The organism is Sphingopyxis sp. UBA6723 (assembly GCF_002454115.1).
Classification (GTDB): Bacteria; Pseudomonadota; Alphaproteobacteria; order Sphingomonadales; family Sphingomonadaceae; genus Sphingopyxis.
The window spans coordinates 1-57,176 of record NZ_DKIH01000010.1; the positions used below are offsets into that span (position 1 = coordinate 1).

Below are 57,176 nucleotides of genomic sequence, written 5' to 3' on the forward strand. Positions count from 1 at the left end.
TGGAGGCGGCCGCCTATCGGCCGGCGCCGGTAGACGCGCGGCCTGCCGTTCGCTTGACGGGCCGAATCGTCGGTCCCGAGCCCGAACCGCCTCTATTCCGCGGCTGAAACGCGCGATGCGCGCCGGTCTCCCCGGCGCGTGTCTCCCAGCTTTTCAACCGAGGAATTTCACCATGAAGACGATTTTTGTCGTTGCCGCGCTCGCGGCCGCAACCCTTGCCGCTCCCGTGTCCGCGCAGGACGCGAGCGGCGGTCATTATGAATGGCAGACCCGCCAGGTGCCGGGACCGAACAAGTCCAATATCAACCCGCGCGTTCGCGTGTGGGTCAAAGACGCATCAATGAATATGGCGGCCTGCGACTGCACCATGATGAAGACCGACGCAGCGGGCTGCATGCACGACATGCCCGGACATCGCATGTCGCCCTCCAAGGGCTGACGGCTTCCGTCCCCCGGCCGACGTGCCGGGGGACATTTCCGCCTGACTCGAAAGAGGGGGACATATGCGCATATATCTTGCGGCAGTTTTGCTTATCCCGACGCCCGCGGCGCTACATGCCGAGCCGATGACGCTCGATACGGCGCTCGACCGCGCGGCATCAGAGGCGCCCGAATTGCAGGGTCGCGAAGCCGGCATCGATGCTGCCCAATCGGCGGCGATCGCCGCCGACCGGCTGCCCGACCCGAAACTCAATATCGTCCTGCAGGATTTCCCGGTGACCGGGCCCGACGCGGGCCGGTTCAATCGCGACGACTTCACGATGCAGGTCGTCGGCGTCAGCCAGGAGTTCCCGAACCCCGCCAAGCGCCGCGCGCGCGCAACGCGTGCGCAGGCCGACATCGGAATCGCCCGCGCCGACGAGGCGGTCACCGCGCAGGATATCAGGCTCGCGACCGCGCTTGCCTGGGTCGACCTTTACTACGCCAAGAAGCGTCTCAAGGAACTCGACCTGCTCGATTCTGGTCTTGAAGACCTTCAAGCGACGGTGACCGCGCGGCTGGCCAGCGGCGCTGCGCGCCCGGCACAGGCGCTTGAACCCGATCAGCTTCGCGCCGCGATCAATGATCGCCGCAGCGCACTCGCCGCCGAGATTGCCCGCGCCCGCGCGCAGCTCGCGCGCTTTACCGGCGACGCAGCCGCCGACACGCTGGGAGACTTGCCGCCGCAAATGATCGACGAGCAAGGATTGCGCTCCGGAATCGACGCCCTGCCAAGGCTGCGCGCGCTCGATGCCCGCGCCCTCGCCGCCGATGCCGAGACCGGTCTCGCCCGCGCAGACAAGCGCCCCGACTGGAGCGTCAACGCGGCCTATGGGCGGCGCGAGCCCAATTTTGGCGACCTCGTCACGGTTGGCGTCACCGTAGATCTGCCCTTCTTCTCGAAAAGGCGGCAGGATCCCAAGATCGCCGCGCGCGCCAGCGAGGCGACGCGCGCCCGGCTCGACCGTGAGGCCGCCAAGCGCGACATCGCGGCGGGGCTCGACGCCGATCTCGCCGATCACCGCATGCATCATGAACAACTCGCCAATGCGCGCACGCGGCTCGTGCCGCTCGCGAAGAAGCGCGCCGAGCTCGATCTCGCCAGCTACGCCGCCGGAAAGCTCGATCTCGGGACCGCACTCCTGTCGACACTCGCGCTCGCCGAGGCCGAAGTCGATGCGCTCGCTCGCGAAGCCGAGGTCGCGCGCGACGCGATCCGGATCAACACTATTTATGGGGAGGCAGGTCGATGACCGATGCAACATCAGCGGCGCGTTGGCGCGCCGGAATATTGGCCGCGGTGCTGATCGCGGGCGGCAGCGGTTACTGGCTGGGACAGAGCGGTCAGAGCGATGCGCCAAGCGAAGCGGCAGGCAGCGGCGGGCGCAAGATCCTCTATTATTATGATCCGATGTTCCCGAACCAGAAATTCGACAAGCCCGGCAAGTCGCCCTTCATGGACATGCAGCTCGAGCCCAAATATGCCGACGAGGGCAGCGGCGCGGCACCGGGCGTGTCGGTCGATCCTGCCGCGCGGCAGAGCCTCGGCATAAGGGTGGTCGTGGCCGAAATGGGCAGCCTCGCGGCGACCTTCGACGTCAACGGCAGCATCGATTTCAACCAGCGCGACGTCACGATCGTCCAGGCGCGCTCGGGCGGATTCGTCGAGCGCGTCTATCGCCTCGCGCCCGGCGACGTCATCGGCGCCGGCACGCCGATCGCCGACCTGCAATTGCCCGAATGGGGCGGCGCGCAGACCGAATATCTGAGCGTCAAGAAACTCGGACGTCCCGACCTCACTGCGGCGGCGCGGCAGCGGCTGCGGTTGATGGGCATGCCCGAAGGCGTGATTGTCGAAGTCGACCGGACCGGACGCACCGGCGGCCGGATGACCGTCCGCGCGCCGATCGGCGGCGTAGTCCAGACGCTGGGCGCGCGTGCGGGCGTGACGCTTGCCGCGGGGCAGACGCTCGCCGAAATCTCGGGGCTCGGCACGGTGTGGCTCAACGCCGCGCTCCCCGAAGCGCAGGCGGGACTCGTACAGGTCGGCCAGCGCGCGACCGCGACGCTCACCGCCTTTCCCGGCGAAGCATTCACCGGCAGGATCATTGCGATCCTGCCCACTGCATCGGCCGACAGCCGGACGCTGACGGTGCGCGTCGAACTCGCCAATCGCGGCGGGCGTCTCCGCCCCGGCATGTTCGCGGTGGTGGCGCTCGGGGGCGATGCCAAACCGGCGCTGCTGGTGCCGAGCGAAGCGGTGATCCGCACCGGCACGCGCAGCATCGTGATGCTCGAGAAGGGCGACGGGCGCTACCATCCCGCCGAAGTGATCACTGGACGCGAAGGTGGTGGCAAGACCGAGATATTGCAGGGGCTCGCTCCCGGCGAAAAGGTCGTCGCGTCGGGCCAGTTCCTGCTCGATTCCGAGGCGAGCCTGACCGGCCTCACCGTCCGTCCGCTGGAGCCCGCGCAATGATCGCGAAGATCATTCGCGCTTCGGTCGCGGCGCGCGGGCTCGTCGTCGCGGCGGCGCTGATCCTGACCCTGCTCGGGATCGCCGCGGTGCGCACGACGCCGGTCGATGCCCTGCCCGATCTCTCCGACGTCCAGGTCATCATCCGCACCACCTATGCGGGTCAGGCGCCGCGGATCGTCGAGGATCAGGTCACCTATCCGATCACGACGACAATGCTCTCGGTGCCCGGCGCGCGCGTCGTGCGCGGCTACAGCTTCGTCGGCGACAGCTTCGTCTATGTGCTCTTCGACGACGGCACCGATCCCTATTGGGCGCGCAGCCGCGTGCTCGAATATCTGAGCCAGGTGCAGAGCCGGCTCCCCGACGGCGCGCGGGCGAGCCTCGGCCCCGACGCGACCGGGGTCGGGTGGATCTATGAATATGCGCTCGTCGACAAGAGCGGCCGCCACGATCTTGCCGAGCTCCGCAGCCTCCAGGACTGGTTCCTGCGCTTCGAACTGAAGTCAGTGCCGGGCGTCGCCGAGGTCGCGAGCATCGGCGGCATGGTGCGCCAATATCAGATCATCGTCGATCCGCAGAAGCTTGCCGCCTTCGGCGTGACCGCAACCGACGTGGCAGACGCCCTCAAGCGCGCAAACCAGGAAAGCGGCGGCGGCAGCCTCGAACTCGCCGAGGCCGAATATATCGTGCGCGCGGGCGGCTATCTGAAATCGCTCGACGATTTCCGCAGCGTCCCGATCCGCACCGCCGGCGGCGGCATCCCGGTGACGGTCGGCGATGTTGCGACGGTCCAGATCGGCCCCGACACGCGGCGCGGCATCGCCGAACTCAATGGCGAGGGCGAGGTCGCGGGCGGCGTGATCGTCATGCGCGAGGGCAAGAATGCCCGCGAGGTCATCGACGGCGTGCGCGCCAAGCTCGCCGAGCTCAAGCGCAGCCTGCCGCCGGGGGTCGAGATCGTCACCACCTACGACCGTTCGGGGCTGATCGATCGTGCGGTCGACAATCTCACCTCGAAGCTCGTCGAAGAATTCATCATCGTCGGGCTCGTCTGCGCGCTGTTCCTGTGGCACGCCCGGTCGGCGCTGGTCGCCATCCTGACCCTGCCGCTCGGCATCCTCATCGCCTTCATCGTCATGCGGCTGCAGGGGCTCAACGCCAATATCCTGTCGCTCGGCGGCATCGCGATCGCGGTCGGCGCGATGGTCGATGCGGCGGTGGTGATGATCGAAAATGCCCACAAGCATCTCGAACATTGGGAGCGCGATCATCCGGGCGAGGAATTGAAGGGCGCCGAGCGCTGGCGCGTCATCACCGATGCCGCCGCCGAGGTCGGCCCGGCGCTGTTCCTCAGCCTTCTCATTATCACCTTCTCCTTCTTGCCGATCTTCACGCTCGAAGGCCAGGAAGGGCGGCTCTTCGCGCCGCTCGCCTTCACCAAGACCTATGCGATGGCGGCCGCTGCGATCCTCTCGATCACGCTCATCCCGGTGCTGATGGGCTGGCTGATCCGCGGAAAGATCCCGGCCGAACAGGCCAATCCGGTCAACCGCTGGCTGACCCGCGCCTATCGCCCGGCACTCGACTGGGTGCTCGAACGGCCGAAAAAGGCGCTCCTCATCGCCGGCCTCGTCTTCGCCACCAGCCTCTGGCCGATGACCCAGATCGGCGGCGAGTTCATGCCGCAGATGCATGAGGGCGATCTCCTCTACATGCCCTCAGCGCTTCCCGGCATCTCAGCAGCGCGGGCGTCGAGCCTGCTCCAGCAGACCGATCGGCTGATCAAGACGGTGCCAGAGGTCGAAAGCGTGTTCGGCAAGGCGGGCCGCGCCGACAGCGCCACCGACCCCGCGCCGCTCGAGATGTTCGAGACGACGATCCGCTTCAAGCCGAAGGACCAGTGGCGCCCCGGCATGACCGAGGAGAAATTGATCGAGGAGCTCGACGCGCGGGTCCGGGTCCCTGGGCTCGCCAATTTCTGGATCCCGCCGATCCGCAACCGCATCGACATGCTCGCGACCGGGATCAAAAGCCCGGTCGGCATCAAGGTCGCGGGCTCGGATCTTGCCGAGATCGACCGCACCGCGAAGCGCATCGAGGGCGTAGTCAGGACCGTCCCCGGCGTCGCCTCGGCGCTGGCCGAGCGCCTGACTGGCGGCCGTTATATCGACGTCGACATCGATCGCGCCGCCGCGGGGCGCTATGGTCTCAACGTCGCCGACGTGCAGGCGATCGTCGCGGGCGCGATCGGCGGCGAGACGATCGGCCAGACGGTCGAGGGGCTCGCGCGCTATCCGATCAGCGTCCGCTATCCACGCGAGATGCGCGACAGCATCGGCGAGCTCGCGGCCCTTCCGATCCTGACGCCGTCGCGCCAGCAGATCACGCTCGGGACGGTGGCGAGCGTCAAGGTCAGCGACGGGCCGCCGATGCTGCGCAGCGAGAATGGCCGCCCGGTGACCTGGATCTATGTCGACAGCCGCGGCCGCGATTTGCAGGGTCTGGTGCACGACATCCAGCGGGCGATCGCGCGCGATGTCGAGCTGCCCCCCGGCGTCAGCATCTCCTACACCGGGCAGTTCGAGTTCCTCGTTCGTGCGACCGAGCGGATGAAGGTGGTCGTGCCGGTCACGCTCGCGATCATCTTCATCCTGCTCTACCTCACCTTCCGCCGCTGGGACGAGGCGCTGCTCATCATGGCGACCTTGCCCTTTGCACTCACCGGCGGGCTCTGGCTGCTCTATCTGCTCGGTTACAACCAGTCGGTCGCGAGCGCGGTCGGGTTCATCGCGCTCGCCGGCGTCGCCGCCGAGTTCGGGGTCGTCATGCTCATCTACCTCAAGCATGCGCTCGCCGATCGCGGCGATGGCGACATATTGGCCGCGATTCGCGAGGGCGCGCTGCTTCGCGTCCGGCCGAAGGCGATGACCGTCGCGGTGATCCTCGCGGGCCTGTTCCCGATCCTCGTCGGGACCGGCACCGGCTCCGAAGTGATGAGCCGCATCGCCGCGCCGATGATCGGCGGCATGCTGACCGCGCCGCTGCTCTCGATGCTCATCATTCCCGCCGCCTATCTGCTGATGCGCAGGCGCGCGGCCCATCCCGTTCAACCCGAAGGAGAAATGACATGAAGAATTTGACCGCCATCGCACTGGGCATCGCGCTCAGCGCAGGACTTGCCGGCTGCGGCAAGCAGGGCGAAGCGCCGAAGACCGAAGAAAAGGCCGCGATGGCCGATGACGCCGGAACCATGGCGATGCCCGCCGAAACCAAACATGGCAAGGGCACGGCGACCGTGACCGCAATCGATAGCGCGAAGGGACAGGTCACGCTCGATCATGGCGCGATCGCCGAACTCGAATGGCCGCCGATGACGATGGGCTTCGCCGCAAAGCCCGAGCTGCTGAAGGACATCAAGGTCGGCGACAAGGTCGCGTTCGAGCTCGACTGGAACGGTAAGGCCGGGACGATCACCAAGCTCGACAAGGCGCCATAATATCCGCCGGCGCGCGCGGCGAAGCCAGTCGTCGCGCGCGCCAGCCCCTTCCTTCCCCGAACCCGGATGCGTCCGGTCGGATCGATCAATCGGTCTGGAGCGCGAGTTCGGTGCCCGCGATCGCCTCGATCACCCGGCATTCGGCGGCCCGGCCGCCCTCGCAGGAGGTCGCGACCTCGGTCAGCGCCGAGCGCAAGGTTTCGAGCCGCGCGATGCGGATGCCGATATCGGCAAGATGCGCGCGCGCGATCGCCGCAGCCTCGCCGCAATCGCGGTCGGGCTGATCCGAAAGCGCCAGCAGCGAGCGGATTTCGGGGATCGAAAAACCGAGCTGCCGGCCGTGGCGGACGAAGGCGAGCCGCCGAAGGTCGGCCGCATCATAGCTTCGCCGTCCCGAAGCGGTGCGCAGGGCTTCGGGCAGCAGCCCGATCTCTTCATAGAAGCGGATGGTGTTGACCTTGGTCCCGGTCTCCCGGGCAAGGTCGCCGATCGCGAGCCGCTTGGTCATATTATGCTTGATCCTCCAGTGACTGGAGGATGTATAGGCGGTCCTCGTCCGAAGTTGAAGGCGGCAAAGCGAAGAGCGCGCCACCACCATGGAGTGAAGACGCGATGGCGGAGGGATCCGAGAACGGCGACGGCTGCGGCTGCACGGGAGACCCGGTGCGCGCGGAAAAGGACCCGGCCTATCGCCGTGCTCTTTGGATCGTGGTTATCCTAAATCTCGGCTTCGGCGCTATCGAGATCGTCGGCGGATTCATCGCCAACAGCCAGGCGCTGAAGGCCGACTCGCTCGACTTCATCGGCGACGGCACCATCACGCTGGCCGGCCTCGTCGCGATCGGCTGGACGGCGCTCGCCCGCACCCGCATCGCTCTTGCCCAAGGCCTGTTCCTGCTGACGCTCGGGCTCGGCGTCATCGGCGTCGCGCTGTGGCGCGCCCTGACAGCGGTTCCGCCCGAAGCCGAGCTCATGGGCGGCATCGGCTTCGTTGCACTGCTCGTCAATCTCACCTCGGCGGCGGTCCTCTCGCGGTTTCGCGAAGGCGACGCCAATGTCCGCGCTGTTTGGCTGTTCAGCCGCAATGACGCGGTCGCCAATGTCGCGGTAATCATCGCTGCGGGTCTCGTCGCATGGACCGGCCAGGCCTGGCCCGACCTTGCAGTGGCCGCCATCATTGCAGCGCTCTTCCTGCATTCGGCCTATGAAATTCTTCGCAGCGCGCGGACCGAGCTGCGCCAACTGTCGGAACAAGGGATTCGTGGTCAGGCTTGACCCTGTAGTTGCTACAGGGTGCATAAGGCCGGCGAATCGACGCAAAGGGAAATGTCGCGAGCATGCTGGATCGACGTCAAGCTGCCGGCCTGATCGCCGCCGAGATGACGCATTACCGGGCCGCGCGGCGGGCCGGCGATTATCCCGCGGCCTGGCGCGCGCTCGAGCGCGCGCACATCGTTGCGCAGCCCTTCTTCGGCATTCACCTGTCGTCGCATGGCCACATGCTCGGTTTCGCGATGGCGCTCGGCGACTGGCGCGAAGCGGCGGGGCAGATTTTCCGGCTGGCCCTCGTCCCTCTGGGATCGCTGACGGGCCGGATCCCGGCAGGCAATAGTGGGCGGGCGCGGGTCAGCGCGTTCCAACCCATGGCGATTCCATCCGATCTGGCCGCCGCGATGTCACGCCGCGACAAACAGATGACGGGTCGATAGGGGGCTTTATGGCTGGTGCGATGATGCGACTGCTGGTGATTGTGGGCGTGCTGCTTTGCACCCTGCAATTCTGTGAGCCCGCGTCCGCGCATATTGCCGATCAAGGCACCGCCTATTCGCTGGACAGGGACGGCGGCAAGCAAGTGCCGGGCGAACCGGCAAAGAAATTCGCCCATAGCGGCCATCATCATTGCCCCATGGCGCCGGACCAGCATCAGACGGTCAGCGAAGCCCCGCTGGCCCCGGCGCGTGGGCCACTATTTGCCGCGCCGGTCGTGCAGCGACCATCGCGCGTCCTGCCGCCCCTTCTCGACCCGCCCCTCGCCTGACGTCTTGACGCGCTCGCGCATTCGCGCGGCGATCTATCGGCTCAATCGAGGATGGAATTATGTACAGGATCGTTGTTGCCCTCGTGGCAGCCACATCGTGCGTTGCGATAGCGCAGGCACAGGAGGTCGGCACCGAAAGCCGGCAGATATCAGGACCGCTCCTGACGCTCGACGAGGCGGTTGCGCTCGCGGGCGGCAGCGCGCCCGCGGCGGAAGCCGCAGCGGCGGACGTTGATGCCGCAAGCGCAGCCCGCCGAGTCGCGGGGCTGCGCCCCAACCCAGCGCTTTCGGTCGAAGTCGAGAATTTCGTCGGCACCGGGCCCTATAATGGCGTCAATGGCGCCGATATCACGGCAAGCGTCGCGATCCCGCTCGAACTCGGCGGCAAGCGGCAGGCCCGGATCGCGGTTGCCGATGCGGCGGCGCACCGCGCGCAAATCGCGCAGGCGATTGCGCAGGCCGATATCCGGTTCCAGGTCACCGAACTCTATATCCAGGCCTCGGCCGCCGAAGTGCGTGTCGCGATTGCCGAGGACCAATATCGTATCGCCGGCGACACGGCGCGCGCCGCGACCATAAGAGTGCAAGCGGGGCGCGCCTCGCCGCTCGAACAAGAACGCGCCGAAGTCGCGCGCCTGACCGCCGAAACCGAGGCCGAGAAAGCGCGCCGCCTCGCCGATGCCGCGCGCGCCAGTCTCGCGCGCCGCATTGGCCGCCCGGTCACCGGCCCGCTCGATGTCGCGGTACTCGGCGGCCCCGGAAGCGGCACCATGGGTCCGCCCCGCCCTGTATCGGCGGCTGGCACGCTCGCGCTGGCGGCGGCCGATGCCGACCTCGCCACCGCGGATGCCGGCGTCGAACTGGCGCGTTCGCAGCGCGTGCCCGATCTTACCGTCGGGCCGGGCGTTCGCCGGCTCGAAGCCACCAACGATGTCGCTGCGGTGTTCAGCGTCTCGGTGCCGCTGCCGCTGTTCAACAACGGACGCGCCGCGGTCGACCAGGCGAATGCCGAACGGCGGCGTGCCGACGCGCAGCGCCGCGTCACCGCGCTCGATATCGAGCAGAAGATCAGCGACGCCGAAGTCGAGGCTGCCAATGCGGCCGCGGCGGCGCGCGTCGCGAGCGGCCCCGCTCTGTCCTCGGCCATGGAAGCCGCGCGCATTGCGCGCATCGGCTACCGCGAGGGCAAGTTCGGACAGCTCGAACTGCTCGATGCCGAACGGACGCTGACCGAGATGCGCTCCGCGTCGATCGAAGCCCTCGCCTCCTATCAACTCGCCAAGGCCCGGTTGGAACGCCTGACGGCTCCCGCGCCGCTCGAAGGAAATTGACCCGATGACTATCACTATCAACCGAAAGCTGCTGCTCGCCGCGACGCTGCCGCTGTTCCTCGCCGCCTGCGGTGGCGGCGAGACCGCCAAACCCGCCGACGAGCATGGCGAGGAAGAGGCCGGCCATGCCGACGAGGGCAAGATCACCCTCACCAACGAGCAGATCAAGATCGCGGGGATCGCGCTCGGCAGCCCGACCATCGGCAGCGCCGGCGCGCTGCAATTGCCCGCAACGATCGAAGGCGATCCGCAAGGAACGCAGGCCGTGTCGGCCGCGATCGGCGGGCGGATCGTCGCGCTCAACCGCAATCTCGGACAGAGCGTCGGCCGTGGGCAGACGCTTGCGATTGTCGAGAGCCGCGAGGCCGCGCAGCTCCAGGGCGAGGTGCAGGCCACGCGTGCCCGATTAGCGCTTGCCAACTCCAATCTCGCACGCGAGGAGCGGCTGTTCGCACAGCGCGTGTCGCCCGAGCAGGATGTGATTGCGGCACGCACGGCCGCGACCGAAGCCAGGATCGCCTATCAACTCGCGCAGCAGCAGGTATCCGCCGCAGGGGGCGGCGGCGGCCAGCTCAACCGGATTGCCATTACCGCGCCGATTTCGGGCCAGGTAATCGCGCGCAGCGTGGTGCTCGGTCAGACGGTTCCCGCCGATGCAGAACTCTATCGCATCGCCAACCTCTCGAGCGTTTCGCTCTCGCTGAACCTCCAGCCCGCCGACGCCGGTCGTATCCGGCCCGGCGCCGTCGTCTCGGTGAGCGCGCCTGGACGCCAGGCGACCGGCAAGATCAGCTTCGTCTCGCCCGCGCTCGATCCGGCCACGAAGCTCGTGCCCGCAATCGCGATCCTCGACAATCGCGCCGGCCAATGGCGCGTCGGCGAAGCCGTGACCGCCTCGGTCGCGCTGGCTGCGAGCGGCGGCGTCGGCTCGATCAGCGTTCCCGCGACCGCGATCCAGACCGTCGAGGGCAAGAGCGTCGTGTTCGTGCGTACCAAGGACGGGTTCGAGGCTGTCCCCGTGGTGCTCGGCGACCGCGCGGGAGCCAATGTCATCGTCCGCTCCGGGCTCAAGGGCACCGAGCAGATCGCCATCACCAACAGCTTTTCGCTCAAGGCCGAGATCGGCAAGGGCGAAGCAGGCGATGAGGACTAAGCCATGATCGCTCGTATCGTTACCTGGGCGGTCGAAAAGCGCTGGCTTGTCGTCCTGCTCACCGCCATCGCCGCCATAATCGGGGCGACAGCATTGTCGCGCCTGCCGATCGACGCGGTTCCCGACATCACCAACAACCAGATCCAGATCAACGTCCGCGCCCCCGCGCTCTCGCCCGAACTCGTCGAGAAGCAGGTCGCCTTCCCGATCGAGACCGCGCTCGCGGGGATCCCCGGCCTCGATCACACAAGGTCGCTGAGCCGCAACGGCTTCGCGCAGGTCACCGCGGTCTTCGACGATTCGACCGACATTTATTTCGCGCGCCAGCAGGTCGGCGAACGCCTCAACGAGGCAACCGAGAATATACCCGACGGGGTTCGCCCGGAGATGGGGCCGATCGCGACGGGTCTCGGCGACGTCTATATGTGGACGGTCCGCCTCGCGCACCGCAAAGACGATGCGCACAAGGCCGGCGAGCCCGGCCTCCAGCCTGACGGCAGCTATGTGACCCCCGAAGGCGAACGGCTCGTCACCGAGGCCGACAAGTCGACCTATCTTCGCACGACGCAGGACTGGATCGTCACGCCGCTCGTCCGGACGGTTCCCGGCGTCGCGGGCGTCGATGCGATCGGCGGCTATTCGAAGCAGTATCTGGTCGTTCCCGACGTGCAGCGCCTCGCCGCGCTCGACCTCAGCCTCACCGAGCTCGCCGAAGCCCTCGAACGCAACAATAGTGCGGTCGGCGGCGGCGTCGTCGAGCGCAATGGCGAAGGGCTCGCCGTTCGTTCGGACGCGTTGGTCCGCGACACCGCCGAGCTGGCACGCACCGTCGTCGCAACGCGCGCGGGCGTTCCGATCACGCTCGACCAGGTGGCGACGGTCCGCACCGGACAGGCGGTTCGCATGGGTTCAGCCTCTGAAAATGGCACCGAAGTCGTCGTCGGCACCGCGGTCATGCGCATCGGCGAGAACAGCCGGACGGTCGCGACCGCGGTCGCAGACCGGCTGAAGGAGGTAAACGCCTCGCTGCCGCCCGATGTCGTTATCGAGCCGGCGCTCGATCGTACCAAGCTCGTCAATTCGACGATCTGGACGGTCGGCAAGAACCTGACCGAGGGTGCGCTGCTCGTCATTGTCGTGCTTTTCCTGCTGCTCGGCAATTTCCGCGCAGCGCTGATCGCGGCGCTCGTCATCCCGATCACGATGCTGCTCACCAGCTTCGGCATGCTGCGCGCCGGCGTCTCGGCGAACCTGATGAGCCTCGGCGCACTCGACTTCGGCCTCATCGTCGATGGCGCCGTCATCATCGTCGAGAATGCGCTGCGGCGCATGGCCGACCTCCAGCATCGCCACGGCCGCATCCTGACCGTCCAGGAACGTCTCGCGACCGTTGCATCGGCCGCGCGCGAGATGGTGCGACCGTCTGTCTACGGGCAGGCGATCATCATCCTCGTCTATGTGCCCTTGCTCACCTTGAGCGGGGTCGAGGGCAAGACCTTCATCCCGATGGCGCTGACCGTGATCATCGCGCTCGCTTTCGCCTTCATCCTCTCGCTCACATTCGTCCCCGCCGCGATCGCGATCTGGCTTTCGAAGCGGGTCGAAGAAAAAGAGGGCCGCATCATGGCGTGGCTGAAGCAACGCTACGAGCCGGGTCTCGACCGCGCGATTAGCAAGCCCAAGATCACCCTCGGCGCGGGCATCGGGGGGTTCGTCATCGCGATCCTCGCCTTCTTCTCACTCGGCCAGGTCTTCCTGCCGCAGCTCGACGAGGGAGATCTCCTGATCCAGGCGTTTCGCGTGCCCTCGACGTCCGTCGAACAGAGCCAGGCCATGCAAGTGCCGATCGAGCGGATGCTCGCAAGGCAGCCCGAGGTCGCGATCGTCTTCTCGAAGACCGGCACGGCGGACCTCGCGTCCGATCCGATGCCGCCCAACGCGACCGACAATTTCGTGATCCTCAAGCCTCGCAAAGAATGGCCCGACCCAAGCCTCCCCAAGGCCGAACTCGTCGAGCGGCTGGAGAAGGAACTGAACAAGATCCCGGGCAATGCCTATGAGATCACTCAGCCGATCCAGATGCGCTTCAACGAGCTGATTGCGGGCGTGCGCGGTGACATTGCGATCAAGGTCTATGGCGACGACTTCGACGCGATGAACGCGACCGCGCAGCAAGTCGCCGCAATCTTGCGGAAGACCGAAGGCGCGAGCGACGTGCGCGTCGAAGAAACCGAAGGTCTCTCGATGCTCGACATTCGGGCGAACCGCGACGCGATGGCGCGGCTCGGCGTCAGCGCGCGTGACGTGCAGGATGTCGTCACCGCAACGATCGGCGGCCGCGAGGCCGGCACGATCTTCGAAGGCGACCGGCGCTTCCCGATCGTCATCCGGCTGTCCGACGCGCAGCGCGCTGACCTGTCGGTGCTCGAACAGGTACAGGTCCCGGTGGCGGGCGGCGCCTTCGTGCCGCTTGCGAGCGTCGCCGATATCCGTATCGTCGAGGGACCGAACCAGATCAGCCGCGAAAACGGGAAGAGGCGCGTCGTCGTCCAGGCCAACGTCCGCGGCCGCGCGATCTCCGACGTCGTGGCCGACGCCAAGGCCGGCATCGCTAAGGATGTTCGCCTCCCCGCCGGCAGCTACCTTGAATGGGGCGGCCAGTTCGAGAATCTCGCCTCCGCACGCGACCGGCTTCAGCTCGTCGTCCCGGCCTGCTTCATCCTGATCCTGCTGCTGCTCTATGGCGCGCTTCGATCGTCGCGCGATGCGGCGATCGTGTTCACCGGGGTTCCGCTGGCACTGATCGGCGGCGTGCTAGCACTGTTCCTGCGCGGGATGGACTTCTCCATCTCGGCAGCAGTCGGGTTCATCGCGCTCTCGGGTATCGCGGTGCTCAACGGCCTCGTGATGGTGTCGTCGATCCAGGAACTGATGCGCTCGGGCATGGCGCGGGCCGAAGCCGCAAGGCAAGGCGCGCTCATGCGCCTTCGCCCCGTCGTGATGACCGCGCTCGTCGCCAGCCTCGGGTTCGTGCCGATGGCGCTCGCGACCGGCGCGGGCGCCGAAGTGCAGAAGCCGCTCGCGACGGTGGTGATTGGGGGACTGATCTCGGCGACCCTGCTCACGCTCTTCGTACTTCCGACCCTCTATGCCCGCTATGGCAGCCGGGAAGCCGACCTGCGGGAAGATCATTTGCAGTACGACGACAGCCTATCTGCGAGCACCCCCTAATGATCAGCACGACAAGACGCGCGGCACGCAAGGCTGCGGTTCTGTTGAACCGGCGGGCGACCATGCTGCTCGCTGGCGCCCGGGCGCCGATTCTCGACGACTTCGTGAACAGGTTGCCACATTGCCCGGCGATTCACATCGTAAGGGATCAGAATTCTAAAAATCTGGATCCAGGTCCAGCCCGGAACGGATGAGGTGCTCGTCACCGGAAGCGCCCAACGAGCCGGGACGAGCAGAGTCGTAAACCGCGGGCATCTTCACGCTTCCGCCGACATCGTCGGTGGAAGCGAGTCGATCATCGCAGACGCGCGCTAGACCTGTCCGATTTCCCCGTGCGTTAGATATTCCGCCCGGTTCGGCGTATCTATACCGATTTGAACATCTATCTGCTCCGCAACCGCTTGGCTGGAGTGGGTGGAAATCGCTGCCGGAGAACATGACAACGTCCTCTTCCGCCTCGGCCGGGCAGCCGTTTCCGAAGGGGTCACGCCGTTGGCGTTCCACTCCAGCAATTTTGACGCAACCCAGCCGATCGGAGGGACCGACTCATTCTACTGCGCGCTTGGGCCCCGATCCGGTAGTTGCAGCACGCTAAGCGCCAATCCTTTCCTAGACACACCCGTCGGCTCGCCGTCATCATATTACGTCCTTATTACGCGAGACGAAATGCGGCTCGACGTAACGCGGCATATTACGCCGCCTTTTGGCGTAAGTGACTGGAATTACTAGGAAAACTGGAGCGGGCGAAGGGATTCGAACCCTCGACCCCAACCTTGGCAAGGTTGTGCTCTACCCCTGAGCTACGCCCGCTCTGGCGGCTGAAACCGGTCGGTTCCAGCGGGTGAGGCGGGCGCTTAGCATCGGGTTTTTGAGTCGGCAACCCCCCTTCATGCTTTTCGCATCTTATCGCGGGCGAAGGGTTGGCATATTCGCCGCAATTCCCACATAGATGGTCCGGCATTTTGAACAGGAGCATGACGCGTGGCCACTTTGGGTCTGAACCCCACCGAGAAGGAAGCCGTCGAAGCCTTCCGCCGCGACGTCGTCGAGCCGTCGATGACCAAATTGGTGATCCTGGATTTCTGGGCCGAATGGTGCGGGCCGTGCAAGCAGCTGACCCCGATCCTGGAAAAGGTCGCCGCCGATTATGCCGACAAGGGCGTGCTGCTCGCCAAGATCGACGTCGATGCGAATCGTTTCATCGCCAGCCAGTTTCAGGTGCAGTCGATCCCGACCGTTTATGCGATTTTCCAGGGCCAGCCGGTCGCCAACCTGACCAACGCGCGCACCGAAAGCCAGTTGAAGACGATGCTCGACCAGCTGCTCGCGCAGCTGCCGATCGAAAGCGAAGCGACGGCGCGCGCGGTCGAGATTGCGCCGCTGATCGACATGGGCGAGTCCGTCTTGGCCGAAGGCGACGGTGAACGCGCTGCCAGCATCTTCGGCCAGATCCTCGAGATGGCCCCCGACAACGCCGCGGCGCATGGCGGGCTGGTCCGCGCCTTTGTCCTCGCGGGTGACCTGACCAGCGCGCAGGGCGCGCTCGACATGGTACCGGCCGACATCGCCCACGATCCTGCGATTGCGCAGGCGAAAAGCGCGCTGGCACTCGCCGCCGATGCGCCCGACGCGGGTGAGCTAGCAGCGTTCGAAGCGGCGGTCGCCGCCAACCCCGACGACCATCAGGCGCGCTTCGACCTGGCCAGCGCGCAGATCGGCGCGGGCCAGCGCGACGCCGCCGCCGACAATCTGCTCCACATCGTTGCCGCCGATCGCGAATGGCAGGAAGACGCCGCGCGCGCCAAACTGCTGTCGCTGTTCGAAGCCGTCGGGCTGGAAGATCCCTGGGTCGCCGCCCAGCGCCGCCGCCTGTCGCTGATCCTGTTCGGCTGATGGGCGACACCGCGCCCCTGACCATCCAGCGGATCGCAATCTTTCCGCTGCCCGGCGCGGTGCTGTTTCCTGGGCTGCACCTGCCGCTGCATATTTTCGAGCCGCGCTATTCGGCGATGGTGCAGGAGGTGCTGGCGCGCGACCGCCAGATCGGGATGATCCAGCCGCGGATGCTGCCTGGCGACGAGAGCCGTGAGCCGCCTGCGCTGTATGACGTCGGCTGCGTCGGCCGGATTGTCGATGTCGAAGCGCTGGACGAGGGGCGCTTCAATCTGGTGCTCGAAGGCGTAGCACGGTTTCGCGTCCGCCGCGAACTCGATGTCATCACGCCCTTTCGTCAGGTCGAGGCCGAGATTGAGGCCGAGCTTGAGGACGACGCCGTGCTGTCGAGTGTCGAGCGCGCCAGCCTGGAGCGCGAGGCCAAGCGCTTTGCCGCGCGGCAGGGCTATGTCGTCGATTGGGATTCGGTAGGCCAGCTCGACGATGCGACGCTGGTCAATGGGATCGCGCAGGTGGCACCGTTCGATGCTGCTGCGAAACAGGCATTGCTGGAAGCGACCCCGATCGATGCGCGCGCTGAGCTGGTCGTTCAGCTGATGCAGTTTTTCGGGCGTTACGACAGCGACGACGGCCGCGCCACGCTGCAATAATCGGGCGCTCAGTTCAATTTGCGAGGCGCTGCGTAGCGCGTAATATCCGTCAGCGCGCGGCGCACGATATGGCGGTCGCTTTCGCGCAGCCGTTCTGCGACTTCGTTTACCCTGAGCTGATCGCGGACCAGTGCCGTTTCGGCGGCGAGGCGCGCCGCGATGCGATCCTTATCGGCCCGCGGAGCGCGCGACAGGGTGGTGCGGCGACGCGCTGCCCATTCGGCGACCAGCCGGTCGGCGACGAGGGCGGCAAGGCTGTCGCGCGCCGCTCCTTCGGTCGCCGCTTCAGCGATAGGATCGATCAGCCAGTCGTCGGCGCCGTCGGCCTGAAGCGCATCGAGCGACAGCGTCGCGGTGACGTGCCGCCGCCCCGCCGAGCGCTGGTCGCCGTGCAGGCGGAGGCGCAGCGCCTGTAGTTCGGCGCGCAGCTGCCAGTTCACATAGGTGGTGAAGCGCGCCCGCGCCGGATCATAGCGTTCGGCGGCGCGGTGCAGCGCGATGGCGCACACCTGCGCCGCATCGTCGGCGACGTCGCTGAGCCCATAGCTGCGGGTGAAGTAGCGGATGCGCGGCGCTGCCAGAGCCGCGAGCCGCGCGAATGCCCGATCGGCGAGTGCCCGCGCTCGCGCGCCCGGCGCCGCGTCGAGTGCGGTTCGCGCCTGGATATAGTCTTTCACAGCTGTTTCGAGCGCGTCACTTTTTGCCGACATGGTCCGTCCCCATCGTACCGCGGCAGGGTGCCGCTTGGGCCGGGATAGGGAAAGATGATGAGCGGCAGACTGATGGTGGGGTAGGTAGAAATACCTATATGGGCGCTTCCCCATTTGCCGTTCATGTCGAGCGAAGTCGAGACACCCATCGACCTGACTTCGCCCCGGCAGCGTGTCTCGACTTCGCTCGACATGAACGGACTGGTGGGTTGAGCCTAGACCTCGGCCCCCGCGAGCAACCTTGGCAAATCGCCCGCCTCGCCGCGCGCCTCGTCCATGAAGAAGCGCTTCAGCATTGGGAGCCGCTGGACCGCGCTCAAGCCGGTGCGGCGGACCGCGGCGGCGGTGCGGCCGGGAATGCCGAACAGCCGGGTCAGCCCGTCGGTCGCGAGGCTGACCATCATATTATCGAGTCCACGCCAGCGCTGATAGCGCGCGAGCAAGGCGGCATCGCCGAGGTCGAGCCCGAGCCTGGCGCCCTCGACCAGCACCTCGGTCAGCGCCGCAACGTCGCGCAGCCCCAGATTCAGCCCCTGCCCCGCGATCGGATGGATGCCGTGCGCGGCGTCGCCCACCAGCGCGATCCGCTCGGCAACGATCGACGCGCTGTGATGGAACCCCAGCGGATAGGTCATCCGCGGCGCGACGAGCTGCATCGCGCCGAGCACTCCGCCCGCACGCTTTTCGAGTTCAGCGACGAAGCCGCGGTCGCCGAGCTTGGCAAAGCCGGGACCGTCTTTTTCGGCGACCGTCCACACAAAGGCCGAGCGGTGCCGCCCCTCGGCGTCATCGACCAGCGGGAGCAGCGCGAAGGGGCCAGAGGGGTAGAAGATTTCATGCGCGACATTGCCATGCGGCTTGTCGTGCGCCACCGCGCCAATCAGCGCATGGTGATGATACGACCAGTTGGCGATGCTGAACCCCGCGGCGTCGCGCGTCGGCGAACGGCGGCCCTCGGCGACGATCAGCAGCGGGGCGACGAGCCTCGTCCCGTCAGCGAGGGTCAGAGTGACGCCATGGGCATCGATATCGCGCGATTTCCATGCGGCGGGCATATGCAGCCGGACCAGCGGCGCAACGGCGAGCGCCGCGGCGAGCGCGAGGCGGAGCTGAAGGTTCTCGATCATCGTGCCCAGCGGCGGGTCGCCATCGGCGGTTACGAAATCGAGGATGCCGCCGCGACCGCTGTCGGGGGCGCCGTCGGCCACCTGAATAGCGCGGATCGGGCAGCCATGACCCTTGAGCCGCTCGGCGATCCCCAGCACTTCGAACATCTGCCAGGTCGCGCTGGCAATCGCCGACGCGCGGCCGTCGAAGCCGGGCGCGATCGTCGTGACCGGGTCGGCGGGATCGACGATCTGGACCGACAAGCCATGGTGCGACAGGGCCAGGGCGAGCGCCTGACCGACCAGGCCGCCCCCAGAAATCAGGACATCGCTGCGCAGGGTTTCACTCATGAAACCGCCCTAGCGCGCGGCGCGCGGCTTGGAAAGGCTGTGGATGCGTACCGGGCCGCGCTTGACGGCGAGTCCGGCGCATGTGCATATCGCCGTGGTGTATCGATGGGGACCGTAAACAGCATGGCCAGCCGCAAGGGCGCACCGATCAAGGCCGATTGGCGCACCGTTTTCCGCCAGAGCATTGCGCGATCACTGGTGATCGGCGCCGCGGCGGCGCTCGGGCTGTTCACGCTGTTTCTGGCGCTCGCGCTGGCGACTTATGACAGCACCGATGCGGCGCTGAACACCGCCGCTGCTGGTACCGCCGCCAACTGGATGGGCAGCATCGGCGCGTGGTTCGCCGATCTGGGGCTGTCGATTGGCGGGGTTGGGATTGCGCTGCTGGTGCCGCTGCTCGGGCTCTTCGCATGGCGGCTTTGGCTGGGTGAAGCGCAGCCCTATTGGCCGCGCCAGCTTGCCTACAGCTTCGTCGGTATCTTGCTCGTCGGGCTGGGCGCCGAACTGTGGTCGCCCGCGACCAGCGCGCCGATGCCCGCGGGCTGGGGCGGCCTCATCGCGCTGCTGATCGGCGGCGCGATCACGCCGCTGTTCGCCGCAGCGGGCGAACCCGCCGCGGCGCTGATCCGCATTGCCACCATCCTGCTGCTGGTCACCATCGGGCTGTGGCTGGCGTGGCGCGCGCTGCGGCTGGAAAAGGGATGGGCATCGCGCTTCCGCCTGCCCGCTGCCGAGCGCAGCCGCATCGCCGAGCCAGTGCGCGCCGCTGATGATGGCACCAAGGCGCCGACGATGATGGAGCGCGTTGTCCGCCCGCGCGCGATCGCCGAGCCGAGCGACCGTGCGCCGCCCGAGATCGCCGACCCAGCACAGCGCACCGCACCCTCGAAACCCCGTCCCAAGCCGCAGACCGAGCTGTTCACCAACTACCAGCTGCCCTCGATCGACCTGCTCGCGCCGCCCCCGCCGGGACCGACCGGGCAGATCGACAAGGCAGGGCTGGAGCGCAACGCCCGCCTGCTCGAATCGGTGCTCGAGGATTTTCAGGTCAAGGGCGTCGTCACCGCGGTGCGCCCCGGCCCCGTCGTCACCATGTACGAACTCGAACCGGCGCCGGGGACGAAAGCGAGCCGCGTGTCGAACCTCGCCGACGACATCGCGCGCAACATGTCGGCGCTGTCGGCGCGCATCGCGCCGATTCCGGGCCGCACCGTGATCGGGATCGAACTGCCCAACGCGCACCGCGAGGCGGTGGTGCTGCACGAAATCATCGGTAGCGCCTTGTTTCAGGATCAGACCGGCGCGCTGCCGATCATCCTGGGCAAAAATATCAGCGGCGACCCGATGATCGCCGACCTGGCGCCAATGCCGCACCTGCTGATCGCAGGGACGACCGGGTCGGGTAAGTCGGTCGGGCTTAACGCGATGATCCTGTCATTGCTCTATCGGCTTGGTCCCGATCAGGTGAAGATGATCATGATCGATCCCAAGATGCTGGAACTCAGCGTCTATGACGATATTCCGCATTTGCTCGCGCCGGTGGTCACCGAACCCAAAAAGGCGATCCGCGCCTTGAAATGGGCGGTCGAGCAGATGGAGGACCGTTATCGGATGATGTCGTCGCTGTCGGTGCGCAACCTCGCGAGCTACAACGACAAGGTCCGCGGCGCGCTGGCCAAGGGCAAGTCGCTCGGGCGGCGTGTCCAGACCGGTTACGACCCCGACACCGGCCAGCCGATCTATGAGGAAGAAACGCTCGATTATGCGCCGCTGCCGCAGATCGTCATCGTCGTCGATGAACTCGCCGATCTGATGATGACCGCGGGCAAGGAAGTCGAATTCCTGATCCAGCGCCTCGCGCAGAAAGCGCGAGCCGCGGGCATCCACCTGATCCTCGCCACCCAGCGCCCCTCGGTCGACGTCATCACCGGCGTCATCAAGGCAAACCTGCCGACGCGTATCAGTTTCAACGTCACCAGCAAGATCGACAGCCGCACCATTTTGGGCGAGGCGGGCGCCGAGCAACTGCTCGGCAAGGGCGACATGCTCTATGTTCCCGGCGGCAAACAGATCACGCGCATCCATGGCCCCTTCGTATCCGACGACGAGGTGCGCGCGGTCGCCGACCATTGGCGCGGGCAAGGCCGCCCCGACTATGTCGAAAGCGTCACCGAGGATCCCGAGGATGGCGGCTTCGCGATGGAAGGCGCCCCGGCGGGCGGCGACAGCGCCGAGGACCGCATGTATGCCAAGGCCTGCCAGATCGTCGTCGAAAGCCAAAAGGCGTCGACCAGCTGGCTGCAACGCCAGCTGCGCATCGGGTACAACAGCGCCGCGCGACTGATCGAACGCATGGAGGAGGAAGGGCTGGTCAGCCCGCCCAACCATGTCGGCCGCCGCGACGTGCTCACCGATCAATATGGCCAGCAGCGGTGAGGAACCTTCACCCGGCTCGCGGTTTGAACGGCGTCTGACGAGCAGGTTCACGGCGGGTTCAATGCCCGTCTGCGATGAGCCGAGCGAATATAGAACAGAATGAGAGTCCCATGACCCTGAAGAATCCCCTCACCCGCCTAGCTGCCTGGACGCTGACGCCCTTGGCCGTCGCCGGGCTTGCGGTCGGCGTTCCCGCGATTGCGCAGCCATCGTCGACGCTGGCGTCGGTGCAGTCGCACCTGAAATCGACCGGATCGATGACCGCCGATTTCGTCCAGACCGACCGCAACGGCCAGCGCCTGTCGGGCAAGCTGACCCTCAAGCGCCCCGGCAAGATCCGGTTTCAGTACCAGAAGAATGTTCCGCTGCTGATCGTTGGCGACGGCAGTTCGCTGACGGTAATCGATTACGAAGTGCGGCAGGTACAGCGCTGGCCGGTGAAAAATTCGCCGCTTGCCGCGCTGCTCGACCCCGACCGCGACCTGACCAAATATGCCAGGGTCGTGCCCACCGGCAGCAACGATGTGCTGAGCGTCGAGGTTAAAGACACGAAGCGCCCCGAATATGGCACGATCACGATGGTGTTCGTCCGGGACGGCGGCGCGCCCGGTGGCCTGCGCCTGCGCGGCTGGGTCGCGCTCGATTCGCAGAACAACCGGACGCGGATCGACCTCAGCAACCAGAGATTCAACGTCGCCGTCGCCGATTCGGCGTTCCGCTGGACCGATCCGCGCCCGAACAAGCGCGGTCGCTGAACGAAAAATTCGGGCCGGGGCGTTTTCTTGCAAAATTCCTCAGCCTTTTTCCGCCGAACCGTCGCCCAGCATCGACGAACTGCAAAATCGGCGCTGCGCCGCCGTTTTTCGTTCAGCTTGGCGACAGGGACGCGGGGCTATTTCAACTCTCGAAGACGCCAACACGGCCCCGGATTTGGGTTTCCCCCTGTTGCCCCACCCGGATTGCCCGGTGTCTTCATTCAAGAGCGTGACGAACGCTGACCTTGAACCCCCGTTCCACCGCCCCTGGGACGGGGGTTTATGATTCCCGGCGCTGGCACACGCCAAGCATCCTCGTTGCGCCGCGCGCGCGGCGCCGATAGAGCCACCGCATGACTCGCACCAGCATCGCTTCGTGGAATATCAACAGCGTCCGCGCCCGCATCGGCATTGTCGAAAAATTCCTGCGCGAAGAAGCCCCCGACATTCTGTGCCTGCAGGAAACCAAGGTCGAATGCGGCACCTTCCCGCAGGAGATGTTCCGGGCGCTGGGTTACACCCACATTGTCACCCACGGCCAGCGGATGCACCATGGCGTCGCGATCGTCAGCAAGGTGCCGCTGGCCGACGTCCGCAAATATGACTGGCAGGCGAATGGCGAGGCGCGCCACGTCGGAGTGACATTGCCGGCGGGAGTCCGGCTCGACAATGTCTATATCCCCGCGGGCGGCGACATTCCTGATCGTAATCTCAACCCCAAATTCGGGCAGAAACTCGATTTCTTTGGCCGGATGACCGAATGGTCCGGGGCGCTGAACGGCACCCCCACCGTGCTGACCGGCGATTTCAACGTCGCCCCGCTCGAATGCGACGTGTGGAACCACAAGGCGCTGCTCGACGTCGTCAGCCACACCCCGATTGAAGTCGAAACGCTCGCGCGGTTGCAGGCGGCGTCGAACTGGGTCGACCTCGGTCGCCATTTCATTGCCGCGCCGACGCCCTTGTTCACCTGGTGGAGTTACCGCGCCAAGGATTGGGAGGCGTCGAACCGCGGTCGCCGCCTCGACCATATGTGGGTCACCCCCGACCTGCTCGACAAGGCGGTGTCGCACCGCATCGTCCAGCCAGCGCGCAGCTGGGAACGACCATCGGATCATATTCCGCTGATGACGGAATTTGCCTTTTGAGCGACGCCGACCATAGAGGCGCCCGCCGCGCCGCGCGCGCGATCGACGCGCTGCGGCGCGGCTGGCCCTTTCGCGTCGAAGGTGCGGGGGGCACGCTCGACCTGCTTGCGGTCGAAAGCGCGCGCGACGACGCGCTAACCGAATTTGCCAGCCACGATGTCCTGCTGTCGGGCGAACGGGCGGTGACGCTGAAACTGACGAACCAGCGCGTCGCGGCGACGCCGGGTCCGGTGCGCCTCGCCGCAGCCGCCAGCACGGTCACCGCGGCGCTGGCGATAGCCGACCCGGCGCTCGACCTCGCCCACCCGCTCAAAGGGCCGTTTCGTACTATCCCGACCGGCGGTGACGACGCCGCCGCCGCCGTGATGACGATGGCGCGCCACGCTGGCCTGCTCCCGGCCTTTTTTGTGCGCGAAGCGGTCGGCGAGGCGGAGACACGGTGCACCGCCGACGATGTTGCGGCGCTCCTGGACCCGGCCCGCCTTCAGATCGCCGCACGCGCGCGCCTGCCTGTGGCGGCCAGCGAAACCACCGAAATCATCGCCTTTCGCTCGCCCGACGAGGCGTCGGACCATATCGCGCTCGTCATCGGCCAGCGCGACGGAAATCCGCCGGTGGTGCGCCTGCACAGCGAATGCCTGACCGGCGACGTGCTGGGGAGCCTGAAATGCGATTGCGGGCCGCAGCTCCACGCCGCGCTGCACGCGATGGCTGATGCGCCGTGGGGGGTGCTGCTGTACCTGCGGCAAGAGGGGCGCGGGATCGGGCTGGTCAACAAGCTGCGCGCCTATGCGCTGCAGGATCAGGGCTATGACACCGTCGATGCCAATCTGCGGCTGGGTTTTCCGGTCGAGGCGCGCGATTTTGCAATCGCGGGACGGATGCTGGAACTGCTCAACATCCCGCGCATCCGGTTGATGACCAACAACCCCGAAAAGGTCGCGCGGCTGGAAAAAGAAGGCGTCCCGGTGGTCGAGCGACTGCCGCTAGCATTGCCGACCAACAAGTTTAACGAGCAATATCTCGCGACGAAGCGCGACAGGACGGGGCACCAGCTTTAGCCGACCTCGTCATTGCGAGGAGCGACGCGACGCGGCAATCCAGAGCCCGGCGTAAACTGCTCTGGATTGCTTCGCTTCGCTCGCAATGACGTCGATTTTTATTGCAGGACTTAATGTACGAACCGCGCCACCACATCGCGGTAGCTGCGGCTGACCTTCACCTGCGCGCCCGATCCGAGCACCAGGAAACATTCGCCATTGGTGTGCGGCTTGACCTGCTTGACCTGTGACAGATTGACGATCGTCGAGCGGTGGACGCGCTGGAAATTGCGCGGGTCGAGCCGCTTTTCCAGATCCTTCATCGTCTCGCGCAGGATCAGGCTGTTGTCGGCGGTGTAGATGCACATATAATCGCCCGCGGCGTCGATGCGTTCGATGCTGTCGACGTCGACGCGAAAAATCTGGCCGCGGTCCTTGATATTGATCATCTTTTCATAGCGGTCGGCGGCGTGCGCATCGGGCTGTGTTTCAGCGTCATAATCGTCGACCGCGTCGGGAGCGACTTCGGCCAACACCGTTTTCAGTCGTTCGACCTCGGCCACGCCACGCTTTTCGGTGAGGCGCTGGCGCACCCGGTCGAGCGCATCGGCGAGCCGTTCGGGTTCGACCGGCTTGACCAGATAATCGACCGCCTGCGCTTCGAAGGCGCGGATCGCATGATCCGAGTAGGCGGTGACGAAAACGACGAGGGGCGGTTCGACCTCCATCAATCCCTGAATTACCGAAAAGCCATCGAAACCCGGCATCTGGATGTCGAGAAAAACGAGGTCGGGTTTGTGGGTCTTGATCTTGCGGATCGCCTCGCGGCCATTTTGCGCGGTGTCGACGATTTCGACATCGGTGTGCGGCTCCAGCCGCAGTTGCAGGCCTTGGGTGGCCAGTTTTTCATCATCCACCAGGATGGTTCTGATCGTCATGTCCGTTCGGTTCCAATCGTCATTTGCCCATCGGGCTGAAACGGAAACTCGATAACCACCGTGAATCCGCCGTCAGCGCCGCGTTGGGCATCGAACCGGTGCTGGTCGCCGAAAGCCTGCGCCAGACGGTCCCTGATATTGGCTAAACCCACGCCGGTCGATTCCGTTGCAAGACTGGTGGTGGGGTCGCCGCCATCGGCTGGCAATCCCGTGCCGGTGTCGGACACGATAATCCGAACATTTTGACCGGCCAGCTGTGCAGAAATCGTGATATCGGCGCCGTCCTCCTGTGGCGTCACCGCATATTTGATCGCGTTTTCGACCAGGGGTTGCAGGAGCAGCGAGGGCAATCGGGCGCGCGCGACCACCGGATCGATTGCGAAATGCGGGCGCAATCGCTCTTCAAAGCGCATCTTTTCAATGTCGAGATAGAGCTTCAGCGTCTCGATCTCCTGCGCCAGCGTGACCTGCGCCGTCGGTTCGTTGGCGAGGGTGTAGCGCAGGAACGCCGACAGCCGCGACAGCATCGCATTGGCGGGCTCGGTCTGTTTGAGCAGCACGAGCGTCGAAATGCTGTTCAGCGTGTTGAACAGGAAATGCGGGTTGAGCTGATAGCGCAGCATCGCAAGCTGCGCCGACGCCGCCTGAGCCTCCAGCCGGATGACGCGGTCATTCTGTTCCTCAAGCTGGAGAAAATAGTTGATCGCGAAATAGAGCGCCGACCACGCCGCGAGCGACGTCGCATCGATATAGACCGCGCCAAGGAGCAAGCTGGTGAACCCCGCCTCGCTGTTCGGATTCTGGATCTGCGCAACCCAGGCGTCGATAAATGCCCATAAGGCCGTGGCGATGCCCGACAGGCCAAAACTGACCCCCCACATCAGCAGCGGGCGGCGGCTGATCAGCGCGCGGTAACACACCGCGAGGATGAGCGAGAGCGAGAAGCCCGTGATCGCCGAAATCGTCTGCGGAATCAGGAAAGTTAGCGGCTGGCCATTGGCGAGCCCCGACACCCCGCGCAGGCCGAGCCAGGCGGCCCAGCCCAGAATCTGCAGATTCCAGAAGGCGCGGACCTTATTGTCGAAAAAAGGCCCCGGCGAAGACAGGCGAAACAGCGGCATGGGGGTCCGTAAGGTGGCGATGGTCAGCGGCTTCGCGCGCGAAGATGCGTCCCGGCGCGGCCAGTCATTCGGCAGCCACCGGCGCCAGTCCACCCTCGGCGCGCACCCGGGCCTGACCGAGGGGTTGAAGTTCGGCGCGATGCTTCCACAACAATTCCTTGTAACCGATCACCCGGCCATCATGCGCGGTCAGCGTCACCGGTCCGATCGGCTGTTCGTCGCGCGCATCGACAAGTACCGGGGTCGAGGGCACACCCGCGCCCCATTTTTCGCCCCATTGGCGCAGCGCGATCATCGCCGGCAGCAGTTCGATCCCTTTCTGGGTCAGCTGGTAACGCACCTTGCGGCGGTCTTCGGTCATCACTTCGCGCGCCATGATGCCATGATCGACCAGTCGCGACAGCCGGTTCGACAGGATATTGCGCGCGATGTTCAATTCCTGCTGAAATTCCTCGAAATGATGCACGCCGTTAAAGGCTGCGCGCAGGATCATGAACGACCAGCGTTCACCCATCGCTTCCAGCGCCAGCGGCAGGGCGCAATTGCCCCCGTCGATGTCGTTCAGCAGTTCGCGTAATTTTCCCATGACCCATGCCCTAACGTAAAATCGACCCCTGCGCCAAAAAAATATAGGGGCTTCGTTGCATTTCGCAACGCAATAGATTGGCCGACGCAAACGGTGGCAAGCCGCTGAACGGCGCGCGCAAACCCAGCCCGGTGTCGGCGCCGTCCCGCTTCGCTACCCGCAACAACCAATGCTGCCGATCACGGTTATCAAAGTTGCGAAGCCACGCGCAAACCGCGCAATCACATTTCGCATTGCAATTGCGCCGACATGAACGACATTGGACGCGATGCTAAGACAATATGAACTTGTCGAGCGCGTGCGCGCTTATGATCCCGACTGCGACGAGGCGCTGCTCAATCGCGCCTATGTGTTTACCGTCCAGAAACATGGCAGCCAGAAGCGCGCCTCGGGCGATCCCTATTTCAGCCACCCGGTCGAAGTGGCGGGGATTTTGACCGACCTACACCTTGATTGCGAAACGATCGTCACCGCGCTGCTCCACGATACGCTCGAAGACACGCTGGCTACCCCCGAAGAGGTAGAGCAGCTGTTCGGCGCCGACGTCGCGCGGCTGGTCGATGGGGTGACCAAACTCAGCAAGATCGAAGCGCAGACCGAAAATGAGCGCGCCGCCGAAAATCTGCGCAAATTCCTGCTCGCGATGTCCGACGACATTCGGGTGCTGCTGGTCAAGCTCGCCGATCGGCTGCACAATATGCGCACGCTGCATTTCATCCAGAATCCCGACAAACGGCGGCGCATCGCCAAGGAGACGATGGATATCTATGCCCCGCTCGCCGAGCGGATCGGCATGTATGAATATATGCGCGAGATGCAGCTTCTGGCGTTCAGCGAGCTTGAACCCGAGGCCTATGCCACGATCACCGGCCGCCTCGCGAAGCTGAGCGCGGGGGGCAAGGACAAGGTCGCCGCGATCAGCCGCGATTTCAAGGACCTGCTCGCCGGGGCGGGGATCGAGGCCGAAGTGTCGGGGCGCGAGAAGCACCCCTATTCGATCTGGCGCAAGATGCAGGAACGCCATGTCAGTTTCGAACAGGTCACCGACATCATCGCGTTTCGCATCGTCACACCGACCGACGCCGATTGCTACGCGGCGCTCGGGCTGATCCACCGCAAGTGGAAAATGGTCCCCGGCCGGTTCAAGGACTATATCTCGACCCCCAAGCGCAACGGCTATAAATCGCTGCACACGACGATCATGCACCAGCAGAATATGCGGATCGAAATCCAGATCCGCAGTCTGGACATGCACCAGCAGTCCGAGTTCGGTTTCGCCGCGCATTGGGCGTATAAACAGGGCGGCACCGCCCCCGACGGGCAGGCGGGGTGGATTCGCGACCTGATCGAAATTCTGGAGCAGACGCACGATCCCGAAGAGTTCCTCGAAAACACGCGCATCGCGATGTATCAGGACCGCATCTTCGCCTTCACCCCGAAGGGCAGCCTGCACCAGCTGCCCAAGGGCGCGACCCCGGTCGATTTTGCCTATGCCGTCCACACCGGGCTGGGCGACCGCACCGTCGGCGCGAAGGTCAACGGGCGGCTGGTGCCGCTCCGCACCCAGCTCAACAACGGCGACACCGTCGAAATCCTGTCGTCGGACAAACAGACCCCGCAGCCAGCCTGGCTGGGCTTTGCGGTCACCGGTAAGGCGCGCGCCGCGATCCGCCGCCATGTGCGGTCAAAGGAAAAGGTCGAACTCGCCGCACTCGGCCGCAAGATGTACGACGAAATCGTCGCGCGCCTGCCGAACAAGGTCGGCGACAAGGCGCGCGCCGCGGCGCTGACCCGGCTCAAGCTCGACAGCGACGCCGCGCTGTATGTGGCGATCGCCAAGCAGCGGCTGACCGACAATATGGTGCTCGAAGCCCTCGTCCCCGGCATCACCGCCGAGATGAAGGCCAAGCCCGGCAAGTTTGGACAGGGCGCCGCGGTGTCGATCGCCGGTCTGACCCCCGGCGTCGCGTACCAGCTCGCCGATTGCTGCCACCCCGTCCCCGGCGACCGCATCGTCGGGCTGGCGCGTCCGGGCGAAGGGATCGAGGTGCATGTCATCGACTGCCCGAGTCTCGCCGATGGGGTCGATGCCGACTGGATCGACTTGAGGTGGCAAGAGGACAGCGAGGGCGGCAACGCGCGGCTGTGCATCGTCATCCTCAACGAACCCGGCACGCTCGCCGAAATGTCGGGCATCCTCGCCGCTAATTCGGCGAACATCACCAATTTGCGGCTGTCGAACCGCGAGGGGGGTTTCCACACCTATGACGTCGTCGTCGAAGTGCGCGACGTCCATCATGTGATGCGCATATTATCGGCGCTACGCGCGTCGGACACGGTGGTGCAGGCCGAGCGGCTTTAGTCCAACCCAAAAATCCCGTTCGCATCGAGCGAAGTCAAGATGCCCATAAGGCGTGCGCGAGCGATGGGTGTCTCGACTTCGCTCGACACGAACGGGCTGGGTGGCCGCTAGTTCGCGGATAGCAACGGCGGCCGCCACGCGCCCTGATCCACCTCGTCACGCACCTTGTACACCAGCCCTTTGCTGTTCAGGAACAGCTTCTCCATTTCGGGCCGGGTGAACGGCCGCGAGCCCAGCCGCCCGAACACCGCCATCTGGCCGCCGGTCTCGTCGACCGCGCGATCACGGTCGAGCCCTTTCGACAGCGCGAGCGCGGGTGACGGCGTCTTGGCCCAGGCGATCAGTTCGGGGGTCGGTTTGGGCGAGAAGCCATAGAGGCCCGGATTGTCGGGGCTGGTCAGTTGGATCACCTTGATCCCGCCGCGCCCGTCGGCGACATAACCGAACAGCGACGCATTGGTCGAGGCGACGATGACATCCTCAGCATCGGTCATGGTGCCGCCAAAGGTCAGTCCCGGCCACACGATCGGCGCCGCGGGGCGCGTGACATCGACGATGACGAGGCCATCCTGCTTGGCCGCGACGTACATATAGGTCCGCGCGAGGTAGATTTTGCGGGCATTGGCGAGGCGAACGGTCCCTTCGGGCACCGCGACCGGCACCGCGAGACTAGTGACGTCGAACAGCTTCACCCCCTCGGCATCGGTGACCCACAGATAGCGGAACTGCACCGCGCTGGCGCGCGCATCAGTCAGCGGCAATTGCGCCGTGACCTTGGGTGCCAGCGGCGTCGAGAGGTCGAGGACGACCAGTCCGGCGTCGGTGGTGATGTAGGCGATACTGCCCGCGAGCGTGACGTGCCGCGCGCCCGCGAGCACATTGCCCTCGTTCCAGGTCAGCGCGCGTTTCAGCTTGTTGTTGCGGAATTCGCCGTCGGCGAGCGTATCGACATCGACGAGTACCAGCCCCTCGACGCTGTCGGTGATGACGGCGTAGCGATAGATGTCGTGCATCACCTGCTCGTGGTTTTCGGGGAAGTCGCGGACGATCGCTTCGTTGCGGCTGACGCTGATCGGCTGCGTCGTCGCCAGCGCCATGCAGGTCGCGTTCTTCGTTCTCACATGGGTGTCATGGCCGAGCCCCGAGAAGGGAGCGCGGATGATGCGTTCGGAGAAGCCCTTGTTGCCGATCGAGGCGACGTCATAGATGCGGAAACCACCGCGCCCCTCGGCGACAAACATATATTCGCCGCGCTGTTGCAGGCAGTTCACGCGCCCGCTGGTCCCCTGGACGATATTGGCGAACTCCTCGAGCGCCTGCGTCTCGCCCGACCCCTTTTTGTCGAAAATCTTGCCGCGCACCCAATTCTTGAGCTCGCGGCCGTTCTGGTCGACGTGCAGCCGCCAGTAATCGGGGTAGCCATATTTGTGCAGATAGCTGCCGATCACCGCCTGCGGTTCATCCCATTCGGTGACGCGCGTCGCCTGGAAACCATCCTCCATCCCCGACCAGACATTGAGGCCGACGAAGTTCACGAAGTTGGTACCGAGCAGCATCAGCTGCGACATGATCGCATTATTATCGTCGGTGGCGGACACGTGGCAGTCGCTGCACTGCTTGGTTTCCTGGCGGCGCACCGTGTGCGGGAAATGCGGCGCAAAGGCCTGGCTCGAATAGCCCGCCGACGAGATCGGCGGCTGCTGCACATAGATACGTTCGCGGTTGATATTGGTCGATGACAGGATCAACGCCGAGGTCGAGCGCACCGGCGTGATGATGCCGCGCACCTCGCCGTTCGGGCCGGGCTCGCCGGGCTTGGTCAGCTGGTGACGGCCAAGCTGGAACATCTCGTCGCGCGCGACCTGCGGGTTGTAGGTCGCGAAATTGCGCGTCTCCTCGCCCTCGAAATGGTGCATCTTGGTTTTCCAGTTCGCCTCGATCGGCAAATGGCAGCCGCCGCAGCTGGTGGTCCATGACAGGTGGCAGGTAAAGCAGGTCAGCTTGTCGTCGCCATGGGCGCGGTCTTCCTTCGCGATACCCGGCCCCCACTCGAACTTGCCGTCGTCGCTGCCCGCGCGCGCCATCAGCTTGGCGCGTGCCGCCTTGGCATTGAAATGCGGCCCCGGGGTTACCGCCTGCCTGACCAGACTGACCTGCCATTCGAGTTTCGGATCGACAATCGAACGCTGGATCAGGCCGATCACCTCGGCATCGTCATTATACTGGAATTCGAAACGGCGGCGTCCGTCGGGGTTGCGCAGCAGCGCGAGATTATTGCCCTTCGGGCGCGCCGCGACGTTCGAGGTGAGCAGGTTCGGGAACGCATCGGCGGTGCCGTGGCAATCCTTGCAGCTGATTTCGACCGCGTTGGCGACTTCGCCCTGGATATAGCCATTGCCGTGGCTGTCCTGCGCGAAATGGCAGTCGGCGCATTGCATGCCCTTTTCGGCGTGGATGTCCATCATATGGACCGACTTGCCGGGGTTGATGCCGGGCGGAACAAACTTGCCCTCGACCCCCGGTTTGCCGGGGTCGGCACTCGACAGGCAGAGGTCGCGTTCCTTGGGATCGGTGTAATGGCTACAGCTTTTGCGCCATTTTTCCGGATCCTTGGGATCGATGATGTTCGCGGCATCGGTGCCATAGGTCGACATATTGCCTTCGGCGTTCAGCAGATTGCCATTGCGATCGCGTTTGAAGATGCCGCGGAAATTCCAGCCATGGCCGTGATAGTCGGCGAACTGCGTGTCCTTGTTGCTGTCGTTGACGTCATAGACGTCGCGCAGGAATTCGACATCGGCCCACAGCCCGCGCGTTGCCGCGGCCTCGGGATTGCGTTCGAGCACCTTGTGGGCCTCGGCGGCAGTCGGATAGCGCTGCTGCTTGTATTTCTTCTGATAGTCCTCGTCGCTCATCCCTGGCGGACGCGGCGCCGTGTTGTCGGGGCCCGGCCACATTTGCGGCGCGTCGGATTCATAATCCCACATCGTGTAGCCGAGGTACGAGTTCAGGAAGATGTTCGGCTGGTGCATGTGGCACGTCATGCACTGCGAGGTCGGGATCGCGCGGGTGAAGGCGTGGCTGATCGGATGCCCTGATTCGCGGCGCGGGCGCGGTTCGCGCTGCGGGGCTCCGGCGGTGGCGGCGGCAGGGTCGATCAAGCCGCCATGTCCGGTCCCGCCGACAAAGCCGTCGTCGGGCGCCATATGCGATGCGTCCGAATGACCGCCGCCCGCGGGTTTCTTGCTCCCGTCGTAACCGCCGCCGGTCCATAATTTTTCGCGGATCGTCGGGTCGACGGTGTCGGTTTCGCCGTCGCGGCCATATTTGGCATAGGTCAGACTGTGGCGCGGTTCGCGGTCGTTGGCATAGACGACGTGGCAGCCCGAGCAGCCCGAATGGCGATAGTCGCCCGGCTGGTCGTTCGTCCCCATAAACCACATCAGCGGATCATTGAGGCGCGTCTTGTGAATGTTGAGCACCGGGATCGCGACGCGCAGCCCGGTGCCGGGGCCGCGGTTCGATTGCTTCAGGTCGGGACGCCCGGGTTCTTCCAGTCGCTGGATGCTGCCACTCGGATTGGGCAGGCCGATTTCGGGGAATTGCGTGATGATATTGCGCCCGCCGCGCTCGAAGACGCGGAACACGTCGCCGGGCGGGATCACGCTCCAGCGGGGCAGCGGATACATCTTCGCCAGCGCACCGCGCTTTTTTTCCTCGTCGGTCAGGATCTTGTCGAAGCCGAAGCTCGGCTTGCACGCCTCGGCATATTCTTCCTTCGTCAGCCGCGACGAGGGCGAAAGAATGCAGGCAGGTTCGCCGGTGCGCGTGTAGGCCTCTCCAAACACGTAATTTTTATACGGCACGATGCCATTGTTATAGGCGGCTCCGCCCCACAGCATCGCCGAGGTCGACATCAGCGAGCGTTCGGTCGCCTCGATCACCTCAAGGTGGCACGCACCGCACGCCTCGCGCGCGACGCGGTAATCGCTGGGGTTCACGAAGCGGATGAATTCGGGCGATTCCTTGTTGAGCAAGGTGTAGCTGCGCTGCGGGTTCGCCGAGCTGTCGTGCCAGGCGCCGGGCAAGGTCGGTTGCGGGTGCGCAAGCGCCATCACCGCCTTGTTGGTGGGATGTTTATAGCCGAGCGAGGGGGTGCCGATCTGGCTCGCGTCGCCGCCGTGGCAGTCGGTGCAGCCCAATCGCACCGCCGGGGTCGCGTGCATCGACGGCTGGTCGGTGCGCGTGTGGCAGCTATAGCAACCCTCCGACTTTGCGCTGACATTGGCCTCGGTCTGCTCACGCGGCGCGGGCGGCGTGAAGCGATAGGTGATCTTGAGCGGCTTCTCTTCCTCGGCGGCGCGCCCGACGCTGGCGCCAAAGGCGGCGCACATCGTGACGAAGGCGAGCAGGGCGAAGAGTTTGCGCATCATCATCAAAAACTCAAAATCACATTGGCGAGGATCGACACATAGGCGTCGTTCTGCTGCTTGTTGTCGAACAGATCCTTGAACCCCTTGCCGGGCAGCAGCACCGCACCGCTGAGCCGCCCGACGATGTTCTGCGTCGCCTTGGGCCGCCAGATCGTCGCCACCGACAGGTCGAAGCCGATATCCTTGGGGATCGAGCCTTCGGTGCGTAGTGCCTGCAACGACGAGGTATTCTCGAACCATAGGTGGTTGGCGTTGACACTGACGCGAAATTCGGGGGTCAGGTCGAAATCGGCGCCGACCCCGACAAACACCGTGCCGGGATTGTTGAAGTTCGACTGCCCCTCTTCCTTCGACGAGCGCAGCGAATTCAATATGCCATTGCGGCCGTTGATCGAAATGACGCGCCCGCCGCCCGCGAAGGGGATCGTCTGGCGGATCCAGTAGCTGGTGTCGGCGCCGCCAAAGATCGGATTCTCGAAAATCGCGTCGAAGCCGCCTTCGGTGTCATTATACGGGTCGCCGTCGCCGGTGGCGTAAAGGCCCGAGAGGCGAAAGCGCAGCCAGTCCACGTCGTAGCTGAATTCGACCGCGCCGAATCCCGCGCGGATCTGCGCCGGTTTGCTGGTGAAAAAGCTGTTCCGGTCTTCGCCGAGTGCGGCGTAAAAGCTGGCGGTCAGGTTGATCCGCCCGATCCGCCCGTCGGCGCTATACCCAAGATAGACGACATCATATTCGCGCCCGCGCAGGTCGCCAAGCAGCGCCGGGCGCACCGGGAAACCGTTATGGTCGATCTGCACGTCGTTCTTTTCGCGGTTCATATTATAGGTCACGCTGACTTGGCTGGTCAGCCCGACGACCGGAAAATCCTGGCGATAAAGATTGGCGGTCAGCACAAAATCGTCGCGCGGGGTCTGGGTGATGTCGTTGAGCCCCGAATTGGTATCCTTTTCCAGTCGCCAGAAGGCCGCGAAATTATACTGGAAACGGTTGTTGTCGCGATTGCCGAAGAAACGCAGCCCAAGCTGGCTGTCGTTGAACAGGAAGCCGCGAAAATCGCTCTGGAAAGGCTGGATGCCCAGCCGCACCGAATAGAAGTCATAACGGTCCGACGTGTTGCCGAGATGCTTGTCGACGAACAATTCCTGCACCCCCAGGAACGAGTCGTAGCGATGGCTCGCCTTCGACGGCCGCACGTCGAGCACGCGCCGTTCGGGGACGTCGACATAATTGGCCTGATAGGCGAGGGTGACGCGATATTCGATGTCGGGCGGCTTGAACGCGGTCGACCCCTTGATCAGCGCCGCGCCGACGATGAAGGTCTGGGCAAAGACAAAGCTGCGGTCCTTGCCGAACACGTCGAGACTGCCCGGGCGTTCGGTTGTCTGGACCCCGACCGGGATCGGAAAAGTGCGCGGTTCGAACACCGTGTCGGACACCGCATTGGCAACGATGAACCAGTCGTCGCCCTTGATCGGCAGCCACGGCACCTTGCTGCGGTCGATCGCGCGGTCACCCTTGTAGGTGTTCTGGTGATAAGGATCGAACCAGCGTTCCTTGACCACCCCCAGGCTTTCGATCAGGCGCCAGCGGTCGGGAACCGGCAACTGGTCCTCCATCCCCGGAAACGCCTGCGGCGGCGGCGGCCGTAGCGCGCCGACATTGTCCTGCGTCAACGCATCGGGCAGGTCGGGGCGATAGCCAGGGCGGCGACGCCCCTCGATGATCTGGGTGACCAGATCGTCCTTGATCATGTCCTGCCAGTCGACAGGCGGCGGCGGCGGGATCAGTTCATCGGCGGGCTGTTCGGCGGTCGCGGCATTCCCGGCGATGGGCGGTTCGTCCGCCGCGGGCGATGGCGGCGTGACCTCGCCCGTTGGCGTGCCTTGCGCCACGAGCGTCGCGATGATCGGTAGCAGGCTACTTCCGAGGGCGCTCATGAGCCTCGCCTCCGCCAGCCGCCGCGCCCCTGCGAAGGCAGGGGCCTATCATCGGCGCTGTCGAATCTCAGCCGCCGTTCGTTTGACATCGAAACGGTGGGAGATGGACCCCTGCCTTCGCAGGGGCGCTGCGACAATAAAGGCGGGAGCCGCGTCATCGCCTACAGCCCGTCGCAGACATTTTGGGTGGCGGAGTCGAGGAACGGCGCGAACGGGCAGCTGATGTAGCGCAGCCGCACCCCGGCGCCGACGTTGACGACGACATTGTCCGAACGGATCGCTTTGGGCGCGTTGCCGATACCGCCGACGCGCGCGCCGCCATTATGCGCGCCAAGGAAGCTGATCATGTCGTCCTGATCGATGCCATCGCCCGACACGCCGATCGCGCCGACCAGCTGGTTGCCGCGATAGATGGGGACTGAACCGGGGAAAATCTGGATGCCGTTCTGCAGCCGGTTTTGTCCCGCCGCGACGTCGGGCAGGGTGGTACAGCGCGCGGGGGTGTCGCTGGCACTGGCGCCCGAAACGAACCCCAGATGGGCGCCGAGATTGCCGATGATCAGCGCCGACTGCAGCCCGGTCGAGAAAGGGTTGAACTGTGCGATCGGGCGCGACAACGGCCCGTTCGGGCGCCCGACCTCGCCATCGGGGAAATAGGGCCGCGCCAAATTGCCGATCGCGCGGTCGGCATAAGCGACCGTGCCGGTCAGCGCCGCCGGGTCGTTCAGGAAGCTGCGCGTCGCGGGAACGAACTGCCGGATGTCGGCGCTGGCGTTGGCGCTGAGCTCGGTCGCGGCCAACGCGCTCGAGAAGAACGCGGCGGTGCGCGCTTTTTGCAGGCTGACGTCGGTGCCAAAAATCGGCGCGTCAGGCGAGCGGACAATTCCCAGCACCGACCCATGCGTGTCGACGATGCTGATCGTCACCTGCGCGCGGCTGTCGAGCGGACGGCGGATCTGGGCGCGGGCGCGGCTCATCACCGCAAAGGCTTCTTCGAGCACCGCGCGCGCCTCGACCTGCGTCAGCGGCGCGCTGTTGGTCGCGCCGTCGGTCCCGGCGCGCAGCGGATAGCGGTTGGTACCGCTGCCGTTGGTCAGTACAAAGGCGTCGCGGTTCGAAAACTCGGCCGCCGTTGCGGCTCGGATGCCCGACGCTTCGCTGCCATAAGCGATGCCGGCGGTGACCGCGGCATTGGCATAGCCGATCACCGCGACCAGATTGCCCGCGCTGCCGTTGAGGCTGGCAAAGCTCGCCCCGCCACTGGTTTGCACCCCGGCAAAGGTCGCGTCGGAAAAGCGCAGGCTGGTCCCATCGACGGTGATCTTGTCGGCGGTGATGGTGGAGGGTGCCTCGAACCCGCGCGTCCCCGCCAGCGCGATGAATTCCTCGGGGTCGTTGTCGATGTCGAGGATGTTGGGGTCGCTGCCGTAGACGCCGTCGCCCATCACCCCGATGCCGCCGACCAATACGCCATTTTTGTAAAGCGGCAGCCCGCCTGGATCGGCGGCGAGGCCGAGCGGCGAGCGTTTGGGGCCGATCAGCGCCGCGCCCCCCGCCGCGCCAAAACGCGCCGACAGATCGCTGCACGGCAGCTGGCTGAACTGCACCCCGAACAGCGGGCCGCTCTCCAGCCCGACGGTGGTCGGCGCGGGCGGGAAATGTTCCTGGACGATCTGGCTGGCGGTGCGGGTCGAAAAGGCGTTGCCGCCGCTCGACAGGTAAGCGCCGGTCAACGCCTTGGCGATCGCGCCGCCCTCGGCGGGGAAGGTCACATTCTGCGCGTCGATGTTCACGCCGTTCGGCGCTGCCGACGTCGTCGCGGTCGCGCGCGCGCCGGTCATCCGGAACACGCCAAGCACATTGCCGACGCGGTCGGTCACCGCGATCACCGAGGGCAGGCCACGCGCCTGCGCTTCGGCGATCGCCTGCGCCAGCACACGCTCGACGTCGGTCGTCGTCAGCGCCTCGGCAGCGGGCGGGGTGTAGAGGCCGCCCGTCGGGGTCGGCGTCGGTGCGGGCGCCGGGCTGGGGGTCGGCGTACTGCCGCCGCCCCCGCCACCCCCGCAAGACGAGAGCAGTAGCGCCCCCATTGCGGCAAAGGCCGCCGAGCGGAAGAGATGGCGGTTGCCCCGCATGATCTTACCGCAGCGCCCGGATCGCGCGCACGGCGCTGCCGAAGGATGCCTGGAATTCGGCGGGCTTGTAAGCGTTGGGATCCTTTACCGCGGCATAGGCGCGGTCGATATCGCCGCGGATTCCCGCCGCGGCGCCGACCGTCACGCGCCCCGACGACACCATCGCGTTGAGCAGCGTATCGACCCCCATCACCGCCTGCTGCGATCCCGAATAGTCGGTGAAGCGGTCGCCGATCGCTTTGGCCGAGATCGCATCAACCATGGCGAAGGCGTCGGTGCCCGAAAAGCTGCGCGCGGCGAACGCGCTCTTGAGCGCCGCCACCGTCTGCGCCAGCTGCGCCGCGGCGGCGACCGCGCTGGGGCGATCGGTGGCCATCGCCTTGTGGAACGCCGCGGTGCGCGCCGCGAGCTGGTCGGCGAGCGCGGGGGCGGCCAACCGCGCGGCAGCGGCGAGCATGATCAGATTTTCGTCGTTGTACGGCGGCATCCCCTCGGGAATCTGGCGCCCCGGATTGTCGACGCCGGTCCGCACCGGCTTCGCCTGATCGAAAATGCGGCGGTGACAGCTGTGGCAGTCGAGGAAATAGAATTCGGGGAACATCCCCTCGGTCCCGCGGCGCGACTGGAACAATGTCAGGCTGCGTTCGATCGCGGTCGCCTGTCCCACCGCCCACATCTGGACATGGTCGGTGCGCCCGGTCGCAGAACCGAACTTGCGCCAGCCATAATCGGCATCCTCCTGATGATGCGCCTGCAGGGTCGAGAAGAGGTCGAGCTCGAAGGCGATGCGCGGATGCCCCGCCGCCATGATGCGGTGGGTGACAAACTGGCCGTCGGCCGCCGATCCGAAGTGGCAGTCGACGCACACCCCGGCGCGCACCACCGGATCCTCCAGCTTTTTCAGCCCCGCCGCCAGATTGGCGAGATGTTTCTGGCGCATTTCGGCATCGGGGTTGGCGCTGGTGCCGACCCCGGCATAATGGCTGGCCAGCCAGCCGCCCGCGGGGCCGTGGCAGGATTCGCAGCCGACCCCGTCCTCGGTCGGCACGCTGCCGCGCATCGCGCCCTTGGCGGCAACCGCGCCCGCGGTCGCGTGACAGCCGATGCACATCTGCGCCGTTGCCGGATCGCCGATCCCCAAATTGCGCGCGATGAACTGGCTGCGGCTGTTGCTGAGCACTGCCCACGCGCGGCTGTGCGCGCCGCCGGGAGTCGAGGGCTCCTGCCATTTCATCAGCTCGTCCTGGCGCACGACGGTCCCGTCGCCTTCCATCCGGCCGTGGCAGGTCGATCCGGCGCAGGAAGCGACGCCAGTATAGCGCGCGGCGGGCTCGCCCTGCGAACGGGCGGGGGACGCGAAGACAAACGCCGCGATCGCAAGCGCGCACAGCAAGGCAGCAAGCGCAGCTAACGCCGCCCAAGGCCGATCGCCGCGCTCCTTCCCAGCGTGCGTCGTCATTCGCGCATACCCCTTTTTCCCCCGGCCCGGCGCTTTTGCGCCTTAGGGCCGCAATTACACTACCCCGAAAGCCAGCATCGCGTCAGCGACTTTCTTGAAGCCGCCGATGTTCGCGCCCTTCACATAGTCGATATAGCCGCCGCCCTGATCGCCATAGGTGATGCAGCTTTTGTGGATGCCGTCCATGATGTCTTTCAGCATCTGCTGCAGCTCGGGCTCGCTCCAGCTGCGGCGCCCGCTGTTCTGGCTCATTTCCAGCCCCGACACCGCGACGCCGCCGGCATTGGCGGCCTTGCCCGGCGCGAACATGATCTTCGCATCCTTGAACACATGCACGCCCTCCAGGTTGGTCGGCATGTTGGCGCCTTCGCTGACCGCGATACAGCCGTTCTTGACCAGTTCGCGCGCATCGTCGCCGAGCAGCTCGTTCTGCGTCGCGCACGGCAGCGCGACATCGCATTTGACCCCCCAAGGCGTCTTGCCCGCGGTAAAGCTCGCGCCCTTGAACTCGTCGCAATATTCCTCGATCCGGCCGCGGCGGTGGGTCTTGTGCGTCTTTACCCAGTCGATCTTTTCCTGGGTGATGCCGTCGGGATCGTGGATGAAACCGCCCGAATCGGACAAGGTCAGCACCTTGCCGCCCAGCTGGACGATCTTTTCGGCCGCGTGCGTCGCGACATTGCCCGAACCCGAGATGACCGCGGTCTTGCCGGTGAGGTCCTGCCCCTTGGCAGCGAGCATATTGGCGAGGAAATAGACCGCGCCATAGCCCGTCGCCTCGGTGCGGATCAGCGAGCCGCCCCATTCGAGCCCCTTGCCGGTCAGCACCCCGGTGAACTCGTTCGTGATCCGCTTATACTGGCCGAACATGAAACCGATTTCGCGGCCGCCGACCCCGATGTCGCCCGCGGGGACGTCGATGTCGGCGCCGATGTGGCGATACAGCTCGGTCATGAAGCTTTGGCAAAAGCGCATGATCTCGCGCACGCTCTTGCCCTTGGGGTTGAAGTTCGATCCGCCCTTGCCGCCGCCCATCGGCAGCCCGGTCAGGGCATTTTTAAACGTCTGTTCGAACGCCAGGAATTTGAGCACCGATTCGGTGACCGACGGGTGGAAACGAATGCCGCCCTTATACGGGCCGATGGCATTATTGTTCTGGACACGCCAGCCGCGCTGGACGCGGATATTGCCCTTGTCGTCCTCCCAGCAGACGCGGAAAGACACCACCCGGTCGGGCTCGGCGATGCGCCGCAAGATCTGCTGCGCGTGATATTCTTCCTTGTCGGCGATGAAATCGAAGATGTCCTCCGACACCTCCTGCACCGCTTGGACGAACTCGGGTTGCCCCGGGTTCCGCTTCTTTACGCCTTCCATGAACGTCGAAAAATCGACGTGATCCGAAACTGCCATGCACCCCTCCCCTAGTATGACTGGGAAAGCCGGTGCGACCCCGACGATTTTAATCGTTGACCGACCTTATGTGCCAAAGGCTACACCATCGCCACGCAAAGGCAATATGACTGCGCGCACAGGCCGCGTTTTTTCACCGGCCGCACAAAGGGGCAAAAATGAGCGAGACCAAGAGCATGATCGGCGGCATGTCCGGCACCAACCGCGCGATCCTGATCGCTGCCTTTGTCCTGCTCGCGGCGGCAATCGGCTATGCCATCTGGCGCGATTCGGCGCCTGCGGGGGCCGATCCAGCAGTACCGAATGCCGCCGCGCCGTCCGACCAGCTCGCGGCGCTGGAGGCTCGAACCAAGAGCGAACCGAACAGCGCCGAGGCGTGGACCGCGCTCGGCGCGGCGCGATTCGACCTGAGCGATTTTGCGGGGGCCGCGGCGGCTTATGAAAAAGCGACCGCGCTGTCGCCCGAGTCGGCGGGTCTGTGGTCAGCGTTGGGCGAAGCGCGAGTGATGGGCAGCGACAGCGACCCGATGCCCGCGACGGCACTCGCCGCGTTCGACAAGGCGATCGCGCTCGACGCGAAAGATCCGCGCGCGCGGTATTTCCTGGCGGTCAAGAAAGACATTGGCGGCGACCATCGGGGCGCGATCGACGACTGGTTCGCGCTGCTCGCCGACACACCGCAGGGCGCGCCGTGGGAGGCGGATTTGCGCCGCACGATCGAACAGGTCGGCGCGATCCACAAGATCGACGTCGCGAGCCGCCTTGCGAGCACGCAAGCGCGCCCGCTGACCGCCGACGAAATGCCCGTTGCGGCGCGCGGCATTCCGGGGCCGAGCCGTGCGGATATGGAGGCGGCGTCACAGCTGCCCAAGGGGCAGCAGGATCAGATGATCCAGGGCATGGTCGACGGGCTGGAGGCGAAGCTGAAGGCCAATCCCGCCGACGTCGACCGCTGGATCATGCTGATGCGCAGCCGGATGACGCTGGGCGAAAGTGCGAAAGCCGCGCAGGCGCTGAAGGACGGGATTGCCGCGAACCCCGCGGCGGCGGGGCGGCTGAAGGCGCAAGCGCAGTTGCTGGGCGTCCCGGGGGCATAACTTTTTGGTTCACGCGGAGGCGCGGAGGCGCGGAGAATCTTTCGGCCCCGTTCGTGCTGAGCTTGTCGAAGCACCGTTCTTTACGTCGGCGGCCGCAAGAACGAACAACCGTTCGACAAGCTCAGGGCAAACGGTGCGTATAGATTCTCCGCGCCTCCGCGTCTCCGCGTGAACCCTGTTAACCCGCCATCAGCGCCGCATTGCCCCCCGCCGCAGTGATGTCGGTGCTGATCGTCTTTTCCTCAGCAAAACGGTGCAGATAATGCGGGCCGCCCGCCTTCGGACCGATCCCGGACAGACCGCGACCGCCGAACGGCTGCGAGCCGACAATCGCGCCGATCTGGTTGCGATTGACGTACACATTGCCGACCTGCGCGCGCGCCGCGACATGCGCCGCGACCCCGTCGATCCTCGTGTGAACACCTAATGTCAGCCCGTATCCCGAGGCATTGATCGCATCGATCAGCGCGTCGAGCTCGCCGCCCTTCCACGTCGCGACGTGCAGCACCGGGCCGAAAATCTCGCGCTTCAGGTCGGTGACATGGTCGAGGCGGATGACGACGGGCGGTACGAAATGACCGCCCGCGGGCAGGTTCGTCCGCGCCGCTTCGGCGAGCACCCGCCCCGCGGCGCGCGCTTCGGCGACATAGGCGGCGATGTTCGCCTGCGCTTCATCATCGATGATCGGGCCGACGTCGGTGGCCAATATGGACGGATCGCCGATGTTGAGTTCGGCCATCGCGCCCGCGACCATCTCGATCATCGTATCGGCGACATCTTCCTGGACACACAGCAGCCGCAGCGCCGAACAGCGTTGCCCCGCCGACTGGAAGGCGCTGGCGACGGCATCGCGCGCGACCTGTTCGGGCAAGGCGGTCGAATCGACGATCATCGCATTGGCGCCGCCGGTCTCCGCAATCAATGTCGCGATCGGGCCGTCGCGCATCGCCAGTCCGCGGTTGATCGCGCGCGCGACCTCGGTCGATCCGGTGAAGGCGACGCCGATGATGTCGGGGTTGCCGGTGAGCGCCGCGCCGACCGTTTCGCCGCGACCGGGGAGGTAATGCAGCACATCGCCGGGAACGCCCGCTTCGAGCAGCAACTCAACCGCGGCGTGCGCGATCAGCGGCGTCTGTTCGGCGGGTTTGGCCAGCACGCTATTCCCCGCGGCGAGCGCCGCCGCGACCTGCCCAAGGAAGATCGCGAGCGGGAAGTTCCAAGGGCTGATGCACACGAACACGCCCTTGCCTTCGAGCATCAGCTCGTTGCGCTCGCCAGTCGGACCTGGGAGCGCGACGGGATAGGTGAATTCGGCGCGCGCTTGCGCCGCATAATAGCGCAGGAAATCAACCGCCTCGCGCACCTCGGCGATCGCATCGACCAAAGTCTTGCCCGCCTCGTCGATCGCAAGGCCAAGGAACAATGCGTCATGTTCTTCGAGCATGTCGGCGGCGCGTTCGAGCCGTTCGGCGCGGAAGGCGCCGCCTGCGAGGCTCCAATTGTCCTGTGCGGCGCGCGCCGCGGCAACCGCATCGGCGACCGCAGCGCTGTCGGCCTCGATGACCTGCCCGGCGATTGCGCCTGTCGCAGGATTGCGCACCGGATCGGCCGAACCCGTTCGCGCCACACCGCCGACGATCGGCGCCGCAACCCGATCGCTGCGCCGCGCTGCGCCGATTGCGGCGACCAGCGCTTCGGGCACCCCGGGTTCGCCGAGGTCGTAGCCGCGCGAGTTCCGGCGCGCCGGATCGAACAAGCCGATGCCGGTCGCAATCTTTGACGACGCAGCACTCGCAACGCTGCGCGGATCGACCGCCAGCTGTTCGGCGCTGACATCGGGGTCCGAGAATTGATGCACGAAGCTGGAGTTCGCGCCATTTTCGAGCAGGCGGCGGACGAGGTAGGCGAGCAGGTCGCGGTGGGTGCCGACGGGGGCATAGACGCGCACCGGCCGCGGCGGCGGGAACAGCGCGACGAGCGCATCATGCGCGCCCTCGCCCATCCCGTGCAACCGCTGCAGCTCGTAATCGGCGCCCGCGAACAGTTCGGCGACAAACGCCAGCGTCATCGCATTGTGGCTGGCGAACGCGGGATAGATGCAATCCTGCGCGTCGCGAAGCAGCTGGGCGCAGCGCATATAATTAAGGTCGGTATGCAGTTTGGCGGTGAACACCGGAAAATCGCTCAGGCCCAACGTCTGGGCGCGCTTGATCTCGGTATCCCAATAGGCGCCCTTGACCAACCGCATCGACAGCTTGACCCCGCGCGCCCGGGCACAGTCGGCGAGCCATTCGATCACCGCCGGGGCGCGTTTCTGATACGCCTGGATCACGATGCCGAGGCCAGTCCAACCGTCGGCGATCCCGGCATCGACCAGCGCCGCAAACACATCCATATGCGGTTCCAGCCGGTCGCTTTCCTCGGCATCGATCATCAGCGGGATGTTCACCGCGCGCGCCGCCTTGGCGAGTTCGATCACCCGCGGCACCAGTTCGCCGATCACGCGCGACCGCTGGAGATATTCGTAGCGCGGGTGGAGCGCCGACAGCTTGATCGAAATGCCATGATTGGCATGCGGATCGCCGGGCTTCGCATCGCGGCCGATGCGGGTAATCGCGTCGGCATAACTGTCGTAATAGCGCGCCGCATCTTCGGCGGTGCGCGCCGCTTCGCCCAGCATGTCGAAGCTCGCGAGTTCGGACTTCTCCTTATCGGCGCGCTTGACCGCGGCGTCGATCGTCTCGCCCATCACGAACTGCTGGCCGAGCAGCTTCATCGCCGCCAGCGCCGCCTGGCGGATCACCGGCTCGCCCGAGCGGCGGACCATCGATTTGAGCAGGGTCAGCGGGTTCGCCTTGCTGCCCATCGCGTCGAGCATCAAGGTCGCTGACCCCAGCGACAGGCCGCGCGCCGACAGTGCAACGATCAGCGGGCTGTCCTCGTCGTCGCCTTCCTTCCACTGGCGCCCGGCGATCTTGTCGCGGATCAGCGCATTGGCGGTTGCGCTGTCGGGAACGCGCAGCAACGCTTCGGCGAGGCACATCAGCACGACGCCTTCCTCGGTCGACAGCCGATACCGGTTCATCAACTGCGCGACGAGCGTCTCGCGGTCGCCCTCTGCCTTGGCCCTGCGGATCAGGTCGAGCCCGCGCCGGGTGACCGCCTCGACGCTGGCCGGAGACGCGGCAAGCGCGGCGTGGAGGTCGGCGACGATGTCGGCTTCGCTGCGGCGGGCGAGGGCGCGGAGTGCGGCGCGATCATTGGTCTGGGTCATCCGCGCAACATATCGCAGCATAGCACGGCAATCTGACCGATTATGCGTCGTTGCATTTATCTTTTGACCTATTATCGGATCAGTTTTAGGCGATTATGATGAATGAAACGCCCCTTGCAGTCGATCTGGATGACTTCGACCGCAAAATCCTGTCGATTCTGCGCCGCGACGGCCGCATCACCTTCACCGATCTCGCGCAGCAGGTCGGCCTGTCGAAAACGCCGTGCCAGCAGCGCGTCCGCCGCCTCGTCGATAAGGGCGTAATCACCGGATTTGCCGCAATCGTCGATCCCGCCAAGGTCGGGCTCGACCATGTCGCCTTTGCCGAGGTGAAATTGTCCGACACGCGCGAGGCGGCGCTCAAGCAATTCAACGCCGCGGTGCGCGCAATTCCCGAGGTCGAGGAATGCCACATGATCGCGAGCAGCTTCGACTATCTGCTCAAGGTCCGCACCGTCGACATCCGCCGCTATCGCATCGTGCTGGGCGAAAAAATCTCCAGCCTGCCGCATGTCGCCAGCACCTCGACCTTCGTCGCGATGGAAACGATCAGCGAAGCCAAGCGCTGACACCCATATTGACCACCGTCCACAGCTGTGCCAATCGCGCAGCCCCGGGCGGGTGTAGCTCAATGGCAGAGCAGAAGCTTCCCAAGCTTACGACGAGGGTTCGATTCCCTTCACCCGCTCCAAACAACCCTGCGGTCAGACAGCAAAACGATAACGGTGGAGGCTGCGTCCTTCGCGGCGCAGCCAGCTGCGCGCCGCGGCGACGTCGCCGTCGTGCAGGTCGTCGACCAATGCATGAAACGCGGGGCCATGGTCCATATGTTCCAGATGCGCGACCTCATGCGCCACCGTCGCGCGGCGGACATGGTCAGGCGCCATGACAAGCCGCCAGCTGTAGCGCAGGTCGCCATCGTGGGTGCAACTGCCCCAGCGGCTGCGCGGATCGCCGACGCCGACACGGCCGACCGCCAATCCAGCGCGTGCCGCAATCTCGCGGCTCTCGCGGTCGAGCAGCACCAGCGCCTGTCCTTTCAGCCAGCGCTCGACCCGGCGCCCGACCGTCTCGGCCGGGCCACCGACGCGTAGCGCGTCCGGCTCGAGTTCGATCGCGCGCGGTGCGGTGGGGGACCAGTCGATGCGGCGATCGATGCCCAGGAACGGCACCGACGCGTCCGGCCCGACGATCACCGGCAGCGCCGCCTTGCCGACCTGTTCGGCCAGCCACGCCTGCTGCTCGCTCGCCCATTTCAGCGCCGCGCGGATATTCGTCCGCCGCGGTACGGTCAGCCGCAGCTCGCCGCGCGCCGCGTCGAAAACCATCCGGTAGCGCCGCGACTGCGCGTGCTGGACCACGCGCACCGGCCAGGCGTCGTCGCCCACCTGAATGTGCGGCGCCTCGGCGCGCGAGTTAAACCACGCGTTCGACAAGGTGATTTTCCAGCGGCCCCGCGACATCCTCGCTGACCGTCCAGCCGACGATCGATTGACCGGCGCGGTGGACCGCATTGCGATCGCCGCACACCAGATAATGCCATGCGGGCAGGGGTTCCCCCTCGGCGCGCAGACGATAGGCACAGCTTTGCGGCAGCCATTCGATATCGGCGACCTTCGCCTTGGTCAGCGTCAGGCAATCGGGAACGTGGCGGCGGCGATGCTTGTAATCGCCGCAGCGTGCAGTGGTGAGGTCGAGCAGGCGGCATGCGACATTGGTGGGATAGATCCGCCCCGTATCCTCATCCTCGATCTTGTGCAGGCAGCATTTGCCGCACCCGTCGCACAAGGCTTCCCACTGCCCGGCGTCGAGGCTGGCGAGCGGCGCCTCCCAGAACGGGCGAGGCGCCGCGCCTCCGGTCACTGGACCCATTTTGCCAGATCGGCGGCGACCGCCGCGGGTGCCCCTTCATCGGCGTCGGTCGACGGGTCGTCGAGCGGCAGCAGTGCCAGCGGCTTGCCTGCCGGGTCCATCAGGAACGCGAGCTGGCTGTGCGCCATCAGATAGCGGTCGGGCGCTGAGCCATCGACCTTGTGATAGGTGACGACATAGGCCTTGGCGGCCGCGGCGATCTGTTCGGGGGTGCCGGTCAGCCCGAGCAGGCGCGGATGATAGCGGGCAACAAAGGGCTTCAGCGCTGCGGGCGTATCGCGCGCCGGATCGACGGTGATGAACAAGGGCGCGATTTTGGCGCCGCGCGCCGGATCAGCCTTTTCGAACTGCGCCAGCCCGCGCATCAGTTTTTGCAGGTCGACCGGGCAAATGTCGGGGCAGAAGCTGTAGCCGAAATAGACGAGGCGATATTTCCCGGCAAAATCTGTGTCGCGAACGGTTTTGCCATTCTGGTCGGTCAGTGTGAACGGCCCGCCGATCCGCGCGCCTTCGAGCGGCGGCGTCGCGGGCGGGGCGTCGGCGGGGGCGCCACATCCCGCCAGCATCGCACCGAACGCGACGATCAGGCTTGCACGGACAAGCGTTTGTCCCATATTCGCGATATTCATCATGGGGCCAGCCTTGGTCGGCTAGCCCGCGAAAATCAACCATTCTCGTCGCGATGTCGCGACGGTGCTTGCCAGGGGTCACCCAGATCATGTTCCGACGCGCGGAATTCCGCCTCGCCGCCTTACTGTTGGCCCTCGTCGCGACGTCCGCCCTGCTCGCCGGCCCGGTTCAGGCGCAGTTTCGTGGCGGCTATGCCTTTTTGCAGGCGGTCGAAAGCCGCGACGGCACCAAGGCGACCGAGGCGTTGCAGGACGATGCGACGCTGATCAACAGTCGGCACCCCGAATCGGGCGAAACCGCGCTCGCCATCGTTGCCAAGCGCCGCGACGCGACCTGGCTGCGCTTTCTGCTCGCGAAGGATGCCGATCCGGCGATCGCTGACCGCCAGGGCATGACTCCGCTGATGCATGCTGCGCTGCTCAACTTCACCGATGGCGCAGAGGAATTGCTCAATGCCAAGGCGCCGGTCGATCAGACCAACCGCCGCGGCGAGACCGCGCTGATCCTGGCGGTGCAGACCAAGAATGCCGCGATGGTGCGCCTGCTGGTGCGACGCGGCGCCAATCCCGACAAGGCCGACCATGCCACGGGCATGAGCGCGCGCGATTATGCCAAGCGCGATGACCGCACCGGGCAACTGGTGACCATCCTCGACGCGAAAGTCGATGGACCGCGGCGCGATCTGGGACCGAGCATCGGACCCAATTGAAGCTTGCAATGTGATGTCTTGGTTGACATTCACATCACAGTGTGAGACATGGGCTTCATGTCCACACAGCTCATTGATCGCATCCGCGCCATTGTCGATGACGGCAACATGTCGCGCTCTGGCCTGGCGCGCGCCGCGGGCCTCCACGCCAACAGCCTGCGCGACCTCGACTCGCCCGGCTGGAACCCGACCGCCGACACGCTGCGCAAGCTGGAAAACTGGCTGGCGCACGGCAGCGACCTGTCGCCGATGGCGACCCCCGAAGAGATTATCGCCGAGGCGCGTAACGGCCGCATGTTCATTCTGGTCGATGACGAGGACCGCGAGAATGAGGGCGATCTGGTCATCCCGGCGCAGATGGCGACCCCCGATGCGATCAATTTCATGGCGACCCACGGTCGCGGACTGATCTGCCTGACCCTGACCAAAGCGCGCGTCGATCAGCTCGGGCTTGAACTGATGAGCCGCGCCAACGGCACCCGCCACGAAACCGCCTTCACCACCTCGATCGAGGCGCGTGAAGGCGTGACGACGGGCATTTCGGCCGCCGATCGTGCGCGCACCGTGTCGGTCGCGATCGACGGTGCCAAGGGCCGCGATGACATCGTCACCCCTGGCCATGTCTTCCCGCTGATCGCGCGCGACGGCGGCGTGCTGGTCCGCGCCGGACATACCGAGGCATCGGTCGACATTGCGCGCCTCGCCGGGCTCAACCCGTCGGGGGTGATCTGCGAAATCATGAACGACGACGGGTCGATGGCGCGGCTCGACGACCTGATTCCCTTTGCGCGGCGCCACGGGCTCAAGATCGGCACGATCGCCGACCTGATCGCCTATCGCCACCGCAACGACCGGCTGGTCGAATGCGTCGCCGACGATCCGTTCGAATCGGACTATGGCGGCGACTGGCGGCTCAAATCCTATCGCAACAAGATCGACGGCAGCGTCAATCTGGTGCTGCAAAAGGGCGCGATCGATCCCGCCGCGGTGACGCTGGTCCGGATGCACCCGGTGTCGCTGTTCGACGACCTGATGGGTCGTCCGGGGCCGAAGAAGCGCCGCCTGCAACGCTCGATGGAAGCGATTGGCGAGGCCGGATCGGGGGTCATCGTCATGCTGATGCGCCCGCTGCCCGGATCGGCGGCAGCCGAGGAAATTCCGCCGCCGTCGGGGGGCATGGACCTTCGCACCTATGGCATCGGCGCGCAGATCCTCGCCGATCTCGGCGTCCACGCGATGGAGCTGCTGACGCCTTCGCACAACAATCTGGTCGGGCTGGAGGGCTATGGCCTGTCGGTCGTCGGCGAACGTTCCATCCCCGGGGAGGCCGCATAATGGCGCATATACTGATCGTCGAAGCCCGTTTCTATTCAGAGCTCAACGACATGCTGCTCGACGGGGCGCGCAGTGCGCTTGAGGCCGACGGGCATAGCCATGAGACGGTGACCGTCCCCGGCGCGCTCGAAGTCCCGGCCGCAATCTCGCTCGCCGTCGATACCGGCCGCTTTGACGCTTATGTCGCGCTCGGCGTCGTCATTCGCGGCGAAACCTATCATTTCGAGGTGGTGTCGAACGAAAGCGCGCGCGGCATCATGGCGCTGACGCTCGATGGTCTTGCAATCGGCAATGGCATCCTGACGGTCGAGAATGACGAACAGGCGCTTGCGCGCGCCGACAAGACGCGCAAGGATAAGGGCGGCGAAGCGGCGAAGGCCGCGCTCGCCATGCTGGCTCTGAAGGAACAATTCGGCATTGGTTGATGGCGCACCTCCCAGCCGGTTTTCTGTCGTCGAGCGCGGCGGGCGGCTGGTGGTGATCGACCGCGAAACCGGCCAGACGCCGCTGACCGCTGCCGAGCGGATGGAAATTCATGACCGCAATCTGGGCATCGAACCGATCCGTCCCGAGCCGCGGACGAATGCGCCCGACCTTTCGGCAGCGGCGCGCGCCGAATCGGGACTGAGCGCGCGGCCCGCGCCAGTTCAAGCAGCAGGGCGTGCTCCCGACAGACCACGCGTCGTCGCCGCGGCAGCCGAGCAGGGCAAACGACCCTGGTCGCCAACCCCGGGCGACCGGTCGGCGCCGAAGGCCAATGCACCTGCCCGCATCCCGAACCGTCCCGCACCGCGAAGCGGCGACCGCAAGACGATCGTCACGGGCAAATGGTGGGATAGCAAAGGTCCGCGCACGATCGAGCTTGGTCCCAAGGGGCAGCAGGTGCTGAGCGGCGGTTTTGTGACATTGTTCGTCGTAGCGGTGATCGCCGCGATTGTCGCGCTCGTCATCGAACCGCTCCTGCTATTCGTCGGCGCCTTCCTGTTGTTCCGTTTCGGCAGCAACATCCTCGGCCCGCTGGGCGCCGGGATCGTCGACAAGGCGATAGCGGAGAAGGGTTAGCTTGATCCTCCCTGTCGCGCAGCGATGGGGAGTCGCAGACGGCGCGCAGCGCCAGCGAGACCGCCGCCGCAGGCGGGGGTGGAGGGGCGACGACGCTAGCGCCATAGTCCCTCCGTCAGCCTCTTCGAGGCTGCCACCTCCCCATGGCTACGCCACAGGGAGGATCGGTGCCGCCTTACGCGTCCACCAGCGCCGGATAGTCGGTGTAACCTTCCGCCCCCGGCGAGTACCAGGTCTGCGGGTTATCCGCGGCCCATTCGGCCCCGCTCTTGATCCGTTCGACCAGATCGGGGTTGCTGATATAGGGGCGACCAAAGGCGATCGCGTCCGCCACGCCGCTCGCCAGCGCCGCTTCGGCCTTGGCGACATCATAGTCGCTGTTGAGGATCAGCGGGCCTTTGAAGACTTTGCGGATCGCAGGCGACTGCTTCGGCACGTCGGTGTTGCCAAACGTCCCGTCGGGACCGGGCTCGCGCAGTTCGAGGAAGCCGATGCCGAGCGCGTCGAGCGCGCCCGCCGCAGCCGTGAACAAGGGTTCGGGATTGCTGTCGTCGACGCCCTGCGAATTGCCGTTGGGCGACAGGCGCACCGACACCCGGTCGGCGCCCCAGACGCCGATCAGCGCTTCGGTCACTTCGCGCAACAGCCGGATGCGGTTTTCGACCGGGCCGCCATAGTCGTCATCGCGCAAATTGCTGTTGTCGCGCAGGAACTGGTCGATCAGATAGCCATTGGCGCCGTGAAGCTGGACCCCGTCGAACCCGGCGCGCTTCGCATTCTCGGCGGCCTTGGCGTAATCGGCGATCAACCGCGGAATTTCGGCTAGTTCCAGCGCGCGCGCGACTTCCAGATCGCGGCGGCCGACCGGGGTGTGTGCGCGGCCCTCGCCCTGCGTTGCCGAGGCGGACACCGGCGGCTTGCCATCGTTGAACACCGAATGGACGAGGCGGCCCATGTGCCACAACTGTGCGACGATGCGGCCACCGGCGTTATGGACGGCGTCGGTGACCGGCTTCCAGCCTTCGACCTGCGCGTCGGTCCACAGCCCGGGCGCCGACGGCCAGCCGAGGCCTTCCTGCGAAATGCCGGTTGCTTCCGAAATGATCAGCCCGGCCGAGGCGCGCTGGCGATAATATTCGACCGCCAGCTCGGTCGGGACGAACCCAGCCGCGGCGCGGCCGCGGGTCAGCGGCGCCATGATGATGCGGTTCGGCGCCTCGATGGCGCCCAGCTTGATCGGGTCGAAAAGCGATACGGCCATAAATCCTCCACGTTCCAATTTTCCGGCGACGACCGATCGGGGCGCCGCTATGGCCCGCAAAGCTATGGACGCTGCGGTGCCTGCACAATGGTGAGTATCAAAAGAAAATCTAAATGACAGCCAAGATCGAAAGCCTCGACGCGAAAGATGCCGCCGTGCCGAACGCGGGACGCTGGGCGTTTCTGGCGCTGCTCGCGGGCAATATCGCGCTGTCGGTCGGCGCGCTGCTCGTCCGCCTTGCCGACACCGGACCCACCGCCTCGGCCTTCTGGCGCATGGCGATTGCACTGCCCTTCCTGCTCGCGCTGGCGTGGCGCGAGAGCGGCGGGCGATTGCCGCCGCGCAATGCCATCGTCGTCGCCAGCGCCGCGGGCATCTTTTTCGCGCTCGACCTCGCCGCCTGGCATATCGGCATCCTCCAGACCAAGGTCGCCAACGCGACACTGTTCGGCAATTGCGCCAGCCTGCTGCTGGTGATCTGGGGCATTTTCCTGGCGCGCCGCTGGCCGCGCGGGTGGCAGGCGCTGGCGATCCTGCTCGCCTTTGCCGGATCGGCGCTGCTCATGGGGCAAAGTTACGAGCTGTCGCCCGCCTATCTGATCGGCGACCTGCTCAGCCTGCTCGCGGGTGTACTCTACACCGTTTACGTTCTGCTGATGCTGCGGGTGCGCGGAGCGCTCGAACCCTGGACCGCGCTTGCCATATCATCAGTCGTCTGCGTCCCCATCCTGCTCGCCACCGCGCTGGCGCTGGGCGAGACGATCATGCCGCAGAACTGGACCCCGCTGATCCTGCTCGCGCTGACCAGCCAGATTATCGGCCAGGGGTTGATGACCTGGTCGCTGCCGCGCTTCTCGCCGCTCGTCATCGGGCTGACCCTGCTGGTCCAGCCCGCGGTGGCGGCGTTGGCGGGGTGGCTGGCGTTCGGCGAGCTGCTCGGCCCGATCGATATTTTCGGCGGCATGATGGTCGGTGCCGCCCTGGTGCTGATCCGGTTGCCGAACCGCCGCGCGTCGCCTATCTGATGCCTATGGCTTCAATGCTCCCTGCCGATCCGACCCTCGACGAAGTCCGCGCCGCGCTCGCGCCGCTGATCGCCTCGTCGGCGGCGTTCGACGGCTTCGGCGCCGCCGCGCTCGCCGACGCCGCGCGCCGCGCCGCGGTCGATCCCGACGTCGCCCGCCTCGCCTTCCCCGGCGGCGGACGCGACATGGTCGATGCCTGGTTCGCCGACATCGACGATCGCATGGCGGCGAAATGTCCCGCCGAGAAACTGGCAACGCTCAAGATCCGCGAACGCATCACCACCCTTGTCGAAACGCGCATCAACCTGCTGTCGCCCGACCGCGAATCGCTGCGCCGCGCACTCGCGCTGCTGGCGCTGCCCACCAACGTGCCGTTCGCGGCGAAGCTCGGCTGGCGGAGCGCCGACATCATGTGGCGACTCGCGGGCGACACAGCGACGGACTATAATCACTACAGCAAGCGCGCGATCCTCGGCGCCGTCTATGCGTCGACGATGGCCGTATTCCTGAACGACGAGAGCGACGGCTTCGCCGACACCCGCGCCTTTCTGGCCCGCCGCATCGATCAGGTCATGCGCTTCGAAAGCTGGAAATACCGCCGCGCCTCGCGCAGCACCGAGCGCCCCAGCCTTGCCCGCTTTGTCGGACGGCTGCGTTATCCGGGCCGCTAACACGCCGCGATAAACAACTGGCGCTAACCCGCCGTTATTGATAATCGCTCGCAAATGAACGCAAAGCTCGATTCCGCGCCGCTCGGCGTCGCGGTCCGCATTTCCCGCATCGATTGGGACGCCATGTCGCACGACGAAGGGCGGCGGCTGCGCGAATTCGGGCTGATGGAGGGGATCGACGTGACCCCGCTCCACCGCGGCAGCCTGTTCTCGCGCGACCCGCTGGCGCTGTCGGTCGGGCGGATGCAGGTGATCATCCGTGCGCGGCAGGCGGCGATGATCGAAGTGGCGCCGACCGCGCCATGACCGCTGCCATCCCGACGATCGCGCTGGTCGGCAATCCCAATGCCGGCAAATCGAGCCTGTTCAACGCGCTGACCGGCGCACGGCAGAAGATCGCCAATTACCCCGGCGTCACGGTCGAGCGCAAAGCCGGCCACGCCAGCTTTGCCGACGGGCGGCCGATGTCGCTGATCGATCTGCCCGGCAGTTACAGCCTGACCCCCGCCAGCCCCGACGAGGCGGTGACGCGCGATGTCGTGCTGGGTCAGCAGGCGGGCGAACGACGCCCCGACGCGCTCGTCGTTGTCGTCGATGCCGCCAACCTCGACAATCATCTCTGTTTCGCGCTCGAACTGATCGCGCTCGGGCTGCCGACGGTCGTCGCGCTCAACATGCTCGATCTGGCGGAGCGCGACGGGCTGACGCTCGACCCGGCGATCCTGTCGCGCGAACTCGGCGTCCCGGTGGTGCCGACCGTCGCGGTGCGCAAGCGCGGGCTGGCCGACCTGCTCGCCGCGGTCGACGGCGCGATCCTTACGCATCAACTTGAAACCCACGACCATGCCGACCCGCCACCGTCCGACGCCGCGCTGCACCAGCGCGCCCGCGCGATCGCGCGCGCCGCAACCTTGTCCGAAACCCCGGTGCGCCGCTGGACCCAGCGCGTCGATGCCGTGCTGCTCCACCCCGCCCTCGGCTTCCTGATCCTTCTCGCGCTGATGTTCGTGATGTTCCAGGGGGTCTATGCCTGGTCCGAAGCGCCGATCGGCTGGATCGAGGGCGGCATCGCGGCATTGCAGGAGGCGGTCACCGCGGCGCTGCCCGACGGTTTCCTGCGCGGGTTGATCATTGAGGGGATCCTCGGCGGGGTCGGGTCGGTCATCGTCTTCCTGCCGCAGATCCTGATCCTATTCCTCTTCATCCTTTTGCTTGAGGCATCGGGCTATATGACCCGCGCCGCCTTCCTGATGGACGGCATCATGGCCAAGGTCGGCCTGTCGGGGCGTGGCTTCATCCCGCTCCTGTCGAGCTTCGCCTGCGCGGTCCCCGGCATCATGGCGACGCGCGCGATTCCCGATGCCAAGGACCGGCTGACGACGATCCTGATCGCGCCACTGATGACCTGTTCGGCGCGGCTGCCCGTCTACACGCTGATCATCGGCGCCTTCATCCCGAACACCAATGTCGGCGGCTCGCCGGTCGGGCTGCAAGGGCTGGTGCTGTTCGGGCTCTACCTGTCGGGCATCGTCGGGGCGCTGGTCGTCGCGCTGGTGCTGCGCCGCACCGTCGCCAAGGGCAATGCCGCGGGCTTCATGATGGAAATGCCGCGTTACCAATGGCCGCGACTGCGCGATGTCGGCATCGCTTTGTGGCAGCGCGCGTGGATTTTCCTGCGCCGCGCCGGGACGATCATCTTCGTCACCACCATCGCGCTGTGGCTGTTGCTCAGCTATCCCAAGGTGCCGGAGGGCAGCAGCGAAAGCCAGGTCGATTACAGCGTCGCCGGGCGCATTGCGAGCGGGCTGGAGGTCGTCGTCGCCCCGATCGGTTTCAACCATGACATCGCGCTCGCACTGATCCCCGCGATGGCGGCGCGCGAGGTCGCGGTGTCAGCGCTCGCCACCGCCAATGCGATCGAGGCAGGCGATGACGAGGAAGCGATGGCGCAATCGCTCAGCGAGCGCTTGCAGGGCCGCTGGAGCATCGCCACCGCACTCGCCTTCCTCGCGTGGTTCGTGTTCGCGCCGCAGTGTATTTCAACAATCGCGATCACCCGTCGGGAAACAAATGGGTGGCGCTGGCCCCTCTTCATGGTTGGCTATTTGTTCCTGCTCGCCTATGCCGCTGCTGGAATCACTTACTGGACAGCCGTCGCCTTTGGACTAGGCTGATCCTCCACATTTTCTAGCGGAGCGGAGCGGCATGGCTGGCAGCGTCAACAAGGTAATTTTGATCGGCAATCTGGGTGCTGATCCCGAAATCAAGTCGTTCCAGAATGGCGGCAAGATCGCCAACATCCGCATCGCGACCTCCGAGCAGTGGAAGGACCGGATGACCGGCGAGCGCAAGGAGCGCACCGAATGGCATAATGTCGTCATCAACGGCGAAGGGCTGGTCGGAGTCGTCGAACGCTATCTGAAAAAGGGCTCGAAGGTCTATATCGAAGGTTCGCTGCGCACCCGCAAATGGCAGGACCGCGACGGCAATGACAAATATACCACCGAGGTGGTGATCGCCGGCATGGGCGGCACGCTGACCATGCTCGACGGTGCGCCCGGCGGCGGTGGCGGCGGTTCGCGCGGCGGCGGCGGCGAGGATAGCTGGGGCAGCGGCAGCGGGTCGGGCGGTGGCTCGGGCGGCGGCTGGAACCAGGGCGGCAGCTCCGGCGGATCGTCCGGCGGCGGCAGCGGCGGCGGACGTCCGCCCTTCGACGACGATCTGGACGACGACGTTCCGTTCTGACGATAAACTGACACGATGCTGAGCGAACAGATCACCGCCGCGGACGTCGCCCGCGGCGTGTGCCGCCTGTTCGCGCAGGCGGGGCTGGTCGCAATCCCCGAAGTGCCTTTGCCCAACGGGCGGCGCACCGACCTCACCGCCATCGATGCCAAGGGCAATATAACGATCGTCGAGATCAAGGTCAGCCGCGCCGACCTACACGGCGACGGCAAATGGCCCGACTATTGCGACTGGTGCGACAATTTTTACTGGGCGCTGGCGTCGGGACTCGACCCGGCAATCCTCGACACCGAAGGCTATCGCCCCGAAACCTCGGGCCTGATCATCGCCGACCGCTATGGCGCTGCCGTCGTTCGCGAAGCCGCAAGCTGCAACCTCGCCCCTGCGCGGCGCAAGGCCGAGCTACTACGGATCGGAAGGCTGTCGATGCGACGGTCAATGGTGGCGATGGACCCCGAATTGGCGGCGGGGTGGGTCGAGGGCTGATGCCGCTCGCGTCGGCGCGGGAATATTATCTCACGCAAAGGCGCGAAGGCGCAAAGATGAAGAATCTCACACAAAGACACAAAGAGGGCGTGATTTTCCGCGGCCGTCGCTTGTCGCCGCAGGCGACCATCAAAATGTCGCTTCGCGTGGTTTGCGCGCGACGGTGTTCGAGAAGACCGCCATCTTTGTGTCTTTGTGTGAGATTGTCGAAAGGCCCGCCGCGCTGACTTTTTCCTCTTCGCACCTTTGCGCCTTTGCGTGAGACATTCTCACAACCGACCTCTGAAGCCCGCCTATCCCCGCGCCTGCATCCGCGCCAGATAGCGCGCCA

47 protein-coding genes and 2 tRNA genes (1 of these 49 running past the window's edge) are annotated in these 57,176 nt (G+C 65.7%); 31 read left to right on the top strand and 18 right to left on the bottom strand.

The window, feature by feature from the left end; genetic code table 11:
• The first annotated feature begins 172 nt into the window (after positions 1 to 172).
• From B4F07_RS08525 to B4F07_RS08545, 5 genes are all read left to right on the top strand, one after another.
• Positions 173 to 439: a hypothetical protein gene (locus tag B4F07_RS08525; RefSeq protein WP_058455288.1), complete on the top strand. Its 267-nt coding sequence runs from the start codon at positions 173 to 175 to the stop codon at positions 437 to 439.
• Between the two features lie 64 nt (positions 440 to 503).
• Positions 504 to 1,733 carry a TolC family protein gene (locus B4F07_RS08530; protein ID WP_188235735.1) on the top strand — a complete coding sequence of 410 codons (1,230 nt, stop codon included), beginning with the start codon at positions 504 to 506 and terminating at the stop codon, positions 1,731 to 1,733.
• Positions 1,730 to 2,959, top strand: a complete 1,230-nt coding sequence (locus tag B4F07_RS08535; RefSeq protein ID WP_058455289.1) for an efflux RND transporter periplasmic adaptor subunit — start codon at positions 1,730 to 1,732, stop codon at positions 2,957 to 2,959. The genes B4F07_RS08530 and B4F07_RS08535 overlap by 4 nt, the downstream gene beginning before the upstream one ends.
• Positions 2,956 to 6,090 (top strand): efflux RND transporter permease subunit, encoded by a 3,135-nt coding sequence (locus B4F07_RS08540; protein WP_293644790.1) that lies wholly within the window; start codon positions 2,956 to 2,958, stop codon positions 6,088 to 6,090. The genes B4F07_RS08535 and B4F07_RS08540 overlap by 4 nt, the downstream gene beginning before the upstream one ends.
• Complete coding sequence (locus tag B4F07_RS08545; RefSeq protein WP_011542714.1) at positions 6,087 to 6,455, top strand: copper-binding protein; 369 nt, start codon at positions 6,087 to 6,089, stop codon at positions 6,453 to 6,455. The genes B4F07_RS08540 and B4F07_RS08545 overlap by 4 nt, the downstream gene beginning before the upstream one ends.
• A gap of 85 nt (positions 6,456 to 6,540) precedes the next feature.
• On the opposite strand, the gene B4F07_RS08550 is transcribed toward B4F07_RS08545, so the two are convergent.
• Complete coding sequence (locus B4F07_RS08550; RefSeq protein ID WP_011542715.1) at positions 6,541 to 6,963, bottom strand: MerR family transcriptional regulator; 423 nt, start codon at positions 6,961 to 6,963, stop codon at positions 6,541 to 6,543.
• 104 nt (positions 6,964 to 7,067) lie between these two features.
• Between B4F07_RS08550 and B4F07_RS08555 the strand changes: the two genes are divergently transcribed.
• From B4F07_RS08555 to B4F07_RS08580, 6 genes are all read left to right on the top strand, one after another.
• The gene (locus B4F07_RS08555) at positions 7,068 to 7,730 is read left to right on the top strand and encodes a cation transporter (protein ID WP_041383325.1); all 663 of its coding nucleotides are present in this window, start codon (positions 7,068 to 7,070) and stop codon (positions 7,728 to 7,730) included.
• Between the two features lie 62 nt (positions 7,731 to 7,792).
• Positions 7,793 to 8,164, top strand: coding sequence for a DUF3703 domain-containing protein (locus tag B4F07_RS08560; RefSeq protein ID WP_011542717.1), 372 nt, complete (start codon positions 7,793 to 7,795; stop codon positions 8,162 to 8,164).
• Between the two features lie 20 nt (positions 8,165 to 8,184).
• Positions 8,185 to 8,493, top strand: a complete 309-nt coding sequence (locus B4F07_RS08565; protein ID WP_041383326.1) for a hypothetical protein — start codon at positions 8,185 to 8,187, stop codon at positions 8,491 to 8,493.
• A 59-nt stretch (positions 8,494 to 8,552) separates the two neighbouring features.
• Positions 8,553 to 9,824, top strand: a complete 1,272-nt coding sequence (locus tag B4F07_RS08570) for a TolC family protein (RefSeq protein ID WP_011542719.1) — start codon at positions 8,553 to 8,555, stop codon at positions 9,822 to 9,824.
• A 4-nt stretch (positions 9,825 to 9,828) separates the two neighbouring features.
• Positions 9,829 to 10,977 (top strand): efflux RND transporter periplasmic adaptor subunit, encoded by a 1,149-nt coding sequence (locus B4F07_RS08575; RefSeq protein WP_011542720.1) that lies wholly within the window; start codon positions 9,829 to 9,831, stop codon positions 10,975 to 10,977.
• A 3-nt stretch (positions 10,978 to 10,980) separates the two neighbouring features.
• On the top strand, positions 10,981 to 14,208 hold the full coding sequence (locus B4F07_RS08580; RefSeq protein WP_011542721.1) for an efflux RND transporter permease subunit: 3,228 nt from the start codon (positions 10,981 to 10,983) through the stop codon (positions 14,206 to 14,208).
• A 735-nt stretch (positions 14,209 to 14,943) separates the two neighbouring features.
• Here the strand turns inward: B4F07_RS08580 and B4F07_RS08585 are convergent.
• Positions 14,944 to 15,018, bottom strand: a tRNA-Gly gene (locus tag B4F07_RS08585).
• Positions 15,019 to 15,189: 171 nt separating this feature from the next.
• Between B4F07_RS08585 and B4F07_RS08590 the strand changes: the two genes are divergently transcribed.
• Entirely contained in the window at positions 15,190 to 16,101 is a 912-nt protein-coding gene (locus B4F07_RS08590) for a tetratricopeptide repeat protein (protein ID WP_293701563.1), read from the top strand.
• Positions 16,101 to 16,751 (top strand): LON peptidase substrate-binding domain-containing protein, encoded by a 651-nt coding sequence (locus B4F07_RS08595; RefSeq protein ID WP_293701561.1) that lies wholly within the window; start codon positions 16,101 to 16,103, stop codon positions 16,749 to 16,751. Before B4F07_RS08590 ends, B4F07_RS08595 begins: the two co-directional genes overlap by 1 nt.
• 8 nt (positions 16,752 to 16,759) lie before the next feature.
• Here the strand turns inward: B4F07_RS08595 and B4F07_RS08600 are convergent, their stop codons facing one another.
• Together B4F07_RS08600 and B4F07_RS08605 are read right to left on the bottom strand one after the other, a co-directional pair.
• Positions 16,760 to 17,461 carry a sigma factor gene (locus tag B4F07_RS08600; protein ID WP_293701560.1) on the bottom strand — a complete coding sequence of 234 codons (702 nt, stop codon included), beginning with the start codon at positions 17,459 to 17,461 and terminating at the stop codon, positions 16,760 to 16,762.
• A gap of 215 nt (positions 17,462 to 17,676) precedes the next feature.
• Positions 17,677 to 18,918 carry an FAD-dependent monooxygenase gene (locus tag B4F07_RS08605; RefSeq protein WP_293701559.1) on the bottom strand — a complete coding sequence of 414 codons (1,242 nt, stop codon included), beginning with the start codon at positions 18,916 to 18,918 and terminating at the stop codon, positions 17,677 to 17,679.
• A gap of 123 nt (positions 18,919 to 19,041) precedes the next feature.
• Between B4F07_RS08605 and B4F07_RS08610 the strand changes: the two genes are divergently transcribed.
• The 4 genes from B4F07_RS08610 to ribA all read left to right on the top strand — a co-directional run bounded on the left by B4F07_RS08610 (position 19,042) and on the right by ribA (position 24,318).
• On the top strand, positions 19,042 to 21,354 hold the full coding sequence (locus B4F07_RS08610; RefSeq protein WP_293701558.1) for an FtsK/SpoIIIE family DNA translocase: 2,313 nt from the start codon (positions 19,042 to 19,044) through the stop codon (positions 21,352 to 21,354).
• Between the two features lie 110 nt (positions 21,355 to 21,464).
• Positions 21,465 to 22,109 (top strand): LolA family protein, encoded by a 645-nt coding sequence (locus B4F07_RS08615; protein WP_293701556.1) that lies wholly within the window; start codon positions 21,465 to 21,467, stop codon positions 22,107 to 22,109.
• A gap of 353 nt (positions 22,110 to 22,462) precedes the next feature.
• Positions 22,463 to 23,257 (top strand): exodeoxyribonuclease III, encoded by a 795-nt coding sequence (locus B4F07_RS08620; RefSeq protein ID WP_293701553.1) that lies wholly within the window; start codon positions 22,463 to 22,465, stop codon positions 23,255 to 23,257.
• Positions 23,254 to 24,318, top strand: a complete 1,065-nt coding sequence (ribA, locus tag B4F07_RS08625; protein WP_293701550.1) for a GTP cyclohydrolase II — start codon at positions 23,254 to 23,256, stop codon at positions 24,316 to 24,318. Before B4F07_RS08620 ends, ribA begins: the two co-directional genes overlap by 4 nt.
• A gap of 110 nt (positions 24,319 to 24,428) precedes the next feature.
• On the opposite strand, the gene B4F07_RS08630 is transcribed toward ribA, so the two are convergent.
• The 3 genes from B4F07_RS08630 to B4F07_RS08640 form a co-directional block, all read right to left on the bottom strand.
• Positions 24,429 to 25,235: a LytR/AlgR family response regulator transcription factor gene (locus B4F07_RS08630; RefSeq protein WP_088440075.1), complete on the bottom strand. Its 807-nt coding sequence runs from the start codon at positions 25,233 to 25,235 to the stop codon at positions 24,429 to 24,431.
• Positions 25,232 to 26,356, bottom strand: a complete 1,125-nt coding sequence (locus B4F07_RS08635; protein WP_293701544.1) for a sensor histidine kinase — start codon at positions 26,354 to 26,356, stop codon at positions 25,232 to 25,234. Before B4F07_RS08635 ends, B4F07_RS08630 begins: the two co-directional genes overlap by 4 nt.
• Positions 26,357 to 26,420: 64 nt before the next feature.
• A complete protein-coding gene (locus B4F07_RS08640) occupies positions 26,421 to 26,942 on the bottom strand; it encodes a winged helix-turn-helix transcriptional regulator (RefSeq protein WP_293701542.1) in 522 nt (173 codons plus the stop codon).
• A gap of 268 nt (positions 26,943 to 27,210) precedes the next feature.
• Here B4F07_RS08640 and B4F07_RS08645 point away from each other — a divergent pair, with 268 nt between their 5' ends.
• Positions 27,211 to 29,304: a RelA/SpoT family protein gene (locus tag B4F07_RS08645; RefSeq protein ID WP_293701539.1), complete on the top strand. Its 2,094-nt coding sequence runs from the start codon at positions 27,211 to 27,213 to the stop codon at positions 29,302 to 29,304.
• Between the two features lie 107 nt (positions 29,305 to 29,411).
• Here B4F07_RS08645 and B4F07_RS08650 read toward each other — a convergent pair whose 3' ends face one another.
• From B4F07_RS08650 to gdhA, 5 genes are all read right to left on the bottom strand, one after another.
• On the bottom strand, positions 29,412 to 33,734 hold the full coding sequence (locus B4F07_RS08650) for a hypothetical protein (RefSeq protein WP_414711716.1): 4,323 nt from the start codon (positions 33,732 to 33,734) through the stop codon (positions 29,412 to 29,414).
• A 5-nt stretch (positions 33,735 to 33,739) separates the two neighbouring features.
• Entirely contained in the window at positions 33,740 to 35,674 is a 1,935-nt protein-coding gene (locus B4F07_RS08655) for a hypothetical protein (RefSeq protein WP_293701537.1), read from the bottom strand.
• Positions 35,675 to 35,835: 161 nt separating this feature from the next.
• A complete protein-coding gene (locus B4F07_RS08660) occupies positions 35,836 to 37,809 on the bottom strand; it encodes a heme-binding protein (RefSeq protein ID WP_293701534.1) in 1,974 nt (657 codons plus the stop codon).
• A 4-nt stretch (positions 37,810 to 37,813) separates the two neighbouring features.
• Positions 37,814 to 39,268 (bottom strand): multiheme c-type cytochrome, encoded by a 1,455-nt coding sequence (locus B4F07_RS08665; protein WP_293701531.1) that lies wholly within the window; start codon positions 39,266 to 39,268, stop codon positions 37,814 to 37,816.
• A 54-nt stretch (positions 39,269 to 39,322) separates the two neighbouring features.
• The gene (gene gdhA, locus B4F07_RS08670; protein WP_293701529.1) at positions 39,323 to 40,678 is read right to left on the bottom strand and encodes an NADP-specific glutamate dehydrogenase; all 1,356 of its coding nucleotides are present in this window, start codon (positions 40,676 to 40,678) and stop codon (positions 39,323 to 39,325) included.
• 158 nt (positions 40,679 to 40,836) lie between these two features.
• On the opposite strand from gdhA, the gene B4F07_RS08675 reads away from it, so the two are divergent.
• Positions 40,837 to 41,775 (top strand): tetratricopeptide repeat protein, encoded by a 939-nt coding sequence (locus tag B4F07_RS08675; protein WP_293701527.1) that lies wholly within the window; start codon positions 40,837 to 40,839, stop codon positions 41,773 to 41,775.
• A 178-nt stretch (positions 41,776 to 41,953) separates the two neighbouring features.
• Here B4F07_RS08675 and putA read toward each other — a convergent pair whose 3' ends face one another.
• On the bottom strand, positions 41,954 to 45,049 hold the full coding sequence (putA, locus tag B4F07_RS08680; RefSeq protein WP_293704725.1) for a bifunctional proline dehydrogenase/L-glutamate gamma-semialdehyde dehydrogenase PutA: 3,096 nt from the start codon (positions 45,047 to 45,049) through the stop codon (positions 41,954 to 41,956).
• Between the two features lie 98 nt (positions 45,050 to 45,147).
• On the opposite strand from putA, the gene B4F07_RS08685 reads away from it, so the two are divergent.
• Both B4F07_RS08685 and B4F07_RS08690 read left to right on the top strand, forming a co-directional pair.
• Complete coding sequence (locus tag B4F07_RS08685; RefSeq protein WP_293701828.1) at positions 45,148 to 45,618, top strand: Lrp/AsnC family transcriptional regulator; 471 nt, start codon at positions 45,148 to 45,150, stop codon at positions 45,616 to 45,618.
• Positions 45,619 to 45,666: 48 nt separating this feature from the next.
• Positions 45,667 to 45,740: transfer RNA gene (locus B4F07_RS08690), tRNA-Gly, on the top strand.
• 13 nt (positions 45,741 to 45,753) lie between these two features.
• Here B4F07_RS08690 and B4F07_RS08695 read toward each other — a convergent pair.
• From B4F07_RS08695 to B4F07_RS08705, 3 genes are read right to left on the bottom strand one after another with little or no spacing between them, the layout of a single operon-like run.
• Positions 45,754 to 46,512: a M48 family metallopeptidase gene (locus B4F07_RS08695; protein ID WP_293701522.1), complete on the bottom strand. Its 759-nt coding sequence runs from the start codon at positions 46,510 to 46,512 to the stop codon at positions 45,754 to 45,756.
• Positions 46,466 to 46,912, bottom strand: a complete 447-nt coding sequence (locus B4F07_RS08700) for a YcgN family cysteine cluster protein (protein ID WP_293704727.1) — start codon at positions 46,910 to 46,912, stop codon at positions 46,466 to 46,468. The genes B4F07_RS08695 and B4F07_RS08700 overlap by 47 nt, the downstream gene beginning before the upstream one ends.
• The gene (locus B4F07_RS08705; protein WP_293701516.1) at positions 46,909 to 47,553 is read right to left on the bottom strand and encodes an SCO family protein; all 645 of its coding nucleotides are present in this window, start codon (positions 47,551 to 47,553) and stop codon (positions 46,909 to 46,911) included. The genes B4F07_RS08700 and B4F07_RS08705 overlap by 4 nt, the downstream gene beginning before the upstream one ends.
• An 86-nt stretch (positions 47,554 to 47,639) precedes the next feature.
• Between B4F07_RS08705 and B4F07_RS08710 the strand changes: the two genes are divergently transcribed.
• From B4F07_RS08710 to B4F07_RS08725, 4 genes are read left to right on the top strand one after another with little or no spacing between them, the layout of a single operon-like run.
• The gene (locus B4F07_RS08710; protein WP_293701513.1) at positions 47,640 to 48,260 is read left to right on the top strand and encodes an ankyrin repeat domain-containing protein; all 621 of its coding nucleotides are present in this window, start codon (positions 47,640 to 47,642) and stop codon (positions 48,258 to 48,260) included.
• A 57-nt stretch (positions 48,261 to 48,317) separates the two neighbouring features.
• Positions 48,318 to 49,595: a 3,4-dihydroxy-2-butanone-4-phosphate synthase gene (gene ribB / locus B4F07_RS08715; RefSeq protein ID WP_293701512.1), complete on the top strand. Its 1,278-nt coding sequence runs from the start codon at positions 48,318 to 48,320 to the stop codon at positions 49,593 to 49,595.
• Positions 49,595 to 50,020 carry a 6,7-dimethyl-8-ribityllumazine synthase gene (gene ribH, locus B4F07_RS08720; RefSeq protein ID WP_293701509.1) on the top strand — a complete coding sequence of 142 codons (426 nt, stop codon included), beginning with the start codon at positions 49,595 to 49,597 and terminating at the stop codon, positions 50,018 to 50,020. Before ribB ends, ribH begins: the two co-directional genes overlap by 1 nt.
• A complete protein-coding gene (locus B4F07_RS08725) occupies positions 50,013 to 50,657 on the top strand; it encodes a hypothetical protein (protein ID WP_293701506.1) in 645 nt (214 codons plus the stop codon). The genes ribH and B4F07_RS08725 overlap by 8 nt, the downstream gene beginning before the upstream one ends.
• 175 nt (positions 50,658 to 50,832) lie before the next feature.
• On the opposite strand, the gene B4F07_RS08730 is transcribed toward B4F07_RS08725, so the two are convergent.
• Complete coding sequence (locus tag B4F07_RS08730; protein WP_293701503.1) at positions 50,833 to 51,918, bottom strand: alkene reductase; 1,086 nt, start codon at positions 51,916 to 51,918, stop codon at positions 50,833 to 50,835.
• A gap of 113 nt (positions 51,919 to 52,031) precedes the next feature.
• Here B4F07_RS08730 and B4F07_RS08735 point away from each other — a divergent pair, with 113 nt between their 5' ends.
• Genes B4F07_RS08735 through B4F07_RS08760 form a run of 6 tightly spaced genes read left to right on the top strand, consistent with a single transcriptional unit; the run spans position 52,032 to position 56,845 of the window.
• A complete protein-coding gene (locus B4F07_RS08735) occupies positions 52,032 to 52,943 on the top strand; it encodes a DMT family transporter (protein ID WP_293701500.1) in 912 nt (303 codons plus the stop codon).
• Between the two features lie 5 nt (positions 52,944 to 52,948).
• Entirely contained in the window at positions 52,949 to 53,614 is a 666-nt protein-coding gene (locus B4F07_RS08740) for a COQ9 family protein (protein WP_414711713.1), read from the top strand.
• A gap of 54 nt (positions 53,615 to 53,668) precedes the next feature.
• Entirely contained in the window at positions 53,669 to 53,920 is a 252-nt protein-coding gene (locus B4F07_RS08745) for a FeoA family protein (RefSeq protein ID WP_293701494.1), read from the top strand.
• Positions 53,917 to 55,788: a ferrous iron transporter B gene (gene feoB, locus B4F07_RS08750; RefSeq protein WP_293701491.1), complete on the top strand. Its 1,872-nt coding sequence runs from the start codon at positions 53,917 to 53,919 to the stop codon at positions 55,786 to 55,788. The genes B4F07_RS08745 and feoB overlap by 4 nt, the downstream gene beginning before the upstream one ends.
• A gap of 31 nt (positions 55,789 to 55,819) precedes the next feature.
• The gene (gene ssb / locus B4F07_RS08755; RefSeq protein WP_293701488.1) at positions 55,820 to 56,359 is read left to right on the top strand and encodes a single-stranded DNA-binding protein; all 540 of its coding nucleotides are present in this window, start codon (positions 55,820 to 55,822) and stop codon (positions 56,357 to 56,359) included.
• 15 nt (positions 56,360 to 56,374) lie between these two features.
• Entirely contained in the window at positions 56,375 to 56,845 is a 471-nt protein-coding gene (locus tag B4F07_RS08760; RefSeq protein ID WP_293701485.1) for an MmcB family DNA repair protein, read from the top strand.
• A gap of 293 nt (positions 56,846 to 57,138) precedes the next feature.
• On the opposite strand, the gene B4F07_RS08765 is transcribed toward B4F07_RS08760, so the two are convergent.
• Positions 57,139 to 57,176 carry the final stretch of a riboflavin synthase gene (locus tag B4F07_RS08765; RefSeq protein WP_293701482.1) on the bottom strand. 577 nt of this gene lie beyond the right edge of the window, so 38 of the gene's 615 nt are visible here — the last part of the coding sequence; the start codon falls outside the window, past its right edge; its stop codon occupies positions 57,139 to 57,141.

What these genes read in the sequence shown, in the direction of transcription:
- B4F07_RS08525 (WP_058455288.1), top strand. Translation starts at nt 173, where the DNA reads ATGAAGACGATTTTTGTCGTTGCCGCGCTCGCGGCCGCAACCCTTGCC.
- B4F07_RS08530 (WP_188235735.1), top strand. Translation starts at nt 504, where the DNA reads ATGCGCATATATCTTGCGGCAGTTTTGCTTATCCCGACGCCCGCGGCG.
- B4F07_RS08535 (WP_058455289.1), top strand. Translation starts at nt 1,730, where the DNA reads ATGACCGATGCAACATCAGCGGCGCGTTGGCGCGCCGGAATATTGGCC.
- B4F07_RS08540 (WP_293644790.1), top strand. Translation starts at nt 2,956, where the DNA reads ATGATCGCGAAGATCATTCGCGCTTCGGTCGCGGCGCGCGGGCTCGTC.
- B4F07_RS08545 (WP_011542714.1), top strand. Translation starts at nt 6,087, where the DNA reads ATGAAGAATTTGACCGCCATCGCACTGGGCATCGCGCTCAGCGCAGGA.
- B4F07_RS08550 (WP_011542715.1), bottom strand. Translation starts at nt 6,963, where the DNA reads ATGACCAAGCGGCTCGCGATCGGCGACCTTGCCCGGGAGACCGGGACC.
- B4F07_RS08555 (WP_041383325.1), top strand. Translation starts at nt 7,068, where the DNA reads ATGGCGGAGGGATCCGAGAACGGCGACGGCTGCGGCTGCACGGGAGAC.
- B4F07_RS08560 (WP_011542717.1), top strand. Translation starts at nt 7,793, where the DNA reads ATGCTGGATCGACGTCAAGCTGCCGGCCTGATCGCCGCCGAGATGACG.
- B4F07_RS08565 (WP_041383326.1), top strand. Translation starts at nt 8,185, where the DNA reads ATGATGCGACTGCTGGTGATTGTGGGCGTGCTGCTTTGCACCCTGCAA.
- B4F07_RS08570 (WP_011542719.1), top strand. Translation starts at nt 8,553, where the DNA reads ATGTACAGGATCGTTGTTGCCCTCGTGGCAGCCACATCGTGCGTTGCG.
- B4F07_RS08575 (WP_011542720.1), top strand. Translation starts at nt 9,829, where the DNA reads ATGACTATCACTATCAACCGAAAGCTGCTGCTCGCCGCGACGCTGCCG.
- B4F07_RS08580 (WP_011542721.1), top strand. Translation starts at nt 10,981, where the DNA reads ATGATCGCTCGTATCGTTACCTGGGCGGTCGAAAAGCGCTGGCTTGTC.
- B4F07_RS08595 (WP_293701561.1), top strand. Translation starts at nt 16,101, where the DNA reads ATGGGCGACACCGCGCCCCTGACCATCCAGCGGATCGCAATCTTTCCG.
- B4F07_RS08600 (WP_293701560.1), bottom strand. Translation starts at nt 17,461, where the DNA reads ATGTCGGCAAAAAGTGACGCGCTCGAAACAGCTGTGAAAGACTATATC.
- B4F07_RS08605 (WP_293701559.1), bottom strand. Translation starts at nt 18,918, where the DNA reads ATGAGTGAAACCCTGCGCAGCGATGTCCTGATTTCTGGGGGCGGCCTG.
- B4F07_RS08610 (WP_293701558.1), top strand. Translation starts at nt 19,042, where the DNA reads ATGGCCAGCCGCAAGGGCGCACCGATCAAGGCCGATTGGCGCACCGTT.
- B4F07_RS08615 (WP_293701556.1), top strand. Translation starts at nt 21,465, where the DNA reads ATGACCCTGAAGAATCCCCTCACCCGCCTAGCTGCCTGGACGCTGACG.
- B4F07_RS08620 (WP_293701553.1), top strand. Translation starts at nt 22,463, where the DNA reads ATGACTCGCACCAGCATCGCTTCGTGGAATATCAACAGCGTCCGCGCC.
- B4F07_RS08630 (WP_088440075.1), bottom strand. Translation starts at nt 25,235, where the DNA reads ATGACGATCAGAACCATCCTGGTGGATGATGAAAAACTGGCCACCCAA.
- B4F07_RS08635 (WP_293701544.1), bottom strand. Translation starts at nt 26,356, where the DNA reads ATGCCGCTGTTTCGCCTGTCTTCGCCGGGGCCTTTTTTCGACAATAAG.
- B4F07_RS08640 (WP_293701542.1), bottom strand. Translation starts at nt 26,942, where the DNA reads ATGGGAAAATTACGCGAACTGCTGAACGACATCGACGGGGGCAATTGC.
- B4F07_RS08645 (WP_293701539.1), top strand. Translation starts at nt 27,211, where the DNA reads ATGCTAAGACAATATGAACTTGTCGAGCGCGTGCGCGCTTATGATCCC.
- B4F07_RS08650 (WP_414711716.1), bottom strand. Translation starts at nt 33,734, where the DNA reads ATGCGCAAACTCTTCGCCCTGCTCGCCTTCGTCACGATGTGCGCCGCC.
- B4F07_RS08655 (WP_293701537.1), bottom strand. Translation starts at nt 35,674, where the DNA reads ATGAGCGCCCTCGGAAGTAGCCTGCTACCGATCATCGCGACGCTCGTG.
- B4F07_RS08660 (WP_293701534.1), bottom strand. Translation starts at nt 37,809, where the DNA reads ATGCGGGGCAACCGCCATCTCTTCCGCTCGGCGGCCTTTGCCGCAATG.
- B4F07_RS08665 (WP_293701531.1), bottom strand. Translation starts at nt 39,268, where the DNA reads ATGACGACGCACGCTGGGAAGGAGCGCGGCGATCGGCCTTGGGCGGCG.
- gdhA (WP_293701529.1), bottom strand. Translation starts at nt 40,678, where the DNA reads ATGGCAGTTTCGGATCACGTCGATTTTTCGACGTTCATGGAAGGCGTA.
- B4F07_RS08675 (WP_293701527.1), top strand. Translation starts at nt 40,837, where the DNA reads ATGAGCGAGACCAAGAGCATGATCGGCGGCATGTCCGGCACCAACCGC.
- putA (WP_293704725.1), bottom strand. Translation starts at nt 45,049, where the DNA reads ATGACCCAGACCAATGATCGCGCCGCACTCCGCGCCCTCGCCCGCCGC.
- B4F07_RS08685 (WP_293701828.1), top strand. Translation starts at nt 45,148, where the DNA reads ATGAATGAAACGCCCCTTGCAGTCGATCTGGATGACTTCGACCGCAAA.
- B4F07_RS08695 (WP_293701522.1), bottom strand. Translation starts at nt 46,512, where the DNA reads ATGTCGCGGGGCCGCTGGAAAATCACCTTGTCGAACGCGTGGTTTAAC.
- B4F07_RS08705 (WP_293701516.1), bottom strand. Translation starts at nt 47,553, where the DNA reads ATGATGAATATCGCGAATATGGGACAAACGCTTGTCCGTGCAAGCCTG.
- B4F07_RS08710 (WP_293701513.1), top strand. Translation starts at nt 47,640, where the DNA reads ATGTTCCGACGCGCGGAATTCCGCCTCGCCGCCTTACTGTTGGCCCTC.
- ribB (WP_293701512.1), top strand. Translation starts at nt 48,318, where the DNA reads ATGTCCACACAGCTCATTGATCGCATCCGCGCCATTGTCGATGACGGC.
- ribH (WP_293701509.1), top strand. Translation starts at nt 49,595, where the DNA reads ATGGCGCATATACTGATCGTCGAAGCCCGTTTCTATTCAGAGCTCAAC.
- B4F07_RS08730 (WP_293701503.1), bottom strand. Translation starts at nt 51,918, where the DNA reads ATGGCCGTATCGCTTTTCGACCCGATCAAGCTGGGCGCCATCGAGGCG.
- B4F07_RS08735 (WP_293701500.1), top strand. Translation starts at nt 52,032, where the DNA reads ATGACAGCCAAGATCGAAAGCCTCGACGCGAAAGATGCCGCCGTGCCG.
- B4F07_RS08740 (WP_414711713.1), top strand. Translation starts at nt 52,949, where the DNA reads ATGGCTTCAATGCTCCCTGCCGATCCGACCCTCGACGAAGTCCGCGCC.
- B4F07_RS08745 (WP_293701494.1), top strand. Translation starts at nt 53,669, where the DNA reads ATGAACGCAAAGCTCGATTCCGCGCCGCTCGGCGTCGCGGTCCGCATT.
- feoB (WP_293701491.1), top strand. Translation starts at nt 53,917, where the DNA reads ATGACCGCTGCCATCCCGACGATCGCGCTGGTCGGCAATCCCAATGCC.
- ssb (WP_293701488.1), top strand. Translation starts at nt 55,820, where the DNA reads ATGGCTGGCAGCGTCAACAAGGTAATTTTGATCGGCAATCTGGGTGCT.
- B4F07_RS08760 (WP_293701485.1), top strand. Translation starts at nt 56,375, where the DNA reads ATGCTGAGCGAACAGATCACCGCCGCGGACGTCGCCCGCGGCGTGTGC.